The organism is Streptomyces sp. NPDC053426, assembly GCF_055585405.1.
The window spans coordinates 1-55,599 of the sequence record NZ_JBVJKE010000012.1; the positions used below are offsets into that span (position 1 = coordinate 1).

Consider the following 55,599-nt stretch of genomic DNA (forward strand, 5'->3'; position numbering starts at 1 on the left):
CACTACGTGGTCTTCGGCACGGTCGTCTTCGCGATGTTCGCCGGCTTCCACTTCTGGTGGCCGAAGTTCACCGGCAAGCTGCTCGACGAACGCCTCGGCAAGATCACCTTCTGGACGCTGTTCGTCGGCTTCCACGGCACCTTCCTGGTCCAGCACTGGCTGGGCACCAACGGGATGCAGCGGCGGATCCCGGACTATCTGGCGGTGGAGGGCCTGACGACGCTCAACACACTGTCGACCGTCTTCTCGTTCCTGCTGGGCATGTCGATGCTGCCGTTCTTCTACAACATCTGGAAGACGGCCAAGTACGGCGAGCCGGTCGGCGTCGACGACCCCTGGGGCTACGGCCGCTCCCTGGAGTGGGCGACCTCCTGCCCGCCCCCGCGCCACAACTTCGTGGAGCTCCCCCGCATCCGCAGCGAGTCCCCCGCGTTCGACCTGCACCACCCCTCGGAGTCCGTGAGGGAGTTGAGCGTCCGGTGACCGGCCGGGACGGTTCCTTCGTGGACATGGAGGCCCTGTTGAACGAGATCGAGGGCCATCTCCTCGTCGACGCGGCCCGCACCGAGGCCCGTACGGCGGCAGCGGAGCTCACCGCCGGTCTCGACTGGCTGACGGAGCGCCAGCGGGAGGAGGTCGCCCGGCGGTTCACCGAGCGGTACCTGGCCCTCAACCGGGCGTCGTGGCAGCGGACGGCCCGGCGGGGCGAGGAGTTGCGGGCGCAGTACGAGACCCGGTACCGCCAGCTGCGGCAGCGGCTGCTGGGCTGTGTGCTCCTGGGCTGCGCCCTGGTCTTCGGGACCGTTCTCGTCGCCCTGTCGGCCGGTTAGGGAGTCACCCGCGCGCCGAGTGCCGCGGGCGAGGGTCGCCACGCCGGACGCCGACGGCGTTTGATTTTGTCGTGTACGCGGTCTTGTCGTGAACGGCCCTCTTCCTTACTTTTCAGTAAGTTGTTTTTCAGAGCACGTGATTCCGGATTCTGGAGAGAGCCGTCATGCCGGTCCGCAGAACCAGGTACCTGTGCGCCATCGCCGCCGCGCTCGCCCTCACCGTCACGGCGCCCACCGCCGCGACCGCCGCCCCCTCCCCCGCCCTGCGGGAGGTGCTGTTCGTCGGCAACAACTGGGACGGCACCGCCGATGTCATCGAGTCCACCGGTGACTTCGCACGGATCGGCCGGATCGACGTCATCCCGGACAAGGACGAGCGGATGGCCGAGATCAACGCCGACCCGATCCGCTGGATCTACTTCATGGCGATCCGAAGCGGCGTCGGCGAGGGCCACGACCAGTTCGTCGACGACATGTACTCCACCCCGGACGGCACCTCGGTGGTGGTCTCCCGGCCGAGCTTCGCCGACGTGGTCTCCCTCGACCTCGCCACCGGACAGATCAACTGGCGCTTCCCGGTGTCGGGTTACCGCTCCGACCACATGGCGGTCTCCCCCGACGGCAAGCGCGTCGCCGTCTCGGCCTCGACCTCCAACACGGTGCACGTCCTGGACATCGGGACCGGTGAGGAGCTCGGCTCGTTCAAGACCGGCGACAAGCCGCACGAGAACGTCTTCAGCAATGACGGCAAGCACATCTGGAACATGTCCATCGGCGAGGTGAACACCGCGCTCGACGCGACCTGGCTGGACTGGACGAAGGGCGACCGCCGTATCACGGTCGTCGACGCGACCACGTTCCAGCAGGTCAAGGTGATCGACATGCGGGACCGGCTCGACGCCGCCGGCCTGAAGGACCACTCGGACGCGGTGCGCCCGGCCGCGTTCTCCCCGGACGAGTCGAAGCTGTACTTCCAGGTGTCGTTCTTCAACGGCTTCTTCGAGTACGACGTCGCCACCGACCGCGTCACCCGCACCAAGACCCTGCCGAAGAACCCGGCCACCAGCGACGACCGCACCACCTGGGTCAACGACTCACGCCACCACGGCATCACCATGAAACCCGACGGCACCAAGCTGTGCGTGGCGGGCACCATGGACGACTACGCGACCGTCGTCGACCGCGCGACCCTCCAGCAGGGGCCGCTCGTCACCGCGTCCAAGCCGTACTGGGCGACCGTCAGCGGTGACGGCAGGTCCTGCGTGGTCTCCGAGAGCGGCGCCGACCGGGTCACCGCCATCGACTTCGCGACCGGCGAGAAGACCGTGTCCGTACCGGTGGGCGACCACCCGCAGCGGGTGCGCCTCGGCCATGTGGAGACCGGCTGGTCCGGCGCGGAAGGCGGACGGTAGGGACTCAGCCACCCACCCTCCGGGTCGTGTTGAGCAGATACTCCTTCCGGTTCAGCGGGTTGTGGTCCGTGCGCGGGCGCCGGGGCGGCGCGCCGTGGGTGACGGGCGCGTAGTGCGCGAAGGCGCTCTCCAGCTCGCCCTCGCCCCGGGTCAGCCCCGGCAGCCGCTGCTCCAGCTCGTGCACCCGGGCCGCCGGCACCGTGCCGTCCAGGACGCAGAGCTCACCCCGGGTCTCCGTCGTGCGCGGTACGGCGCCCAGCCCGGACAGCACCGGCAGCAGGGTGCCGAGGGTGTCCGCCGGGGCCTCGATCCGGAAGCGGTGCGTCGGCTCGCACACCACGGTCCCGGCCCGCCGCAGGGCCTCGGCCAGGACGAGCGGGGTAAGGCCCCGGAAGTCGGCGCCGGTGCTCGACATGCTCTTGTCGAAGCCCTGGTGGGAGTGGCTCTGGCGGGGCCAGTAACCGGAGTGGGTCATGGTGACCGCGCAGTCGGTGACCCGCCAGCCGCGCAGCCCCTGTCCGAGGGTCTCGCGCACGGTGTCCTCGACCGCCTTGAAGAAGGCGTACGGCATCGCGCCCAGCTCCACCTCCAGCCGGAAGGCCACACCCGAGCCGAGCGGCGCGGGGTCGACCCGCAGACCGACCGTCGCCAGGAACGGGTTGGGGTCCTTCGCGATGAACTCGACGGCCGCCCCGGATCCGGACGGCCGCTCGACGCACAGCGGTGTCGTCCCGCGGAAGGTCACGTCGAGCCCGTACTCCTCGGCGAGGGTGGCCTGGACGACCTCCTTCTGGACCTCGCCGTAGAGCGACACGGAGGTCTCGCGCCGCCGCTCGTCGTGGCGCAGGGCGATCAGCGGGTCCTGTTCGGCGAGCTGGGTGAGCGCGAGGTGCAGCGCGCCCGGATCGGTGTCCGGCGCGGGCACGACGACGGTCTCCAGGGTGGGCGGCGCGAAGACGTGCCCGTACCCCGTGCGGGGTTCGCCGATCGCGTCGCCGATGCGGATGTCCGCCAGCCCCCACAGCCGGGCGATCCTGCCCGCCGGCACCGCGTCCGTACGCGCGTCGGTGCCGCCGTCGAAGACGCTGATGCCGGTGATCCGGCCCTCCGCGGCACCGGCGGGGCCGAACGGGATCCGGTCGCGGGTGCGCAGCGTGCCGGAGAACATCCGCGCGTAGGCGACCTTCTCCCCCGCCGGCCCCCGCTCCACCTTGAACACCGTGCCGGAGACCGGCCCGCCGGGGTCGCCGTCGGCCGGCGGGAGCAGTTCCCTGACGCCGGCCAGCAGTGCGTCGACGCCCGCGCCGGTGATGGCGGAACCGAAGTAGACGGGGTGGACGAGGGCCCGCCGGGTCTGCTCGGCCAGCGCCGTCCGCAGGCGGGTGTCCGTGAGGGTCCCGTCCACGAACTCGGCGAGCAGTCCGTCGTCGTGGTCGGCGAGGACGTCGAGGGCGTCCGGGGAGGGGCCGGGGACGAAACGGGCCTCGGGCGTGCCGAGCCGGCCGGTGGTGCCCATGGGCACGATCGCCGGGGTGAGGCGTGCCGAGACCGCCCGGAGCAGCTCCGTCTCCCGTGCCCCGCGCCGGTCGATCTTGTTGACGAAGAGCAGGGTCGGGATGGACAGCCGCCGCAGGGTCCGCATCAGCACCCGCGTCTGCGCCTGCACGCCCTCGACGGCGGAGACGACCAGCACGGCGCCGTCCAGCACACCGAGCACGCGCTCCACCTCGGCGATGAAGTCCGGGTGGCCGGGTGTGTCCAGGAGGTTGACCGTGATGTCGTCGAGCGGGAACGAGACGACGGCGGACTTGATGGTGATGCCCCGCCGGCGCTCCAGCGCGAGGGTGTCGGTGCGGGTGCTGCCGTCGTCGACGCTGCCGATCTCGTCGGTCACGCCGACCGAGTGCAGCAGCCGCTCGGTCAGGCTGGTCTTACCGGCGTCGACATGGGCGAGGATACCGAGGTTGAGCAGGTGCACGAGACGTCATGTCCTTCGGAGAGCGGTCCGTTCCTTCCTGGGGGGACATGAACGGTGCTCGCATCGCTTCTCCTCGGGACTCGGGTGCGTCGTCCCCGGCAGTGCAGCAGACCGGCGGGGACGCCCGCAACGCAATAAGCCGCTGCGGCGGGTGTCCCGGTGTGTCAGACGATCTCGAGGTTGGCCATCATGCCCATGTCCTCGTGTTCGGCGTTGTGGCAGTGGAAGAGGTAGCGGCCCCGGTGGCCGTCGAAGCGGAGGATGACCTCCGCCGTCTCACCGGGCCGCAGCGACACCGTGTCCTTCAGGCCGGCGTCGTACGGCAGCGGCGCGCGCCCGTCGCGGGAGAGCACCCGGAACCCCGTCTGGTGGATGTGGACCGGATGGTGGACGTCGGCGGTGAAGCGCCACACCTCGACGGCACCGCGCCGGGTGCGGACGTCGGTGCGCGACGGGTCGAACGGCTTGCCGTCGATGTACCAGCCGCTCCCCTGCTGCCCTTGCCCGGCGCGGAAGGTGAACCGGCGGACCGCGGTCGCCTGCGAGCGCCGCCAGGTGGGCAGGTCGTCGCAGAGCGCCTTGGGGATCGTGCTGTGGTCGGACGCCGCGCGGGTGACGCGGAACGCCATGACCTCGCGGGTGCGTCCGCTGCCGAGCCGGTTGCGCAGGCGCACCCGGCTGCCGGGCCGCAGGCCCGCGAAGTCGACGACCACGTCGTACCTCTCCGACGGCGCGATGGGCAGGGCGGTGTGGGTGACGGGGGCGGCGAGCAGCCCCTGGTCGGCGCCGATCTGCACCAGGTCGAGCCGGCGCCCGTCGTCCGTGACGGCCTCCAGCCGGTAGTGGCGGGCGTTGGAGGCGTTGACCAGCCGCAGCCGGTGGCGTACGGCGTCGACCTCGTGGACGGGCCACGGCGCCCCGTTGACCACGATCACATCGCCCAGGACGCCGGCCGCGTAGGGCTCGGTCACCCCGGGCCGGTCGCGCAGCTCCGGGTCGAGGGCCGGGTAGGCCAGGGCCCCGTCGGCGGCGAACGCCCGGTCGGCGATCATCAGCGCCAGCTCCCGCTCGCCGCAGGGCAGGTCCAGGGCGTCCTCGACCGCGTCCCGGACGATGTGCATGCCGGTCAGGCCCCGCCAGATCGCCGGGGCGGTGAAGTCCATCCGGTGGTCGTGGTACCAGAGCAGCGCGGCACGCTGGTCGAGCGGGTACGTGTACTCCCGTGTCACCCTGCTCGTCACCGCGCGCGGGTCGTGCGCCATGTGCGCCGTGCCGTGGCGCCGGCGGCGGGAGGCGGGGTCGGGCCAGCCTTCCGGGAGGACGAGGTCGGTGGGGTAGCCGTCGGACTCGGCCGGGGTGCGTCCTCCGTGCAGGTGCACCACGGTCGGCACGGGAAGTTCGTTGCGGTGCAGCACGGTGACCGGCCGGCCGCGGCGGGACTCGATCGTGGGGCCGGGATAGGTGCCGTTGTAGGTCCACAGCGTCGTCGGCACCCCCGGCAGGATCCGGGCGGTCGCCTGACGCTGGGTGATCTCGTACCGGTCGGTGCCCCCGGAGGTGCCGGCCGGCGCCAGAACGGACGGGATCGGCAGGGGGACGGTGTACGGCTCGGGCAGCGGTACGGCGCTGCGCAGCTGCTTGCCGGTGACGCCCGGGCGGCGCGCCGGCGCGGCGGCGGCCGTGCCGCCCGCGGCGACCAGTCCCAGCGCGGCGCCGAGCCCGAGGACCCCGCGTCGCGTCAGCTCCGTGCCGGGCACGGTGTCCCGGGGAAGGGTCCGAGGGGGCTCGGTGCCGTACGGGTCGGTGTTCAGCCCGCGCGGGGCCGACTGGTCAGACATGGGTGCACTCCCGGCGCGACAGGTTCGCGCGTGCGTGGTGGATGGTCGCGGCGCACAGCACGCCGAAGGGGTGTGCGACAGTGAACTGCCGGACAACTCGCCACATATTGCACTTATTCGGACACCGCAACCAGCACCGACACCACGGCCGTCCACCCCTCCAGCCCCCCGACTCACTCGCTTCCCACCGGTCACGACGGGACGGCGACCGGACGAAAACCCGGAAATCGGGTGTGTGAGTCCCCGGGAGGGGGGTAGTCGCCCGGTATCACCTCCGATCGTGGGAAGGAGGTCCGTGAGAGCGCAACTACTCGCAGCGTCCGGGCCGCTTCCACCGACACGAAGCGGCCCGGCCCGTCAGCGCGGGGGCAGCCGGTGGAGTTCCACCTCCGTGAGCCGGCCCCCGGCGACCGTGGCGGTCATATAAGTGCAGTGGGGCTGTCGGCGGCGGTCCGTCGGCGATCCCGGGTTGAGCAGGCGGAGTCCCGTGGGAGCGGTGGTGTCCCACGGGATGTGGCTGTGCCCGAACACCAGCACGTCAACCCCGGGGAAGCGTGCGGCGCACCGTTTCTCCCGCCCCTGCGCCGGACCCGTCTCGTGGACCACGCCGAAGCGCAGCCCGCCGAGATCCGCGTACGCGGTCTCCGGAAGCCGGGCCCGCAGCTCGGGTCCGTCGTTGTTGCCGTACACGCCGACGAGCCGGCGGCTGCGGCTCTCCAGGAGATCGAGGGTGGCGGTGTCGACCCAGTCCCCCGCGTGGAACACGACGTCCACGCGCGGGAGTTCGTCCAGCAGCGGCGCGGGCAGCCGTTTGGCGCGCTTCGGCAGGTGAGTGTCGGAGGTCAGGAGCAGACGCACGAGCGGCAGACTAGGCGGCGCCGCGCCTCCGCTGGGACGCCACGCCTCAAGTGACCCGGCGGACACGCCGATCGGCGGGTGCGGGAGGGCCGTCACGGCGGGCTCGCGCGGCGGGGCGGAGCGGGAGACGCGGCGGCCGTGGCATTACGATCGGGCGACGCGTACCAAGCCCGCACGTTCGACGGCGAGAGACCCGAAGGGCCCAGATCCAGATGCCGGTCAAGGTCAGCGTCATCGTTCCCGTGTACAACCCGGGGATCTACATCGAGGACTGCGTCTCCTCACTGCGGCGGCAGTCGCTGCCGCCCGACGAGTACGAGGCGATCTTCGTCGACGACGGCTCGACCGACGGGACACCGGCCCGGCTCGACCGGCTCGCCGCCGAGGATCCCCGGATGCGGGTGATCCACCAGGAGAACTCCGGCTGGTCGGGCAAGCCCCGCAATGTGGGGATCGCCGCCGCGCGGGGCGAGTTCGTGATGTTCGTCGACAACGACGACTATCTCGGCGACGAGGCCCTGGAGCGGATGTACGCGTACGGCACGGCCCACGGCGCCGATGTCGTCGTGGGGAAGATGGCCGGCAAGAACCGCGGGGTTCCGGTGGAGTTGTTCCGCCGCAACCATCCGCGGGCGACGGTCGAGAACGCCCCGCTGATCGACAGTCTCACCCCGCACAAGATGTTCCGCCGGGAGTTCCTCGACCGTATCGGGCTGCGCTTCCCGGAGGGGCGGCGGCGCCTGGAGGACCACGTCTTCGTCACCGAGGCGTATCTGCGCGCGGACAACGTGTCCGTGCTCAGCGACTACGTCTGCTACTACCACATCAGACGCGACGACGCCGCCAACGCCGGCTTCCAGCGCTTCGACCCCGTGGGGTACTTCGGCAATCTGCGCGAGGCGCTCGACGTCGTCGAGCGGTACACCGAGCCGGGCCCGGTACGGGACCGGCTGTTCCGCCGCTGGCTGCGGGTGGAGATGGTGGAGCGGCTGCGGGCCCGGCGGCTGCTGGGGCTGCCGGACGACTACCGCAGGCAACTGTTCACGGAGATCCACAAGGTCGTCGCCGAGCGGTTCGGACCGGGTGTCGCGGCCGGGTTGCAGCCGACGCAGCAGGTCGTCGCCGCGCTGGCCGAGGCCGGCCGGTACGACGACGTGGTGGCCTTCGCCGCGTGGGAGGCCGGAATCGCGCCGACGGCGGCGCCCGTGGGCGTGGAGTGGCGAAACGGCTCGCTGCACATCGGTTTCACCGCCGAATACACCTCCGCCCGCGAGCCGATGACCTTCCCCGCGGACGCCGCCCGCGCCCCGCTGGCCGACACCCCGAAGAACGTGGAGGAGGCGGTGGCGTGGGTCGGCGCTCAGACCCCGGCCCGGTTCGGGCAGGCCACCGCGGACCTGCTGCTGCGTGAACGGTCCAGTTCCGCCCAGTACTTCCAGCCCGTGGAGTTCACCCGGGAGACGGTTCCCGTCGACGGCGGCGAGCGGGTGCGGCTGGTGCTGCGGGCGACCGCCACCGTCGATCCCGCGGAGCTGCCGGGCGACGGGGTCTGGGACGCCGTCGTACGGGTGAGGCTCGGCGGCTGGACCAAGGAGTGCCGGCTCGGCCCGGCCCCGCGGGCCACGCGCCCCGAGCCGTGCGCGGCTGTGACCGGCCGTCGCGCGGTCCTGCCGTACTGGACCGAGCCGCACGGGAACCTGTCGCTGGACACGGGTGTCCAGGGAAAACGGCTCGGTCCGGGCGGTGTGCGGCGGCCGGACGTCACCGTCTCCGGAACCCGGCTGAGCGCCCGGATCCCGCTGCACGCGGCCGAGGGTGCCCGGGTGGGGCTGAGGTTCACCGCTTCCGGCAGGACGCTGCACACGTCCGGCACCCTCACCGGTGGGGCGGACGGACCGGGCTCCCTGCTGGAGGCCACACTGCCCGCGCGGCTCCCCCGGGGGATCTGGCGGGTCGCCCTGAGCCCGGACCCCGATGCCGCGCAACCCGCTTGGAGCGGGCTGCCGTTCGCGCTGCGCGCCGCCGGCGACAGCGTGCTGGTGGTGACCGTCCCGCGGCCCGGCACGGTACGGAAACTGGTGCGCGCCGTGCGGCGTGTGCTCGGCACCGCCCGTACGAAGGCGGCTCGCGTGATCGACGGAAGGCGGTGACGGAGTGCGGGCGCCGGAGTGCTCGCCGGTTCCGGGACCGTCCGGGCCGCCGACGTCATGAGGGACTGCGCCTGCGCACGGGTCCGGTGGATCCGGCGTACGGCGGCCGTGGGAGGGTGGGCCTCGTCGTGAGGCCCACCCCCGTGCCGCTGACTCGCTTCGGAGTCAGGACTTGGCGTAACGCTGCTTCAGAGCGCTGCGCTTGTTGGAGCCCTCGGCGTTCTTGCCCTTCTCGATGATCACCAGGTTGTGGTAGAAGTGCACGCCGACCACGTTGCGGTCCGTGTAGGTCGGCTCGTAGCTCTCGTCCACGAACTCCTCGTAGTTCAGCCCGTCCGTCAGACGCTTCAGCAACCCCATGCTGGTGTCCTTCGCGTCGAGGTCCTCGCTGCCCATCCATTCGGGCCAGTACGACGACTGCGTGTCCTCGACGGCGTAGATGCCACCGTCCTTGAGCAGGGGGAAGAGCGTCTCGAACGTCGTGATCACGTGCGGGCTGCGGTGGCTGCCGTCGTCGATGATGACGTCGATCTCGCCGATCTTCTCGGCGATGGCCTTCAGGGAATCGGGGTCGGACTGGTCACCGATGAAGGTCGTGATGCGGTCCTCGTCGACAAACGACTTGTCCTGGATGTCCATTCCGAAGATCTGCGCGTTAGGGAAGAAGGCCTTCCACATACGCAGCGACGCCCCGCCCTGGCCGGCCCGGTTGTATCCGCCGATCCCGATTTCCAGAAGGTTGAACTTCCTGTTCTTCAGGTGCTGGAGATGGCGCTGGTAGTGCCGCGTGTAACGGTGCGTCCCCCATTTGTCCGTCTTGAAGTGCACAGCCAGTTTGTTGAGGTCGTGGGAGATCGCGGCCAGTCCGGTCGGCTTGACCGGCGCGGCCGGCTTGCCCGTGATCTGCCGCTTCAACTGGCGCAGAACCCGCACGTTCTTCTCACCCAACGCGGACTTCACCATTGGCCTGATCGACATCGCGAGACGTTCCTTTCACTGGGACAGCTCTTTGCGGATGAAGGGGAGCGCTTCCTGCCGGGCGGACTTCCTGGTCCCCTACCGGCGGCGGGCCGTACGCGCCGTCGCCGGGGCGGGCCCCGAGGCCGGCTGCGCGCTCGGCGACGTCCGCGCTCCGGGTGGGCTGCCACGCTGGTCGTCGAGGACGTCGACGGTGGGGCGGCGGGGTTCGAGACTGATCATCGTCCGCACGAAGTTAGTGCCGTGGAGCCCGTGGAGCCAAGGGGTACGCACCACCGCGCTCGCATCGGGCGGTTCCTCCGACACGGCCCGCTCGCCGGCGAGCTCGGAGCGGCTGCAGGCGGTGCGCGGGCCGGTGGGGTGGTCCCGGTGCCGGGCGACGGTCCCGGCGAGGCCGGCGGCGCGGTCGTGACGCGGGCGGTGGCCGAACCCGTCGCGGGCCTCGGTCCGGTCGACGGGGCAGCGCGGGTCGTGGCCGTGCGCCGACTCCGGCCGGGAGCCGTCGAGTTCAGGTTCGCCGAGGGTGCCGACGCCGGTGAGCGCGTCCAGCGCGGTGCCCCTCGGCGCGCCGGACGCGAGCGGCGTACGGGCGCAGCGGCCGGCCGGATACCGGACGGCGGGGGCGGTCAGCGCCGCGTGGGCCGGTCCCGGAGGGTTCGCCCGGGGAATACAGGTGGCCCGCGGACGGGATTTCGATCCGTCACCGACCACGTCCGCGAGGGACCCTAAACCGCAGAAGGGCACGGGCTCGTCGGCCACGGGCACCCATTGTCCGGCCGAGGTGTGGGTGATCGGCCTCCGCCGGGTTCCGGCACCGCCGGACAGCACGAGAGCCTTCATTCGGCTCACCATAGTCGTGTTCCGGCGGCTGGAACATCATTTGCTTTACTCGCGCATCATGAAATCCCGCGTAAGGGGCGATGAGCCGCCCGGACGCGGGCTAATCATCGCCCCTTACGATGTTTCCCTCCACACTCGTGTTCGGGGTGGTGGAGGCGGTACCGCGGTCCACCGCGGGGAGGCAGGTCCGCAGCGGCTCCTTGCCGCGCAGTCGCCGGGCTCGCGCCCAGCCGGTCTCCGTCCGGCGGGGCCGGGGCCGGTCAGTGGTCTCCGAGGTCACGACTCATCATCTTCCTTCTGTCCGCTGCCCTCCGGGTCCCCGGCGGCGCGCCGGACAAACACCCGCCCGCCGTACAGGCTTCCGGCTCCTCAACGCCCCGGCCCGGACGGGGAGTTCCCGTCCGGGCCGGCGTCCTCGTCAGATGTTGGGCCGGGCCACGCTGATGTCGCCCAGTGCGGACTCCGGGTCGCGCTCCATGGCGGTGTCGCCCAGCGAGACGACGCCGACGGGGCGTCCGTCCTCGACGACCGGGACGCGGCGCACGGCGTGTTCGCGCATCAGCCGCACCGCGTGGTCCAGGTCGTCGTCCGGTGCCACGGTCACCAGGTCGTCGCTGCACGCGCCGGCCACGGTGATGTCCTCGGGATCGCCGCCCCGGGAGACCGACCGCACCACCAGATCGCGGTCGGTGACCAGACCGCGCAACCGGTCGCCGTCGGTCACCAGGACGGACCCGAGGTCGCGGTCGCGCATGATGCGGGCGACCTCCGCGACGGAGGTCTGCGGCCCGACGGTCACCGGCGCGCCGGTCATGATGTCGCGCACGTGCTGTGCCATGGCGTTTCCTCTCTCCTGTCTCTCGGTGGCGTCCCGGGTACCCGGCAAAGCGGTACGGTCACCGGGTACGGGCGTTCCCGGCCGGCGGACCCGGCGGCCGTCAGGGCCGCAGCACGAACTCCGCCCACACCTGCTTGCCCCCGCTGACCGGAAGGGTTCCCCAGCCGGCCGACACGGCCTCGACGAGGAGGATGCCGCGGCCTCCGGTGGCCTCCCAGCCGATGCTGGTGGGCTTCACGGGGGTGCGGGGCGAGGCGTCGGCGACCGCGAGGCGCAGCCGGTCGTTGACCAGGGAGATGTCGAGGCGGACCGGCCCTTCGGTGTGCACCAGGGCGTTGGTGACCAGTTCGGAGACGACGAGCAGGGCGCCGTCGACGTCCGCGGTCACCCCCCAGGAGCGCAGGGTGCGCCGGGTGAAGCGGCGGGCGTGCCCGACCGCCTGGGGCACCCGCCACACCGTCCAGCTCTCCCGCAGCGGACGGGAGGCCATGCCGTCGTAGCGCATCAGCAGCAGGGCGACGTCGTCGCTGCGCGGGGCCTTGCCGAGCAGGGCGTCCGCGACGGTCCCGAGGTCGGCGGGGTCGGCGGCGGAAAGCTGCCGGGCGAAGCGGTCCATGCCCTCGTCGATGTCGGAGTCCGGGGACTCGACCAGGCCGTCCGTGGTGAGCGCGAGCATCGTGCCGGGCTGCAGCCTGAGCGGGCTCATGGGGAAGTCGCTCTGCCGCACCACGCCGAGCGGCGGGCCGCCCTCGGCCTCCGCGATCTCCGTGCGGCCGTCCGGGTGACGCAGCACCGGCGGCAGATGGCCGGCCCGGACGCACCAGGCGAAGCCCTCCTCCATGTCGACGTCGACGTAGCAGCAGGTGGCGAAGAGGTCGGTCTCCATGTCCATGAGGAGCCGGTTGGCGTGGGAGACCACCACGTCCGGGGGGTGTCCCTCGACGGCGTAGGCGCGCAGCGCGGTGCGCATCTGGCCCATGAGGGTGGCGGCGCCGGCGCTGTGTCCCTGGACGTCGCCGATGACGAGGGCGACGTGGTTGTCCGGCAGCGGGATCACGTCGTACCAGTCGCCGCCGAGCTCCAGGCCGGCGGTGCTGGGCAGATAGCGGGCGACGGCGACCGCGCCGGGCAGCCGGGGCAGGCGGCGCGGCAGCAGCTGGCGCTGGAGCATGCCGACCAGTTCGTGCTCGGCGTCGAAGGCGCGGGCCCGCATCAGGGCCTGTCCCGCGAGGCCGGCGGCGGCGGTGAGCAGGGCGCGTTCGTCGGGGCCGAAGTCGTGCGGGGCGTCCCAGCCGATCAGGCAGGCGCCGGCTATCCGGTTCCCGGCGGGCAGCGGCAGCATGGCCAGGCCGCCGGGGCCGACCTCGGCGAGGGCGGTCTCCAGCGGTGAGCCCGCCGGCCAGATCCGGGCGCGGCCCTCGCGCAGGGCGGCGGCGAGGGTGGGCATGGTGCGCACGGGCGCGTCGGGCCACTCGGTGCGCCACTCCGCGCGCCACAGCTCCGGCCACGCCTCCGGTTCCGGCGGGTCGAGGACGGTGACGACGAGCCGTTCGCTCTCCAGCTCGGCGAGCGCGATGCGGTCGGCCCGCAGCGGCCGGCGCAGCGCGGCGACCACGGCCCTGCCGACGTCGCGGACGGTGACCGCGGTGGCGAGCGCGGCGGCGAGGCGCTGGATCCGGGCCACGTCCGTGATGTCGGAGCGCAGCGTGGAGGCGTCGGCGACGGAGCCCACCAGCCGGGCGGGGCGCCCCTCCCCGCCGTGTACCAGCCGGCCGCGCAGCCGCAGCCACTTGGGCGGGCCGGTGGGCTGGAGCACCCGGAACTCCAGTTCGCGGTCGCCGATCGTCATGTGGTCGGCCTCGACGACGGACATCAGTGAGGGCAGGTCCTCCGGCACCGTCAGGCCCAGCAGGGTCTCCACCCGCCCGTCGAAGTCGTCCGGGTCGAGGCCGAACAGCTCCAGGATGTCCTCGCCGACCCGGACCCGCCCGGTGTCCATGGCCAGGCTGAAGCCGTCGGGCCGCAGGTCGGCGCCCTCGGCGATGGCGGCCGGCGCGGGGAGGGCGAGGGCGTCGGCGACGAGGCCGAGGCAGAAGCGGTCGTCGGCGTCGAAGCCGTCGGCGCGCTCGCTGACCGCGAGCAGGCAGCCGCCGCCGTCGCCGCGCAGGGGCAGCGCCGCCAGGAAGAAGTCACGGCTGGGCACGCGCCGTGACTGCGCCTGCGCGGCGAGGTCGTCCGGGCCCAGCCACACCGGCCGCCCGCGGTGGGCCTCGGCCACCGGGGCGTGCCCGGCGACGGGGTAGCTGTCCCGCACCCCGCACAGGGTCCGCGGCACCCCGACGGACTCCGCCAGGCACAGCAGCTCTCCGTCCGCGCCGACCGTGTACACGGCGGCGAACGCCGCGCCGGCGAAGACGAGGGCCTGCTCCAGGATCCTGCGCACCCGGTCGGGCGACTCGGGGTCGGCCGCGATCGCCGTCAGGGCACCTTCCGCACGCAGCGTTCTCGTGCTGCGTCCCGCAGCGCCCTCACCGACCACGTTGGCCATTACAGCGCTTATGGGACACCCGCGCAGCCCCTGTGCGCGTTCGGCGGCCCCCGGAGTGCGCGGGGCGCGCACTGCCTCGGGCGATCCTACGGACCGGGGTCCGGGGTGTACGGAGGGTGCGCGGCCCCGCGGGGCGTACGGTCCCTTTCCCGTCGCTCGTCGTGCGCGACGGCCCGGCAGGGAGGAGATTGGGTCCCGGGGTCGGTGGCGCGGCCGTGCGAGGAGGTGGTCGGCGTGTCCGAGGGACAGTCGTCCGCGCGGACGCCGACGGGCGGGCGGGCGCCGGTCGGCCGTCCGCTGCTGTCCCTGACGCTGGCCTCGATGATGGACGAGGTGCACGCCCACTCCGGGGCCGTGTACCTGCTCTCGCCGGACCATCCGGTGCTGGAGATGGCGGTGATGGCGGGGCTGCCCCGCGCCTTCGCGGCCCCGTGGGAACGGGTGGGGCTGAGCGCGCCGATCCCGGTCTCCGACGCGGTGCGCGAACGACGGCTGGTGTGGGTGGGCGGCGAGGAGGAGATGGCCCGCCACTATCCCCGTATCGCCATGGTGCTGCCGTATCCCTTCTCGCTGGCCGCGCTGCCGGTGGCGACGGGGTCGAAGGCGTACGGCGCGGTCTTCGTGACCTGGCCCGGCACGCATCCGCAGGAGCTGTCCGACTGGGAGCGCGATCATCTGACCGCCGCCTGCGACCGGCTCGCGGTGCGGCTGGAGCGGGCCGCCGAGCAGAGCCTGCCGCTGGCACCGGAGCCGGATCTGCTGGCGGCGCCACTGGTGGGCGGCATGGCCGGCACGCTCGGCACGGTGGAGGCGGCACGGATGGTGTCCCGGCTGCCGTACGGCCTGTGCTCGCTCGATCTGCACGGGCGGGTCGGCTTCGCCAACGCCGCCGCCGCGGAGCTGCTGGGCGTTCCGGCGAACCGGCTGCTCGGGGCCCAGATGTGGGCGTCGGTGCCGTGGCTGAACGATCCCGTGTACGAGGACCGGTACCGGGCGGCGCTGTTCAGCCAGCACGTCACCTCGTTCGTCGCGCTGCGCCCGCCGGACGAGTGGCTGTCGTTCCGGCTGTATCCGAGTACCACCGGGCTCAGTGTGCGGATCAGCCGGGCGCGCGCGGTGGCGGAGATGAACCGCTCGGCGCCGCGGTCCGGGCAGGGGCAGCCGCGGCTGGTCACCATCACCCAGGTGCTGGGCCTGGCGGGTGCGCTGACCGAGACGGTCGGGGTGGAGGACGTGGTGCGGCTGGTCGCCGCCGAGGTCGTCCCGGCGGTGGGCGGCCAGGGGCTGGTGATCCTCGGGTCCCGGGCGGGCCGGCTGCGCGTGCTGGGGCACCAGGGGTACGCGGACGCGCGGGTGGTGGAGCGGTTCGACGGGATGCCGCTGTCGGAGCCGACCCCCGGCAGCCAGGTGCTGCGGTCCGGCGTGCCGGCCTTCTTCGAGAGCCGGCAGGAGGTCGAGCGCCTGTATCCGGCGCTGCTGGTGAACCCGTCGGAGTTCGCGGCGTGGGCGTACCTGCCGCTGATCGCCTCGGGTCGCCCGGTGGGGACGTGCGTGCTGTCGTACGCGGCGCCGCACCACTTCACGACGGAGGAGCGGGCGGTGCTGACCAATCTGGCGGGGCTGATCGCCCAGGCGCTGGAGCGGGCCATGCTCTACGACGCCAAGCACCGGCTCGCGCACGGGCTGCAGGAGGCGCTGCTGCCGCACACGCTGCCCTCGCTGGCGGGCGTCGAGGCGGCGGCCCGCTATCTGCCGGCCACCCAGGGCATGGAGATCGGGGGCGACTTCTACGACCTGGTGCCGACACAGGGGATGGCTGCGGCGGTGATCGGGGACGTGCAGGGGCACAACGTGACGGCGGCCGGGCTGATGGGCCAGGTCCGTACGGCGGTACGCGCGTACACGGCCGTCGGGCAGGAGCCCGAGGAGGTGATGCGCAGCACCAACCGGCTGCTGCTGGACCTGGGTTCGGACCTGTTCGCCAGCTGTCTGTACCTGCGGCTCGATCCCGCGCACGGGCGGGCCGTGATGTCCCGCGCGGGTCATCCGCCGCCGCTGCTGCGCAGACCGGACGGGCGGGTGCGGGTGCTGGACCTGGCCGGGGGCCCGCTGCTGGGCATCGACGGCTCGGCGGCGTACCCGTCGACCGAGGTCGACCTCTCCCCCGGTTCGCTGCTCGTCCTCTACACGGACGGTCTGGTGGAATCCCCCGGCACCGACTTCGAGGACGCCGTGGCCGACCTGTGCCGCCGTCTCACCGACCTCGGCGACCTGCCCCTGGACGATCTCGCCGACGCCCTGGTCCAGCACGGCGCGGACGCGGAGAACCGGCTGGACGACATCGCCCTGCTCCTCCTACGGGCCCTCCCGCCCGACTGACCCCAGGGGCGCGGGGAACCGCGCACGGGGGTCTGGGGGCGGAGCCCCCAGGGACGGGACGGGAAGGGGCGGCGGGGGCGAGAAAGGGGCCCGGGGCGGCACGGGGACGCCCCGGCGGCGTGCGGCAACCCGGCCCCGGCCCGCCACCCACGTGGCGGGCCGGGGCCGGATCCGCGCCCGGGGCGGGGGTACGTCAGTGGGTTCCGGCCGGACCGGAGCCGTCCTGGACGCCCTGGTCCGCCGCATCACCGGCACCCGCACCGGCACCCGCACCGGCCTGGCCCCCCGCTCCGGCCTCTTCACCGCCGATCTCCTGGCCCTCGGCCTCCTCGCCGACGGCACCCGCGTCGCCGAGGGTCGCGCCGACCGCCGCCAGGGCCGTGGTGACCGGCTGGAAGAACGTCTCGCCGCCCGAGGTGCAGTCGCCGCTGCCGCCCGAGGTCAGGCCGACGGCGAGACCGTCCCGGGTGAACATCGAGCCGCCGCTGTCGCCGGGTTCGGCGCAGACGTTCGTCTGGATGAGGCCGGTGACCGTGCCCTCCGGATAGTTCACCGTGGCGTTCAGGCCCAGCACCTGGCCGTCGGCGAGCCCGGTGGTGCTGCCCATCCGGAACACCTCCTGGCCGACGGTGGCCTCCGCGGCCCGGGAGACCGGGAGGGTCTGGTCACCGAGGTTCACCTCGCTCGGCGCGACGGTCGCGGGATCGTCGTACCGGACGAGCGCGAAGTCGCCCTCGCCGGGGAAGACCGCCTGGTCGACCGTGGCGATCGGCTGCCCGCCCTGCGCGTCGGACCACTGCTCGGCCGCGACGGCGCAGTGACCGGCCGTCAGGAACGCGGGAGAGCCGTCGCCCGCGGTGACGTTGAAGCCGAGCGAGCAGCGCGCGCCGCCCGAGAAGATGGCGTCGCCGCCGGAGGCGAACGTCCTGAACGTGCCCGTGGACTTCTTGATGGTCGCCATGCCGGATCCGAGGCTCTCGACGGTGGACTCCAGTCTGTTCCACTTGTCGCCGGTCACCGTGCTGTCCGCGGTGACGAGGATCTTGTTGGTGCGCGGGTCGACGGCCCAGGAGGTGCCCGGGATGGTCGCCTCCGACTTCAGCGTCCGCGCCCCTGCCTCCAGTTCGGTCATGCTGTTGTCGACCTCGCGGACGGCCGCGCCCGCCTTCTTGGCCTGCACGATCACGTTGTTGTCGTCGCCCGGTACGACGTTGACGACGAGCTGCTTGTCGTCGCCGTCGTAGTAGGAACCGGCGAACGCGTCGCCGAGGAGCCCGGCGAGCTGCGAGGCGAGATCCGAGGCATCGCCCGCCTTCAGGGTCTTCGGCGCCGCCGCGGCAGCGTCCGGCGCGCCGTCCTGGGACGCGTTCGCGTGGGGGAGCAGGATCGCGGCGGCGCCGAGCGCCACCACACCGCCCACCGTCATCGCGGCCTTGCGCTTCGGAATTCGCTTGTGACTCAAACTTCTCGACCTCCTGGGGGGACCGGAGTCGCGCCGGTGTTCGGCGACTGGGGGGGCGCCCGGACGGCTGTTGGTACGCACGGGCCGCGAGGGGCGTTCAATCCCGTCCGGCCGCTCACGCTCGGCGACCGGCCGTGAGCGGTCGGTCGCGATCACGTAGCGGAATCCCGGCTTCAGTGAATCTGCACATCGAATGCCCAACCCGGTCACCGGAGCCGGGATTCGTCCACAGGCCGGCGGACCGGGCCACACCTTTGGGGCCGGTGTGCCGGATTCCGGCCACCGGGGCGCAAGTGGCCGGACGGGTCGATGCGGTGGGGCATGTGAAGAAGTCGCCGCCGAGCCGTGCCCGCGCCTGCACGCCTGTACCCCCGTGGAGCACAAGTTGCCTGGTGAGACGTTTGATTGATTGGAAGGCCGCGCCCGCCGCGTGCTTTGATCCATCGCACCGCAAGGCCGCTTCGGGCTCCCGGCGACGGGCGTTCGGCGCCCGCGGTCGCGGCCTCCCTCCGTCACCGGAGAGGGCCGCTCCCCCCTTGTGAAATATCCATACGAAGGGAAGTTCCATCATGAACTCCACCCCCCGGGTCGAGACCGCCGAGATCTCCGACGCCGACCTCGACAACGTCTCCGGCGGCCTGTCCGTGAACGCCGTGAACACCCTCACGGGCGCGGTGGACGGCATCGCCCCGGTCTCCGGCCTGGTCGACACGGCCGTCGGCACCGTCGAGGGTGTCACCGGCCTGAACACCGCCCCGGTCACGAACCTGGTCGCCGGTCTCTGATCGCGCCTTCGTGCCGCCGAGTCCCGGAGCCGTCCGCCGGCTCCGGGACTTCGCGGTGCCTCCACGGTCCACGCGTCACGTCGCACAGTTCACTCAGGTGAGGGAAGACCCGTGCAGTTCCGCCAACAGGCCCTCGCCAGGCTCCAGTCACCGGAGGAGCTCGACCTGCCGGTGCGTTTCGCGCGCCCGCAGGGCTGGCTGGTGCTGTCCGTGACGGTGGTCGCGATGGCGGCCGCGTCGGTGTGGGCGGTGACCGGCTCGGTGTCCTCCACGGTCGGCGCGCCCGCCGTCCTCACGTACGGGCAGGGCAGTTACGTCCTGCAGAGCCCCGTCGCCGGCCAGGTCACCGCCGTCCTCGCGGAGGAGGGCGAGCGGCTGCCCGCCGGCTCCCCCGTCCTGAAGGTCCGCACCGAGCGGGGCGACGAGGTCGTCCGTACCCTCGACGCGGGCCGCGTCATCGCACTCGCCGCCGGCACCGGGCAGATCATCTCCACCGGTGCGGACGTCGCCGCCGTGGAGAAGGTCGCCCGCGCGAAGACCCCGCTGCGGGCGACGGTGTACGTCCCCGCCGAGAGCGCCGCCGACATCCCCGCGCACGCCTCCGTCGACCTGACGGTGCAGTCGGTGCCGAGCCAGGAGTACGGCGTGCTGCACGGCGAGGTGAAGTCGGTGGACCGCTCGGCGCAGTCCGCCCGGCAGATCGCCGCGTTCCTCGGGGACGCCCAGCTGGGCGAGCAGTTCACGAAGAAGGGCAGGCCGGTGGCGGTCACCGTCGAGCTGAAGAGGTCGTCCGGCACGAAGAGCGGTTACGCGTGGTCCTCCGCGGACGGTCCGCCGTTCGAGCTGACCTCGATGACCCTGGCCACGGGGTCGATCCGGCTGGCCGATCAGCGTCCCGTCGACTGGCTGCTCCCGTGACCACCGCCCAGGAGACCCGCGGCAGACGCCGTGCCGCCCCGCCGAAGCGCAAGGTGCCCAAGTCCCGGGCGAAGACCGTCCGTACGCCCACCGTGCTCCAGATGGAGGCCGTGGAGTGCGGTGCCGCCTCGCTCGCGATGGTGCTCGGCCACTACGGCCGCCATGTCCCGCTGGAGGAGCTGCGCATCGCCTGCGGCGTCTCGCGGGACGGCTCGCGCGCCAGCAACCTGCTGAAGGCGGCCCGCAGTTACGGGCTGACCGCCAAGGGCATGCAGATGGATCTGGCCGCCCTCGCCGAGGTGACGGCGCCCGCCGTCCTGTTCTGGGAGTTCAACCACTACGTCGTCTACGACGGCATGGGCCGCCGGTTCGGCCGCCGCGGTGTGTTCATCAACGACCCCGGCAAGGGGCGGCGGTTCGTCCCCCTGGAGGAGTTCGACGGCAGCTTCACCGGTGTCGTGCTGGTGATGGAACCCGGCGAGGACTTCGCCCGGGGCGGGCGCAGGCCGGGCGTGCTCGGCGCGATGCCGGCCCGGCTGCGCGGCACGGCGGGCACCATGCCCGCCGTGGTGCTGTCGAGCCTGCTGCTGGTGGCGGTGGGCGCGGCGGTGCCGGGGCTGAGCCGTACCTTCATCGACGAGTTCCTGATCGGCGGCCGGACCTCGATGCTGGGCGTGCTGTTCACGTCCATGGGCGCGTGCGTACTGCTCACGCTGGTGCTGACCTGGTTGCAGCAGGGCAATCTGCTGCATGGCCGGCTGATCTCCTCCACCCTGTCCAGCGCCCGCTTCCTGCGCCATCTGCTGCGGCTGCCGGTGACGTTCTTCGCCCAGCGCAGCCCGGCCGACCTGGTGCAGCGGCTGCAGTCCAACGACGCGGTGGCCGAGACGCTGGCCCGCGATCTGTCGGCGGCGGGCGTGGACGCGGTGGTGGTCGTGCTGTACGCGGTGCTGCTGTACACCTACGACCCGCAGCTCACGTTCGTGGGCATCGGGGTGGCACTGCTGAACATCGTGGCGATGCGGATCGTGATCCGGCTGCGCGCGACCCGCACGGCGAAGCTGCGGGCGGACAGCGCGCGGCTCACCAACACGGCGTACACCGGTCTGCAGCTGATCGAGACGCTGAAGGCGACCGGCGGGGAGGACGGCTACTTCCGCAAGTGGGCCGGGCAGCACGCCACCACGCTGGAGGAGCAGCAGCGGCTCGGGGTGCCGAGCGCCTGGCTCGGCGTCGTCGCGCCGACGCTCGCCACGCTCAACAGCGCGCTGATCCTGTGGATCGGGGGCATGCGGGCGGTCGAGGGGCACATCTCGGTCGGTCTGCTGGTCGCCTTCCAGGCGCTGGTCGCCCGTTTCACCGCCCCGCTGACCCGGCTCAACGGGGTGGCGGGCCGGATCCAGGACTTCGCCGCGGACGTGGCCCGGCTGAAGGACGTGGAGAACTTCCGGGCGGACCCGCTCTACGGCCGTCCCGGCACCGGCGAGTCGACCCGCCGGCTGCACGGCCACGTCGAGCTGCAGAACCTCAGCTTCGGCTACAACCCGCTGGACAAGCCGCTGCTGACCGGCTTCGACCTGACCGTCGGCCCCGGCCGGCAGGTGGCGCTGGTGGGCGGCTCGGGCAGCGGCAAGTCCACGGTGTCCCGGCTGATCTCGGGTCTGTACGCGCCCTGGGAGGGCGTGATCCGGATCGACGGACAGCGCATCGAGGACATTCCGCGCGGGGCGCTGGCCGCCTCCGTCTCCTTCGTCGACCAGGAGGTGTTCCTCTTCGAGGGCACCGTCCGCGACAACGTGGCGCTGTGGGACCCGTCGATCCCGGACGAGGCGGTGGTGGAGGCGCTGAAGGACGCGGCGCTGTACGACGTGATCCTGCGCCGGCCGGGCGGCATCCACAGCCCGGTCGAGCAGGACGGCCGGAACTTCTCCGGCGGTCAGCGACAGCGTCTGGAGATCGCGCGGGCCCTGGTGCGCCGGCCGAGCATCCTGGTCCTCGACGAGGTGACCAGCGCGCTGGACGCGGAGACCGAGCTGGTGGTGATGGACAACCTGCGCCGGCGCGGCTGTGCCTGTGTGGTGATCGCGCACCGGCTGAGCACGGTGCGCGACAGCGACGAGATCGTCGTCCTGGACCACGGCACGGTCGTGGAGCGCGGACGGCACGAGGAGCTGGTGGCGCGCGGCGGCGCGTACGCGGCGCTGGTCAGGGAGCGATGAGATGACGGCCGTGCACGAGAGTCAGGGCGGCGACCTCGTCCTGGGCGCGCTCGGATCGCTGGGCACACCGGTCGACTGCTCCGGGTTCGGCCGGCTGGACCTGGAGGGGCCGCAGGTGCTGTGGCTGATCGCGTCCGGTGCCGTGGACCTGTTCGCGGTGGACGCCGGCCAGCAGGGACACTGGCATCATCTGGGCCGGCTGGAGGCGGGCTCGCTGGTGCTGGGCCCGGTGGCCGGTCCGACGCACACGCTGGTGGCGCGTCCGCTGCGGGACTGCGTGGTGCACCGCATCGACCTGCGCGAGCTGTACCAGCCGGCGAGCACCCAGACCTGGTCGTACGACGAACACGGCAACCCGCAGTACGTACCGCCCACGACGAGCCCGCTGGAGTACGCGCTCGCGCTCGGGGTGGGCCGTGGTCTGGCGGTGCTGTTCCAGGCGCCGATGGCCGCGGAGCGGGCCACCGCGCCCAGCGACGACGACGTGTTCTGGATGCAGGTCCCGCCGGGCAGTGTGCAGTACGGCTCGCTGTACGGGGCGGAGGCCGCCGCCGACCTGCTGATGGACCCGGCGCTGTGGCAGAGCATGGTCGACCAGCAGTACCGGCTGATGACCACGCTGGACCGGTGGATCGAACAGCTCGAACAGACGCACGAGACGCGGACGGCGGAGGGCATCGCGGCCGGTGAGGCGGTGCGCGCCCGGGCCGACCGGACGCTGCTCGCCGCGATCGGCAAGCGGTCGGGGCAGCGCACGACGGCGGCCGACGCGGACGCCACGTACGCGGCCTGCGAGCTGGTGGCACGGGCGGCCGGGATCCCGCTGACCGCGCCCGAGCGGTCCGGCACCGGCGGGGACCGGCTCGATCCGGTCGAGCGGATCGCCCTGGCCTCCCGGGTGCGCACCCGTGTCGTACGGCTGGACGGCCGCTGGTGGCGGGACGACGTCGGTCCGCTGGTGGGTCACCGGGTCCTGTCGGGGGCGCCCGTGGCGCTGCTGTGGCGGCGCGGCGGTTATGTGGCGGTGCATCCGGCGACCGGCAGGGAGACCCCGGTCGAGAAGGCGAACGCCGAGGAGTTCGAGCCCCGCGCGGTGATGTTCTACCGTCCGCTGCCCGAGCGGCGGCTGAGCCCGCTGCGGCTGCTGCGGTTCTGCATGACGGGTACGCGCGGTGACCTGACGGGACTGCTGCTGAGCGGTCTGGTGACGGTGGCGATCGGGGCCCTGGTGCCGCTGGCGACCGGCAAGGTGCTCGGCGAGTTCGTGCCCGAGGCGCGGACCGAGCTGATCGCGCAGGTGTGCCTCGCGGTGATCCTGAGCAGTGTGGTGGCCGCCGCCTTCATGCTGCTGCAGAACCTCACCCTGCTGCGTCTCGAGGGCCGGGTGGAGGCGACCCTCCAGCCGGCCGTCTGGGACCGGCTGCTGCGGCTGCCGACCAAGTTCTTCACCGAGCGTTCGACGGGTGAGCTGGCGAGCGCGGCCATGGGCATCAGCGCGATCCGCCGCATGCTGGCCGGGGTCGGTCCGACGGTGGCCCAGTCGGTCACCGTGGGCGCGGTGAACCTGGGGCTGCTGCTGTGGTTCAGCGTGCCGATGGCGCTGGCCGCGCTCGGGATGCTGGTGGTCGTCGCGGGGGTGTTCCTGGGGCTCGGACTGTGGCAGGTGCGCTGGCAGCGCCGCCTGGTGGTGCTCACCAACAAGCTGAACAACCAGGCCTTCCAGACACTGCGCGGCCTGCCGAAGCTGCGGGTGGCGGCGGCGGAGAACTACGCGTACGCCGCGTGGGCCTCGGAGTTCGCCCGCAGCCGTGAGCTCCAGCGGAAGGCCGGCCGGATCAAGAACCTGACGGCGGTGCTGGGCGCGGTCTACCTGCCGCTGGTCACGCTGGCGATGTTCATGCTGCTGGCCGGGCCGGCCCGCGGCTCGATGACGGCGGCGGAGTTCCTCACCTTCAACACGTCGGTGACGATGGTGCTGACCTCGGTCACCCAGCTGACCGGGGCGTTCGTCTCGGCGGTCGCCGCGCTGCCGCTGTTCGAGCAGATCAAGCCGGTGCTGGACGCCACGCCCGAGGTGCGCGCGGCGAGCACCCGGCCGGGTCCGTTGTCCGGGGCGATCGAGGCGCGGCGGCTGTCCTTCCGCTACTCCGACGACGGTCCGCTGGTCCTGGACGACGTGTCCTTCGAGGCGCGGCCGGGCGAGTTCGTGGCCGTCGTCGGCCCCAGCGGCTGCGGCAAGTCCACCCTGCTGCGGCTGCTCATCGGCTTCGACCGGCCGGTGTCCGGCAGTGTGCTGTACGACGGCCAGGACCTGGCCGCGCTCGACCGGTCGGCGGTGCGGCGGCAGTGCGGTGTGGTGCTCCAGCACGCGCAGCCGTTCACCGGATCCGTCCTGGACGTCATCTGCGGGAGTGAGCCGTACACGCCCCAGGAGGCCATGGCGGCGGCGGAGATGGCGGGGCTGGCCGAGGACATCAGGCGGATGCCGATGGGGCTGCACACCATCGTCTCCGGCAGCGGCGCGGTCTCCGGCGGCCAGCGGCAGCGGCTGATGATCGCCCAGGCGCTGATCCGCCGGCCGCGGATCCTCTTCTTCGACGAGGCGACCAGCGCCCTGGACAACGAGACGCAGCGCGCGGTCATCGAGAGCACCAAGGCCCTGGAGGCGACCCGGATCGTCATCGCGCACCGGTTGTCGACGGTGCTGGACGCGGACCGGGTGGTGGTGATGGAGGGCGGCAAGGTGGTCCAGCAGGGCCCGCCCGGCCGGCTGCTCGCCGACACCGGCGGGCGGCTGCACGAACTGGTGCGGCGGCAGATGGCGTGACGGGAACCGTCAACGGAAGGTTACCGTCCGGTCACACCTGTGGCGCGTCTTCGCCGTACGCGGGGCCCGTCCGTTGCTCCGCGCGGTAAATGGGTACCCACGGGCCATGCGAACCAGCGTGATGGATGTCGGATCGAAGACCGTCAGACTCGTCGTGGCGGACACGGCGGGCGGGGCGCCGCTGCCGGTGCACACGGCGAAGTGGCCGCTCAGGCTGTCCGAGCAGGTCACGCCCGGAAAGCCGGTGCCGGAGCAGGCCGTGGAGCGCCTGGTGGACGCCGTCGCCGCGGCGAACAGGACCGCCGCGCGATGGGGTGCGTCGGGTCCCCTGGCGTTCGCGACCGCCGTGGTGCGCGGTGCCCCGAACCGGCAGGAGGTGCTGAGCACGGTCCGGGCCCGGACCGGCGTCGACCTGTGCACACTGCCCGGCGAGGTGGAGGCCGAGCTCACGTTCCTCGGGGCCCGGCGCTGGATGGGCTGGCGCTGCGGGCCGCTGGCGCTGCTGGACATCGGCGGGGGTTCGCTGGAGGTCGCCTTCGGGCGCGGCCGGCTGCCCGACTTCGTCGCCTCGCTGCCGCTGGGGGCGGGCCGGCTCACCCACGAGTACTTCGCGGAGGCGGACCCGCCCTCCCCGGAGCAGGTCCGGGCGCTGCGCCGGCGGGTGCGCCACCAGCTGCGGGACGTGGCGGCCCGGATCCGCTGGGAGGGACCCCGTACGGCGGTGGCGACCTCCCGCACCTTCCAGCAGCTGGGGCGGCTGTGCGGGGCCGCCCCGGGGCGGCACGGCCCGTTCGTGGAGCGGGAGTTGTCCTGCGCCGACCTGCGGGTGGCCATCGACCGGCTGGCCGCCCTGCCCGCGGCCGAACGCGCCCGGCTGCCCGGGATCTCCGCCCCGCGCTCCGCGCAGAGCCTGGCGGGCGCCGTCGTGGGACACACGGCGATGAAGCTGACCGGTCTGGGGACGGTGACGATCTGCCCCTGGGCGCTGCGTGAGGGGGTGCTGTTGCGTCACATCGAGGACGGCCCCTCCTGGTGGGCGGAGATCATCCGCCTCAACGAGAAGGAGACGGCGGCCGACGGCCCCGTACCGCTGCGCATCGCCACCGCGCGCGGCTGACCCGGCGTACGACGAGAGGAGACACCCCGTGTCCGAGCGGGACGACCACGAGAAGCCCGAGACGGCCGTCGAGGAGGTACTGCGCGAGGTCGAGGAGGCCGAACGGCGACCCGAGGACTCCTCCGGACGGCGCCGTCACCGGGGTGAGGCCGGGGAGGCGATCACCCCGAACACCGAGGCGCAGGAGGAGTCCCAGGGTGACTGACGCCGGTCCGGCGGATCACGCCGGAGACGCGGGGCCCGGCCCGCCCTCCCCCGCTGCCCGAAGGGCGTGGGCGGTGTTCCCCGCCGCGTCGTCGCCGGTCGCCGACCGCCTCCCGCCCGGCTTCGCCCGAGCGGGAGGAGCCCCATGCGCGGGAGGAGCCCCGTCGCCCCCGCTCACCCGGGCCGCGAGGCGCCGCCGGTTCCCTCCGGTTCGATCCGCCGGACAGGCCCCGGCGCCGTTTCCCTACTCCGGCGGCGGGCCGAGGGGCCGGGCCGCCAGGGCCTGGGCCACGCCCAGCAGGTTGGCGGCCATGGCGCGGCCCGTCCTGCGGGACCAGTCGTGGCCGCTTCCGCCTTCCAGGAAGCTCGGCCCGGGGCCGGGGCCCTGGTTCCAGTAGGTCCACGCCTGGCCGGGGATGGTGTAGCCGATGTCCTGCAGGCCGCCGGTGATCTCGCTGATCACATGGTGCGCGCCGTCCTCGTTGCCGGTGACGACGACGCCCGCGACCCGGTTGTAGGCGACCGGCCGGCCGTCGTCGTCCGTCTCGGACAGCATGGCGTCCATCCGCTCCAGGACCCGTTTGGCGACCGACGACGGCTGCCCGAGCCAGGTCGGCGAGGCGATGACGAGGATCTCGGACGCGAGGATCTTCTCGTGGACGCCCGGCCAGGCGTCGCCCTCGTGCACGGCCTCGCTGACCACTCCCGGAGCGATGTCCAGGTCCACCGCACGGACGACGTCGACCTCCACACCGTCCTTCTCCAGGTGTTCGGTGACGGTCCGGAACAGCGCCTCGGTGTTGGAGGTCTCCGGTGACTTCTTGAGAGTGCAGTTGATCACTAGTGCCTTCATGTGAGCACGGAGTACCCCGTGGACGGCCGGTCGCCACGCGAACACGGGTGTCACTGGGCCGTCCGGGTACCCGGAGCGCATGGAACACCCCTGTGAAGAACCCCGGCTGCCCGCACCGCGCGGCCCCCTGAGCAGCGCCGTCGAGGACCACCTGCGGGGCACCGGCCCGCTGCCCCCGGACGAGGAGACCGCCGCCGCCCCCGTGTACGGCGACGACCTCCAGCTCGCCCTGTACCTGTGCTACGAACTGCACTACCGCGGGTTCGCGGGCGTGGCGGCGGACCGCGAGTGGGACCCGGAGCTGCTGCGCGTCCGCGCCGCCCTGGAGGACCGCTTCCTCACCGCGCTGCGCGCGGACGCCCGGCGGCACGACGGCGTCGACGAGGCGCTCGCCGGGATCCTGGTGGAACCGGTGGACGGCACGGGCGTCAGCCACTTCCTGCGCGACAAGGGCGAGTTGTGGCACCTCCGCGAGTACGCCGCCCAGCGGTCCCTGTACCACCTGAAGGAGGCCGACCCGCACGCGTGGGTGCTGCCCCGGCTGTGGGGGCGGGCCAAGGCGGCGATGGCGGCGGTCGAGTTCGACGAGTACGGCGGCGGCCGCGCCGACCGGGTGCACGCCCGTCTCTTCGCCGACCTGATGACCGACCTGGGACTGGACACGGCGTACGGCCGTTATCTGGACGCGGCCTGCGCCGAACTGCTCGTGACGGTGAACCTGATGTCCCTCTTCGGACTGCGCCGCTCCCTCAGGGGCGCGCTGGTGGGCCACTTCGCGACGGTCGAGATCACCTCGTCGCCCGGCTCGCGGCGGCTCGCCGAGGCGATGCGCCGCACGGGCGCGGGGCCCGCCGCCGAGCACTTCTACGACGAGCACGTGGAGGCGGACGCGGTGCACGAGCAGGTGGTGCGCCACGAGGTCGTCGCCGGGCTGCTGGAGGTGGAGCCGCACCTCGCGGCGGACATCGCCTTCGGCGTCGACGCCACCGTGTTCGCCGAGGACCGCCTCGGCGAGAGGCTGCTCGCGGACTGGAGCGCCGGCCGCTCGTCGCTGCGCACTCCCCTGTCCCAGGAGTTCGCCCATGCTTCTTGACGGCGGGGGTACCCGGCGGTCCGTGAGCCCACTGGCACCACCGGGCGTGTACGCCCCTCAGGAGGACACCGAGCTGCTGGCCGGCGCCCTGTACGACGAACCCGTCCCTCCGGGCGCGGACGTCCTCGACGTGGGCACGGGGTCCGGCGCGCTGGCGGTGGGGGCCGCCCGGCGCGGCTGCCGGGTGACCGCGGTCGACGTCTCCCGGCGGGCGGTGTGCGCGGCCCGGCTGAACGCGCTGCGGGCCGGTGTGCCGGTCCGGGTCCGGCGCGGCGACCTGTTCGCGCCGGTGCGGGGTGAGGCGTTCGATCTGATCCTCGCCAATCCGCCGTACGTTCCGGCGCCCCGTGGCGGCTCGCCGGCGCCGCGGGGCGCGGCCCGGGCCTGGGACGCGGGCGATGACGGACGGCTCGTCCTGGACCGGATCTGCGGGGAGGCGCCCGAGCTGCTGCGGCCGGGCGGTGTCCTGCTGCTGGTGCAGTCGGCGCTCAGCGACCCCGGGCTGACGGTCGGCCGGCTGCGGGCGGCCGGGACGAAGGCCGCGGTGATCCGGCGCCGGCGCATCGCCTTCGGCCCGGTGGTACGGGGCAGGGAGCGCTGGCTGCGGGAGCGGGGGCTGCTGTCCGGGACCGAGGACATGGAAGAGCTGGTGGTGATCCGTGCCGAACTCCCCGTCTGACACCCCGCGTCGCGTCACCGTCCGGCGCAAGGGGCCGCTGCTGGTGGAGGGTCCGGTGGAGGTCGAGCTGGAGGACGGCACGGTCGTCACCTCCGACCGCTTCCGGGTGGCCCTGTGCACCTGCCGCCGCAGCCGGCGGTATCCGTGGTGCGACACCAGCCACCGGGACCGGGCGTGAACCCTGGGGCCGAGGGTTCGTGAGAAGCCCGGAGGCCGGCGGGCGGCCCCACTCCGCCCGCCGGCCTCCTTGCGCGGGATCGCACGTTCCGCGAGGGGCCGGTACTCCCCAGTTCGCCGGCCGCCGCGCGGTCACGGGAAACCGTGCGATCCCGGTCTCAGAACGCGAAGACGCTCGAACCGTGAGCGTTCATCACGCACGCGTTGGAGAAGATCCGCTCGTAGGAGACGCGCTGCCCCTGCCACACCCCGTCGACGGTGACGAGCACCGGGTCGTACTGCTGGGTGCAGAAGACGCCCTCCCGCATCGTCAGGGCGTCGAGGTCGCCGCCGAGGCGGTTCATCTCCGCACAGGCCGCGTCCGCGGCCGGGTGGGTGCCCGAGGGTCCGGGGGCACAGGTCAGGGTGACCGCGCGTTCCGGTGTGGCGGTCGTCGCGCTGTCGCCGTGGCCCAGGGTGAGCACCAGGGCCGAGGGGGCGTAGAGCGCGGACGGGACGGTTCCCTCGGCGGCCGGCGCCACCCCGGACAGGGGTACGCAGACGGCTGCGGCCATGAGGCCGAGGGTGGTGGCCCAGCGCGCGGTGTTCCGCATTGTGTGCATCCTTCCGCTCGTGTCGACGAGGCGCGTCGACGGGTCGCCGGTCCGTGCTCGGTCGGTGCCGAACCGGCGTGCCGGAGTCTGCCGAGTCCGCGCCGGAACTTCACGTCGGGTGTGCGCGTTTCGGTAACATTTTGTGTTGAATCAGTGGCGTGAAGTCACGGAGAGCGGGGCCGCGCGCCCTGTAACCACACGGACGCCGAGCGTGCGAAGTGGCCAGATGGCCGGAACACGGTGGTTCGGCAATCGGCCTGAAACATTCCGATTCCGCTCTCGGCGGACCGTTCCGCGACGCCTTGTGTTCATGGACAGGGCGAGTAATCGTCATTACATGATTACGGCGGAGCAGCGAGAGCAACTGCGGGGCTGGTTCACCGGCCGGCTCCCCGACGATCTCTTCGAGGAGCTGACCGAGGTCACGGTCGACCGCGAGGAGATCACCGTCATCGGCCGCATTCCCGGCCCCCGGCCGGCCGAGGGCGCATCGCCGGCCGAGCGGGAGGCGGCCGTCGAGGGCCGCGTCCAGGAGTTCCGGGAACGCACCCGGGACGACCGGATCGCGGTCGCCCGGGACGCCGAGCACCGTTTCGGCCGGAAGGTCTCCTGGGGTGTGGAGTGCGAGGGGCACCGCGCCCTGTTCACGCACGTGGCCGCGCCCGTCATGACCCGGCTGCGGCAGCCGGAGCGGCAGGTCCTCGACACCCTCATCGCGAGCGGCGTGGCCCGCAGCCGCAGCGAGGCGCTGGCCTGGTGCGTACGGCTGGTCCAGCGGCACACCGACGACTGGCTCACCGAGTTGCGCGAGTCGCTGGAACACGTCCAGCGGGTCCGGGGCCGGGGGCCGGACACCGGGCCCGAGGAGGCGGAGCCCGGCATCGACGGCGGGTGAACGCCGTTGTCGGTGGCGTTCGTTACGGTGCGGGCATGACTCGATTCGTATTGGTGGCCGGTGCCTGGCTCGGGGCGTGGGCGTGGGACGAGGTGGCGGCCGGACTGCGCGAGGCGGGGCACGAGGCGTATCCGCTGACGCTGTCCGGGCTCGCGGAGAGGCAGGGGGTGCCGGCGGGGCAGCAGACCCATGTGCGGGACATCGTGGGCGAGGTGGAGCGGCTCGGTCTGCGGGACGTCGTCCTCGTGGGGCACAGCTACTCGGGCGTGCCGGTCGGCCAGGCGGCCGAGCGGATCGGCGACCGGCTGCGGAGGGTGGTGCTCGTCGACGCGAACGCGCCCGTGGACGGGGAGTCGTTCCTGTCCGGCTGGCCGAGCGAGGAGGTACGGAGGTCGATCGAGGCGCACGACGGCCGGTGGCCGCCGCCGAGCGCGGACGACTGCGCGGGCCAGGGCCTGACGGACGGGCAGACAGCCCGGTTCATCGCCGGATCGACCCCGCATCCGGGTGCCACGCTCACCGAACCGGCCGTGCTGGAGCGGTCGCTCGGCGAGCTGCCGGTGACGTACGTCAAGTGCCTGCTGGACGGGGAGGAACCCCCGCCGGCCGTGGCGGAGCTGCTGAAGAGCGACCGGTGGGAGCTGGTGACGATGGACACCGGGCACTGGCCGATGTTCTCCCGGCCGCGCGAACTGGCCCGGATCCTGGGGGAGGCGGCCACCGGCCGCTGATCCACGGCCGCCCGGCGCTGGACGCGCCCCGCGCATACCGGCCAGTATGCTCCGGGACGGCACGGCTCGAGGAGACAAGGCGGGGCGGATGGCGAAGCACTGGGCCGACTTCCAGTACGAGATCTATCTGAACGGGATGACCGGTGCCGTGCCCCGGCTGCCGACCGATCTGACCCGGCTGGAGGAGCTGACCGAGCAGCGGCTGGGCCCGGGGCCGGTCGGGTACGTCGCCGGCAGCGCGGGCGACGGCAGCACCGCCCGCGCCAACCGGGCCGCGCTCGACCGCCGCCGGATCGTGCCGCGCGTGCTGCGGGACGTGCACGAGCGGGATCTGTCGGTCGAGGTGCTGGGCCGGTCGCTGCCGGCGCCGCTCGCGCTGGCGCCGGTCGGAGTGCTGTCGATCATGCATCCGGACGCCGAGTCCGCCGCCGCCCGGGCGGCGGCCGCGCAGGGCGTGCCGTTCGTGCTGTCGTCCGCGTCCAGCACGCCGATGGAGCAGGTCGCGGAGGCGATGGGCGAGGCGGAGCGCTGGTTCCAGCTGTACTGGCCGAAGGACGTGGAAGTGGCCCGGAGCTTCCTGGACCGGGCGAAGGCCGCCGGGTTCACGGCGCTGGTCGTCACCCTGGACACTCCCCTGCTGTCCTGGCGTCCGCGCGACCTGGACCAGGCGTATCTGCCGTTCCTGCACGGGGTGGGCACCGCGAACTACTTCTCGGACCCGGCCTTTCAGGCGGGTCTGGTCAAGCCGGTGCACGAGGATCCGAACGCGGCGGTGATGCGCTTCGTCGGCATGTTCGCCGACCCCGCCAAGTCCTGGCCGGACCTGGCGTTCCTGCGGGAGAACTGGGACGGGCCGATCGTCCTCAAGGGCGTGCTCCACCCCGACGACGCGCGGCACGCCGCCGACGCCGGGATGGACGGTGTGGTGGTGTCCAACCACGGCGGGCGTCAGGTGGCCGGGGCGATCGCCGCCGCGGACGCGCTGCCCGGCGTGGTGGAGGCCGTCGGCGACCGGCTCACCGTGCTCTTCGACAGCGGGGTGCGCACCGGCGACGACGTCTTCAAGGCCCTCGCCCTCGGCGCACGGGCGGTCCTGCTGGGGCGTCCGTACGTCTACGGGCTCGGCCTCGACGGACAGGCGGGGGTGGAACACGTGATCCGCTGCCTGCTCGCCGAACTCGACCTCACCATGGCCCTGTCGGGCCACGCCACCCCGGCCGCGATCGGCCCCGACGCCCTCACGGAGACCACCGTCTGACCCGGCCGGGACGGGGTGTCCTCCCCGCCCCGGCCGCATGGCTCACGTCACCGGTTCCGCCAGCCCGGCACGGCGGGCCGACGGGGTGCGGGTGCCGCTGATGGACAGGGAGTCCGCGGTCGTCCGTACCGGTTCGGCCGCCCAGCGCTGGTCCACGGTCCGGTCGCGCACCTTGACGACGATGTCGGCGTTCGCGTCAGGGGTCGCCGGGGCGAGTGCCAGTTGGACGTCCCAGCGGGGCACCAGTTCGCCCCGCGCGGTGAGGTCGTACCGCACGTCGGCGCCCCGCTGGTCGCCGGGGTCGGCGCAGGTGCCGAGGACGACGACACCGGCGTCCTTGTGCGAGTCCAGGCACAGACCGGGGTCGGCCACGCTGCGCAGCAGTCCGTCGTCCTCGTACGTCCACTGCTGGGTCCACACCGGGGAACAGTCCGCAAGGCGGGTCCCGGAGCCGTCCCGGGGCTCGCCCCGGGTGTCGAGGCACAGGCCGGAGGCGACGTTGCGCAGCCGCGTCCGTCCCGGTGCGGTGGGGAGCCCGGCGGCGCCGGGCGGGGACGCGGACGGCACGGCCGCGCGGCCGCCCGCCGCTCCGGTGGAACCCGTCGGGTCGGCGGCGCCGCCGTCCGGGGTGGAGGACCCGGCGATGAGCACGCTCACCAGCACCCCGGCGGAGACCGCGCCGATGCCGGTGAGCAGGGTCCTGGTGGAACGCACCGGGTCCGGGAAGGCGATGCCCGTCAGGCGGGCGGGAACGGGGATGCGGGACAGCACGCGGTGCCGGCCGCCGCCGGACGGTCCGTCCCCGCCCCGGCGCCGGCGGCGGGCGGCGCGGCCGCCGCGCGGGCCGGCCGTCGTACGCCCCGGACGCGAGTCGAGGTAGCGCCGGGCCCCCCATCCGAGCACCGCCTCGGCGATCAGCGGGCCCAGGCCGCCCTCGAAGTGGCTCAGTTGCTCGGCCGCGTTCCGGCAGTGGCGGCACTCCGCCAGATGCTGCCGGACGTCCGGCAGCAGGGCCCCGCCCCGGCGGATCGGGACGTCGAGGAGGCGGTTGTAGAAGCGGCAGTCCTTCGTCGGTGCCAGTTCCTGATGGGCGTGGACACAACCTTGACGGAATTTGTCACGTGCCTGTTCGAGTGCGCCCGACGCGACGGCGAGGTCCATGCCGAGCAGACCGGCCGGTACGGAAATCGGCTCGGCCTCGACCTCGACGTGCCAGAGCAAACAGCGCGCGCGTGCGGGCAGCGACCGGAATGCCCGTTGAGCGAGTGAGCGATTTTCCGGAGTCATGGTGTTCGCCGCGCGCATGCCGCGCCCGCCGGCCGGTTTCTGCAGCTCCGGCATAACTCCGGTTATCCGGTCGTCCGCGGCCCACTCGCGGACCGTGTCCCGCACGGCCACCAGCAGCACGGGCCGGAGCGCGACGGCCGATTCGCCGACGGCGACCCGGTCCAGTGCCCGGTGCAGCGCGGCCGCGGTGACCATGGCGGCGAGCTGCCCCGACGACGCCAGGCAGACGGCCGCGTAGTCGTGCATCGACTGCCAGTGCCGCGCCGTCAGCAGCGCGACGGAGTGGGCGGCCTCGCCCTCCGGACGGTTCCGCAGCCGGGCGGCGAGGAACTCGTCGGAGTCCCCCGGATCCCCGCCGGGCGGGGGATACGGGGGTCGAGGGGGGTGGGGGGTGTGCACTGAGATGGTTCCTTCCCACAGCGCATGTGCCATTCGAGGGTTTCCGACGCCGAAAAGGAAGACCGATTGGTGCATACCTCTTTGGCGGGGCGCGGGGGGCGCGAATTCACCGACGGCGAATCGGACCCGGTTCATCAACTCGCGTGCGACCCCGGCCATTACCCCCCGCACGGGTGGCTCACTCTCGCACAACCCGCACTCGGCCAACAAGGCGCCTGAGCAACATCCGCGCGTTGACAGAAAGTCAGAAAGGGAGTCCGGCCCGCGGCCCTCGCTCCGGTTTTCGGCGCGGGTTTTCACGCCGTTCACATCCGGCCCGGCACAAGGGGTGTCCGGGAGGGCCCCGGCGTCCCGCGCGGCCCGGCCGGCGCGGTTCAGATCTGCCAGGAGCGCAGCCGGTCGGCCGCGCCGTAGACGTCCGCCTCGCCGGAGATCAGGTCGCGCGCCAGATCGACCAGGGCGCCGTAGGGCGGGTCGATGCCGACCCCGCTGACGAACATGTAGGCGACCGCCGTGGCACAGGCGAAGCGGGCGTTGGCCGAGGGCAGCGGCCGGAGCACGGCGAGGGTGTGCAGCAGCGCCGCCGCCCGCCAGGCCGGGTCGGAGTCGACGCCCAGCCGGGGCGGGTCCACGCGGTGGCGGGCGACGGCCGCGACGAGGGCGGAGAAGTCGTTGACGGTGGGCTGGTCCGGGAGGACCTCCTCGTGCCGCTGGAGCAGCCAGGGCACGTCGATGTGGAGCACGGGTGCCATCGGTCAGGCGGCCCGCCCCGCGCCCCTGGCGGAGGGTTCGTCGTCCGGGAAGGCGGCGGCGAATTCGTCGGCGTGGGAGGCGAAGAACCGGCGGAAGGCCTCGGCGCCCTCCTGAAGGGCGCGGTGGCGGGCTATGTCCGCCGCGGCCGCCTCCCGCACGAGCGCCTTCATGGACGTACCGCGTTCCTTGGCGATCTGCCGCAGGTCCTCGAGCTCGCGGTCGCTGAACTCCACGTTGAGAGCTGGCATGCCCTCACGGTACCGCTCAGGTACTGGATCGTAAATATGCGCAGGTCAGAAGGTGTGCGAGGGGGTACCGACAGGGGGCCGGCGGCCGAGTGGCCGCCGGCCCCCGCGGGGAGGGGTGTCAGCCCTGGTCGGCCACGAAGGAGGCCATGCGGGTCAGAGCCGCGTTCCAGTTGATGGTGTGTTCGTTGGTGGACCAGGACTGGATGTCGTCGATGAAGCAGAACTGACCGACGCAGCCCTGGAGTTTCGACTGGGCGAAGGGGTCCTGGATGCTGGAGTTGGGTCCGCCGGAGAGCGTGCCGGCGGGCGGGTTCGGCAGGTTCGGGTCGAGCTGGGCGGCGTACCAGCGGCTGTGCTGGTTGTGCGCGTTGACCTCGCCGTAGCCGGTGACGTACGACATGTTGAGGGCGTTGCGGCCCAGGATGTAGTCCATGCTCTGCAGCGCGCCGTCCCGGTACTTCCGCGCGCCGGTGAGGTCGTAGGCGGTGGCGAGGACGACCGCGTTGTTGAGGACCTGGTGGCTGGAGCCCCAGTCGTAGACGTCGCCCTCGGGCGCGTACGGCATGCCGTACGGGTGGGCCTTCAGCGTGGTCAGGTAGCCGTCGGCGCCCTCGACGACGGAGCGGCGGACCTTGTCGCGGCCGGGGAGCCGGTTGGGCACGGTGGCGAGGTCGAGCCGGCCGGCCGCGGCGGTGCGGGACCAGTCGAAGCCGAGCGGGCCGAAGATGTCGGCGGTGTGCACCGGGGAGTTCAGGACGTACTCCTTGAACTGACGTTCCCCCGTGGTGATGTACAGCTCGGCGGCCGCCCAGTAGAACTCGTCGGCCACGGTGTCGTCGTTGTAGGCGCCGCCGCCGATGCCGTCGTTCGGGTCGGCGAGGACGTCCGGGTGGGCGAGGGCCGCCGTCCAGGCCGCGCGCGCGGCGGCCAGGGTCTCGGCCGCGAACTCCTTGTCGTAGGAGCGGTACAGCCGTGCCGCCTGGGCGGCCGTGGCCGCGAGGTTCAGGGTGGCGGCGGTGGTCGGCGGGTGCAGTTCCCGCTTCTGCGGGTCGTCGCTGGGCAGCAGCGGCAGTCCGGTCCACTGTTCGTCGTGGATCTTGTGGTGGGCCATGCCGGCCAGCGGCTCGCCCTCGGGGACCTGCATCTTCAGCAGGAACTCCAGCTCCCAGCGGGCCTCGTCGAGGATGTCCGGGACCTTGTTGCCGCTCTCCGGGATGTTCAGCGTGCCGTCGCCGAGCTTGTCCGCCTCGCCGGTGCGGGCGTGCCGGGCGCGCTCGTAGGTGCTGAGCACCTCCCAGGTGCTGATGCCGCCGTTGACGACGTACTTGCCGTGGTCGCCGGCGTCGTACCAGCCGCCGGTGACGTCGAGGGTGTAGTCGCAGACACCGGGCTGACAGGGCACGTCGCCGTCGCCCTGGTTGGGGGCGACGTCCACGTGGCCGGCCGGGCGGCCGTAGCCGGGGCGCAGGTCGTCGCGGATCTCGGTGCCGCTGCGCTGGGTGTAGTAGTACTTCGCCGAGTCCAGCCGCAGCCGTTCGTAGGCGCTCGCGTCGATGTCGAAGGGCCTGCTGGTCTCGCCGTCCACGACCAGGGTGTAGCCGGTCCCCCGCTTGCGGTGGCCGCCGAAGTCGATGGAGTGGACGTTCTGCCCGGAGGAGCCGTCGGTGCCGCGCGGCACGGTCCAGCCCCACCGGACGACCCGGCCGTCGTCGTCCTTCAGCTTCCAGGGCAGCCGCTCGGTGGCGTCGGTGACCAAAGTGGCGTTCTTCGGCCCGGAGGGCAGATAGGCGACCTGGTTGACGCGGACCCGGGGCCCGGTGTCGGGCTCGTACGGCTCGGGGGCGACCCCGCCCAGCAGGGACACGTCGTCCACGCAGAACCGCCAGGGGTCCGCGCTGCCGCCGAGCTGGAAGCCGACCTGGCCCTGCGCGGTGTCGACGGGCGAGGTGAAGGTGTACGAGTAGGTGTCCCCGGAGACGCTGACCTGCGGGGACACCTCGTAGTAGGTGTCGTAGGGCGCCACCTGGAGGCCGACGATCGCCCGCACGACATGACCCGCGGGCGAGCCGGTGGCGCTGAAGGAGAAGCGGTACGACTCGCCCTTCACCAGGGTGATGTCGTTCTGGCCGACGGCCGCGTCCCAGCGGTTGGCGGTGCCGCCGGGGACGTCGGCGCACAGGCGGCCGTCGGACGGGCCCGCGGTGACGTTGGCGGAGGCCCACCAGGGGTCGGTGCCGGTGTCGAAGGTTCCGTTGCGGACCTGCTCGACCTCGTCCGCCCCGGCCGGGGCGGCGGGCAGCGCGGTGAGCGCGGTCGCCAGCAGGCCGGTGAGGGACAGCAGAGCGGTTCTGCGTCTGTTCACGTATGGGCTCCTCTTGGGAGGTGCGGGGTTTTGGGAGCGCTCCCATTTCTGTGCGCAGAACATGGTTGTGGCAGGTGTGACACCCCGTCAACGGGTGGGACAGGACTGATGACGCTCACCCGGAGCGGAGGTTCGCAGTCCGCGCCGGGCCGCGAACCACTAGGCTGGAACTCAGGCGATACACCGGTTCACGGTGAGTGTGCGCGATGGAGTGGCGACAATGAGGCCGGACGACCCGTTCGACGATGCCGTGACGGCCCGGGCCGTCATCGCCGCCGACGGCACGCTCGCGCGGTGGAGCGAGGGTGCGCGCCTGCTGCTGGGGCACACGGCCGAGGAGGTCGTCGGCCGCCCGGCCGCCGAGCTGCTGGCCGGGGGCTCGGGCCCGCCCCGGCTCCCGGCCGACCGCTGGAGCGGCACCCTCGTCCTGCGGCGCCGCGACGGCTCCACCGTCACGGTGTGGGTGCTCGCCCACCACAGACAGCCGGCGGACGACGGCCCCGGTGACTGGCTCGCCGTCACCCCGCTGGAGGCCACGGACCAGGAACTGCCCGACGATCCGCTGGTCAGGACGGCCGTGTTCCAGTCGCCCTGCGCCGCGATGGTCTTCGACGAGGAGCTGCGCCTGCGCGGGATCAACGACGCCATGGCCCATCTCCTCGGCCTGCCCGCCCCCCACCTGCGGGGACTCAGGCCCACCGACATCGGCGGCCGGCCGCAGCACACCGAACTCGAACGGCACCTGCGCCAGGTGCTGCGCACCGGCCGGCCGCACGACATGCAGACGTACATGAAGGCCACCGGCGAGAGCCACGCGCACGCCTGGCTGGCCCGGCTCGCCCCGCTCACCGACCGGTCCGGCCGGGTGCGGGGCGTGTGCGCGACGGCCCACGACCTCACCGAGCAGTACCGGGCGCGGGAGCGGCTGCAACTGGTCAACGAGGCCAGCATGCGCATCGGCACCACCCTGGACGTCACCCGGACGGCGCAGGAGCTGGCCGAGGTGTGCGTGCCCGCGCTCGCCGACTTCGTCAGCGTGGACCTGCTGGAGCCCGAGGAGCCCGGAGGTGAGCCCGTCGGACCGCTGAGCACGCCGGTCTCACTGCGCCGGGTCGCCCACCAGTCCCTCACACCGGGCAGCCCCGAGTCGGTCGCCCGCACGGGCGAGGTGGTCGTCTACCCGGCCGCCGCGCCCCAGGCCGACTCGCTGATCGCCGGTCACAGCATCGTGGCCTCGGTGCCCTCCGGCGATCTCGACCCGTGGCTCGCGGTGGACGAGGCACGCGCCCGGCAGGTCCGGGAGTACGGCGTCCACTCCATGCTGTCCGTCCCGCTCCAGGCGCGCGGCACGACACTCGGGGTGGCCGCCTTCACCCGCTTCACCCGTCCCGAGTCGTTCACCCACGACGACGTGCTGCTGGCCGAGGAGGTCACCGCGCGCGCCGCCGTCTGCATCGACAACGCCCGCCGCTACTCCCGCGAACGCGAGACCACCCTCGCGCTCCAGCGCAGCCTGCTCCCCCGCACCCTGCCGCGCACGGCCGCCGTGGAGGCGGCCACCCGCTATCTGCCGGCCGCGCGCTCCGGTGTGGGCGGCGACTGGTTCGACGTGATCCCGCTGTCCGGGATGCGGGTGGCCATGGTGGTCGGGGACGTCGTGGGGCAGGGCATCCAGGCGTCCGCGACCATGGGCCGGCTGCGCACGGCGGTGCGCACCCTCGCCGACATCGACCTCGCGCCCGACGAACTGCTGACCCATCTCGACGACCTGGTGCTCCACCTCTCGCACGAGTCGGGCGGCGACCCCGGGGCGGGCGAGGTCGGCGCGACCTGTCTGTACGCGGTGTACGACCCGGTGTCACGGCGCTGCACCCTGTCCCGCGCGGGGCACCCCCCGCCGGTCCTGATCCCGCCGGGCGGCCCGGCCCGGCACCTCGAACTGCCCTCCGGGCCGCCGCTGGGCCTGGGCGGGCTGCCCTTCGAGTCGGTCGAGCTGGAGCTGCCCGACGACGCGGTGCTGGCGTTCTACACCGACGGGCTGGTCGAGTCCCGCGGACGGGACACCGAGGCCGGTCACGCCCTGCTCCGCGAGGCGCTGTCCAACGCCGCCGGCCCGCTCGACGAGACCTGCGACCGGGTCCTGCACACCGTGCTCGCGCCGGGCGGCGCCACGGACGACGTGGCCCTGCTGCTGGCCCGTACCCGTGGTCTGCCGTCCGCGCAGGTCGCCACCTGGGACATCCCCGCCGATCCGGCACTGGTCGCCCCCATCCGCAAGCAGGTCCTCGACCAGCTGGCCACCTGGGCGCTGACCGAGGCGTCGTTCACGGCGGAGCTGGTGGTGAGCGAGCTGGTCACCAACGCCATCCGGTACGGCGCCCCGCCCATCCGGCTGCGGCTGATCCACGACGCCTCGACGCTGATCTGCGAGGTGTCCGACACCAGCCACACCGCGCCGCACCTGCGGCGGGCCAAGACCTGGGACGAGGGCGGCCGGGGCCTGCTGCTGGTCGCCCAGCTCACCCAGCGCTGGGGCAGCAGACACACCGCCGACGGCAAGACCATCTGGTCGGAACTGGCCCTGGTGGACGAGATGTGACACGAGGTGAACCATGGCGAACGGGTCACGGCACACGACGGCGGTGGCGGCGGGCGCGCTGGTCCTGCTGGGCGCGCTGACCTCCTGCGGCACCGAGAGCGGGAGCGGGACCGCGGGCCCTTCCCCGCGGCCCTCCGCGTCCGCCGGACGGCCGGCCGGAAACTCCCCGCACAGCGCCGTCCCGAGCGACGCCGCCGGTTCCACGAACGACCGGTCCCCGGCGTCCGCCGGGCGCACGGACCGCCCGGCGTCCCGGTGCCGCACCGCCGAACTGAGCGCCGCCGTCGGCCGGATGGACCCGGGTGCGGGACAGCGCAACTTCCCCGTCGTGCTGACGAACGTCTCCTCCCGCACCTGCACCCTGTACGGATATCCGGGCGCCGCCTTCGTGGACGCGGCCGGCGAGCAGTTGGGCCGGGACCCGGAGCGCACCCCCGGCGACCCGGCGGCCGTCACACTGCGGCCCGGCGCCAGTGCCTGGGCGGGGCTGCGCTACGCGAGCCCCGGCGTCAGCGGCGCCCGTACGGCCACCCCGGTGGCACTCCTCGTCACCCCACCGGACGAACGGGATCCCCTGAAGGTGCCGTGGAAGGCCGGCGCGGTCCCGGTGTCCGGCAACGCGTCCTCGGTGTTCCTCACGGTGCTTCGGCCGGGCACCGGTCCCTAGAGCCCCTCAGTGGCCGGCGACCGGGTGCGGTGCGTAGGGCTGCCGGAGCTCCTCCAGTTCCTTGTCGGTCAGTTCGAGTTCGACGGCGGCCACGGCGTCCTCGATGTGGCGGGGCTCGGCCGCGCCGACGATGGGCGCGGTGACCGTGTCCTGGTGGAGCAGCCAGGCGAGGGCGATCCGGGCGCGCGGTACGCCGCGCCGTTCGGCGACGCGGGTGACCGCCTCGACGACCGCGCGGTCCCCTTCCTGGTACAGGGTGCTGCCGAACACGTCGGTGGCGCTGCGCCCGGTGGTGGCGTCCCAGTCCCGGGTGAGCCGGCCCCGGGCGAGCGGGCTCCAGGGCAGGACGCCCACGCCCTGGTCGGCGCAGAGCGGCAGCATCTCGCGCTCCTCCTCGCGGTAGAGGAGGTTGTAGTGGTTCTGCATGGACACGAACCGGGTCCAGCCGTGCCGTTCCGCCGTGTACTGCGCCTTGGAGAACTGCCAGGCGTACATCGAACTGGCCCCGATGTAGCGCACCTTGCCCGCCTTGACGACGTCGTGCAGCGCCTCCATCGTCTCCTCGACCGGGGTCTCGGGGTCCCAGCGGTGGATCTGGTAGAGGTCGACGTAGTCGGTGCCGAGGCGGGTGAGGCTGTGGTCCAGCTCGGTCATGATCGCCTTGCGGGACAGGCCGCCGCCGTTGGGGCCGGGCCGCATCCGGCCGTGCACCTTCGTGGCGAGCACGATGTCGTCCCGGCGGGCGAAGTCGCGCAGTGCCCGGCCGACGATCTCCTCGCTGGTGCCGTCCGAGTACACGTTCGCGGTGTCGAAGAAGGTGATGCCCGCCTCCAGCGCCTGCCGGATCAGCGGACGGGACGCCTCCTCGTCGAGGGTCCACTCGTGGTTGCCGCGGTCGGGCACGCCGTAGGTCATGCACCCCAGACATATCCGCGACACGTCCAGGCCCGTCGAACCGAGCTTCACGTACTGCATCGTTGCTGCTCCTGTCTGCGGTGACGGTCGTCGCCAGGGGAGCGTACGTGTTGGTGCGCACTCGAGGCCGGGTGCCGGCCCGTCGGCGTCCGGGGCGGAAAACCGATTGCCCTCCCCGTACGGGAGGCCCCAGGATCCTGCCATGCCCACGAACCCTCTCCCGCTGCCGCCGTCCGCCACCGCACCCGCGGCGGGCCGACAGCGGCAGCCCGGCCCCCGGGGAGGTCCGGCACCGTCGCGCTCATGACGGCCGCCCTGCTCGCGGGGCTGCTCGCCGGTTACGGCATCGCCGTCCCCGTGGGCGCCGTCGGGACCTACCTGGTCTCCCTCACCGCCCGCACCACCCTGCGCACCGGGGTCTGCGCGGCCCTCGGCGTCGCGACGGCCGACGGGCTGTACGCCCTCGCGGCCACGCTCGGCGGTTCGGCCCTCGCGTCGGCGCTGCGGCCGGTCCTGGGGCTGCTGCGCTGGGTCTGTGTGCTGGTGCTGCTGGCGCTGGCGGCGTGGGGCGCGGCCGACGCCGTACGCCGGTACCGGGGCCGACGGCTCACCGACCGCCCCAGGGCCGCTCCTCCGGGCGCCGCCCGCGCGTATCTGTCGCTGCTCGGGATCACCCTGCTCAACCCCACCACCGTGATCTACTTCGCGGCGCTGGTGCTCGGCTCGCAAAGCGGTGAGGCCGCCGGGCCGGTGGAGCAGAGCGTGTTCGTGGCGGCGGCCTTCGCCGCGTCCGCGAGCTGGCAGGTGCTGCTCGCCGGCGGCGGCGCCCTGCTGGGCCGGGCGCTGACCGGCCACCGGGGCCGGCTGGTGACCGCACTGGTGGCCTCCGCGGTGATGACGGCCCTCGCGGTCCGCATGGCGGTGGCGCCCGGCTGACGGCTCACGGGCCCGGTGCGGATGAATTCCGTGTGCGGTGACGTTGTCCGTGTGATCGAGTCGGCCGCAGGACACGAGCACGAGGGGAAGGACGCCATGCCTCTTCAAGGCGAGTACGAACCCAGCCCGACGCGGTGGGTGCGCGAACAGGTGGAGCTCTACGAGAGTTCCGGCGGCACGGAGGGAACGACGCTGCAGGGTACGAGCAGGCCCGTCGTGCTGCTGACCAGCCGGGGTGCGAAATCCGGCAGGCTGCGCAAGACCCCGCTGATGCGTGTCGAGCACGAGGGGCGGTACGCGGTGGTGGCCTCGCTGGGCGGGGCGCCCAAGCACCCGGTCTGGTACCACAACGTCAAGGCCGACCCGCGTGTCGAGCTCCAGGACGGGCCCGGGAAGTGGGACATGACGGCCCGTGAGGTCACGGGGGCGGAGAAGGACGAGTGGTGGAAGCGCGCGGTCGCGGCCTATCCGCCGTACGCCGACTACCAGAAGAAGACGGACCGCGAGATCCCGGTCTTCGTGCTGGAGCCGGACGGGCAGCGGGGCTGAGCCCCGGAGGATTTCCCGTGTTCCGGAGCGCATGAAGCTCCGGGATCCGGGCACGCGTGGTTCAGGCCCCGCCGCGTTCCCCCGTCGCGGCGGGGCTTTCCCATGCCTCCCGCGCCTCCGGATCGCCCCGTTCGGTGACGTCGAGGAAGATCTGTTCCGCCTCGGGCACCTCACGGGCGATGGACCGCTTGATGCGTACGGCGACCTCCTCCACCCGCTCGCTGTCCATCCCGGGCACCAGGTCGACGCGGGCCGCCACCAGGGCGGTGTCCAGGCCCGTCTTCATCGTGAAGAGTGCCTCCACGCTGTCGATCTCGGGCTGCTCCCCCAGCAGCTCCCGGATCCGGTCGCTCGCCTCCGGGTCGGCGGCCTCGCCGATCAGCTGGTCGCGGGCGTCGCGGCCGAGCCGGAAGGCGACGTAGACCAGCAGCACCCCGATCGCGAGCGAGGCGGACGCCTCCCACACCACCTGTCCGGTGATCATGTGCAGCGCCATGCCCACGATGGCCAGGGTGACGCCCACCACCGCGGTGCCGTCCTCGGCGACCACCGTGCGCAGCGCCGGATCACGCAGTCCGCTGCCCAGGCCGCCCTGCCGGCGCACCTGGTGCAGGGCGCGCAGCAGGGAGCCGCCCTCGGCGAGCAGGGCGACGCCGAGCACGATCAGTCCGGCGACATAGCCGCTCAGCTTCTCGTCGCCGCCGTTCCTGAGTGCCTCGACGCCCTGGAAGAAGCTGAAGCAGCCGCCCATCACGAAGATCCCGACGGCGGCGAGCAGCGACCAGAAGAACCGCTCCTTGCCGTAGCCGAACGGGTGACGGCGGTCGGCCGGGCGCCGGCTGCGCCGCAGCGCGGCCAGCAGGAACACCTCGTTCAGGCTGTCGGCGACCGAGTGCGCCGCTTCCGACAGCAGCGCGGGGGAGGACGCGGCCAGTCCGCCGACGGTCTTGGCGACCGCGATCACCAGATTGGCTGCGAGCGCCACCAGCACGGTGACGCGGGTTCTGCGATCCGATCGTGTACTCACCCCGGCCGATTGCCCCGGTCGGCCCACGCCACACCGTGCCGTCGGCGGAAAACGGGGAACGCGGTCACAGGGACGTACCGACGGCGAGAAGGAGACCATCATGGGTGGCCGCGACGACGGGGGCGGCGGCAACAGCGCGTACGGCAGGAAGGCGTTCAAGCGGTCGAAGGCCCACTTCGCGGACCGGATCACGGCGGACGGGCGGGACGGGTGGCCGGTGGAGGCCGGGCGCTACCGGCTCGTGGTGAGCCGCGCCTGCCCGTGGGCGAGCCGGGCGCTGGTGTCCCGGCGGCTGCTCGGGCTGGAGGACGCGCTCTCCCTGGCCGTCGCGGACCCGGTCCAGGACGACCGGAGCTGGCGCTTCACCCTGGATCCGGACGGCCGCGACCCGGTGCTCGGCATCCGGTATCTGAGCGAGGCGTACGACCGGCGGGAGACGGAGTACCCGGGCGGGGTGAGCGTGCCGGCGGTCGTGGACGTGCCCAGCGGGAAACTGGTCACCAACGACTACCAGCGGATCACCCTGGACCTCGCGACGGAGTGGACGGCCCTGCACCGCGAGGGGGCGCCCGACCTGTATCCGCGGGCGCGGCGCGACGAGATCGACGCGGTGGCGGAGGACGTCTTCCGGGACGTCAACAACGGCGTGTACCGGGCGGGGTTCGCCACCGGCCAGGAGGAGTACGAGGCCGCGTGCACGGCGGTGTTCCGGCGGCTGGAGCTGCTGGCGCGACGGCTGGAGGGGCAGCGGTACCTGGTCGGCGACACCATCACGGAGGCGGACATCCGGCTGTTCACCACGCTGGTGCGGTTCGACGCGGTGTACCACGGCCACTTCAAGTGCAACCGGTGGAAGCTGGCGGAGAACCGGGTGCTGTGGGCGTACGCCCGCGATCTGTACCAGACGCCCGGCTTCGGTGACACCGTGGACTTCGACCACATCAAGCGGCACTACTACCAGGTGCACACCGGCATCAATCCGTCCGGCATCGTGCCCCTCGGTCCCGACCTGGCCGGCTGGACGGCGCCCCACCACCGGGAGGAGCTGGGCGGCCGGCCGTTCGGGGACGGCACTCCGCCCGGTCCGGTGCGGGCCGGTGAGGAGGTGCCGGCACCGGGGCGCCCCTGAGCCGCCCGGCCCTCCCCGACGATCCATCCACCGACGAGACGACGCAGCCGACCTAGGAGATCCACGTGGCGAAGAAGAGCAAGAAGGCGAAGAAGAAGCTGCCCCTGGCGTACAAGCCGATCGGCTTCGCGCTGGGCTGGACCAGCGGCACCGTGGCGGGGATGGCGTTCCAGAAGACCTGGAAGGTGCTCCGGCACGAGGACGACGCGCCGGACGCGCTGGACCGGGACCGCCGCTGGGGAGAGATCCTGCTGGCCGCGGCGATCCAGGGCGCCATCTTCGCGGTGGTGCGCAGTGCCGTGGACCGGGCCGGCGCCAAGGTCATCGAACGCTCCACGGGCACCTGGCCGGTCCCGGACAAGGGCGGCCGCGACTGAGGCGCCGTACGGCCGGCCCGCCGTCCCCCGCGGCGGCGGGTCAGCCCTGCTTGGGCGCCGTCGACGTGCCCCGGCGGATGGTGAAGGAGTGGCCCGCCGGATCGGCGTAGCCGCGTTCCCCGGTCGGTCCCGAGGCGTCGCCCGTCTCCATCGGGCGCCCGCCGAGGCCCACGATCAGGCGTTCCACCGCGTCCAGGTCGTCCACCACGAACTCCAGGTGCGCCTGGAGGGAGTTCTCCGGGCGGGGCCAGCTGGGGGCGGTCGCGTTGACGTCGCGGCGCAGTGCCAGCCGGAAACCGTCGGCGGCCCGGATCTCCACCCGGTTGACGTGGGCGTCGACGTCCTCGGCGCCCAGCAACTCCTTGTAGAACTCGGCGAGTTTCTCGGGTTCGGCACAGTCGAGCACCACCACGCCGGCCGTCACCAGGGTCATGTCTCCTCCGCGGGAGTCCGGGTGCGGGGCGCTCCTGCCCCGCCCTGTACGTGACACCTGTCCCCGCTCGCCGGATTCAGTCATGTCCGCGTGCGGGCGCACGCGCGTCAACCGGCGCACGCAGTAACGGAGATCACCAGCGGGCACGGCGTAGATCATTTAGGCTCGTAGCGCTTCTCGATTCAACTCGCGTATCGCGAAGCCGAGTTCGAGTGCGCGGGCGTCCGTCGTCATGGCCGCCCGCTCGCAGGGCGGGGGGACTCTGCGTTCCGTCTCCCGAAAGGAAACACATGTCTCAGGACGTCCGGTTCGATCTCCCCTTCGACACCCCCGTCAGCGACCATCTGGAGTACGCGCGGGCGCGTCATCTGCGCTGGGTGTGGGAGATGGGGCTGGTCCGCAGCCGGGCCGGTTTCGAGGAGTACCGGTCCTGGGACCTGCCCCAGGCCGCCGCCCGTACGTATCCGTACGCCTCGGCTCAGGACATGGTCGTCCTGATGAACTGGTTCTCCCTGGCGTTCCTCTTCGACGACCAGTTCGACGCCGGACGGCCCGACCGGGCGGAGCGCATAGCCGAGGTGGCCCGGGAGCTGATCGTGACCCCGCTGCGGCCGGCGGGGAGCACACCCAGGGTCGCCTGCCCCATCACGCTGGCCTGGGCGCAGGTCTGGGCGCATCTCTCGGATGGCATGTCCCTGACCTGGAAGACCCGGTTCGCGGCCTCCTGGGGGCGGTTCCTGGTGGCGCACTGCGAGGAGGTCGACCTGGCCGCCCGGGGGCTGGCCGGGACGCTCGACCTGGACGAGTACGCGGCCTTCCGGCGCCGTACCGTCGGCATCCACCACAGCATCGACGCCGGCGAGCGCAGCCGCGGCTTCGAGGTGCCGGCGCAGGCGATGGCGCATCCGCTGATGGAGCGGCTGCGCGATCTGGCCGCGGACACCATCGGGTTCATGAACGACATCCACTCCTTCGAGCGGGAGCGGCGGCGCGGTGACGGGCACAACCTCATCGCCGTCCTGCACCGGGAGCGGGGCTGCTCCTGGGAGGAGGCCGCCGCCGAGGCGTACGCCATGACGACCGCGTGCCTGGCGGAGTATGTGGAGCTGGAGGCGCGGGTGCCGGGGATGTGCGACGAGCTCGGGCTGGACGCGGACGGGCGCGACCGGGTGCGCCGGGGCGTGGAGGCCATCCAGCACTGGATCAACGGCAACTACGAGTGGGCGCTGACCACCGGCCGGTACGCGGCGGCGAAGGAGGGCCCGGTGGCCACCGCCGAACGGGCCGGGCGGGGCTCGGTGGACGATCTGCTGGCCGTGTGAGACGGCCGTGCCGCCCGGCCGCCGGGGCCGGGCAGCGGCGTCATCCGCCGAACTCGACGGGCAGGGCGTCCAGCCGGGACTCCCAGGTGGAGGCGGTCGAGCTGAGCTCCTCCGGTTCCACCGCCAGCCGCAGTCCGGGCAGCCGGTGCAGCAGGACATCGACGGCGATCTCGATCAGGGACTGGCCGATGTTCTGTCCGGGGCACTCGTGCGGCCCCGAACTGAACGCCAGGTGGGCCTGGTTGCCCTGGACGGACACCCCGGCGTCCGGACGGATCTCGGGGTCCCGGTTGCCCGCGGCGAGCCCCAGCACCAGCAGATCGCCCTCCTGGACGCGGTGGCCGCCGAGCTCCAGGTCGCTCGCGGCGAAGCGGCCCGGCAGGACGGCCAGCGGCGGGCTGTCCCACATGACCTCCTCCACCACCTCGGAAACGTTCAGCCGGCCGCTGATCAGCCCGGAGAGCCGCGAGGTGTCGGTGAGGACCAGTTGCAGCACCCGGGCCAGCAGATTGCTGGTGGTGGTGTGCGCGGTGATCAGCACCAGCCGCAGATGGCTGACGACCTCGTCCTCGTCGAGCCCGGCGTGGTGCTCCAGCAGGGCGGTGGCGAGGTCGCTGCCGGGCTCGGAGCGTTTGCGTACGACGAGTTCGCCGAGTATCTCCTGGATGCGCGCGTCGTGGACGAGGGCGTTCTCACTGCCCCCCAGCACCTGGGCGCAGGACTCGACCAGGTCGCGCCCCTCCGCCTCGGGCAGCCCCAGCAGGCGGCTGATCACCAGCATCGGCAGGTACTCGGCGTAGTCGTGCACCAGGTCGGCGCGGCCGGTGTCGGCGAACGCGTCGATCTGCTTGTTGGCGTAGTGCGTGGCGTGCCGGCGGATACCGCGGCCGGCCGCCGCCTGGAGGGCGTCGGTGACGGCCGCGCGGAGCCTGCGGTGCGGCTCGCCGTCCTGGGAGACGCAGTCGGGACGCCAGCCGAGCATCGGGATCAGCGGTGAGTTCTCGTCGACCCGGCCCTCGGCCCGGTCCCGCCAGACGCGGGCGTCCCGGGTGAACTGGCGGGGGTTGTCCAGCACCCGGCGGGCGTCCCGGTAGCCGAGCACCAGCCAGGCCGGCACCTCGCCCTCCAGGAGCACGGGCGCCACCGTGCCGTGCTCCTCGCGCAGCCGTTCGTAGACGCCGGCCGGGTCGGTGGCCGCCTCCGGCCCGTACAGCCGGGTGAGCCCCGCGCCGTGGTGGGCGACGGGGCAGCCGCGGGGGGTCTCGGGGTCGTTCACCGGGACTCCACGGCGACGGCCGAGCGTTCCCTCAGGTGCCGGATGAGGGCGACCAGCACGTCCCGGCTGGAGGCGCGGTCACGGGCGTCGAAGGAGACCACCGGGATGTGCGCGGGGATGTCCAGGGCGTCCCGTATCTCCTCGACCGGGTAGTCCTTGGAGTCGGGGAAGACGTTGAGGGCGATGACGAACGGCACCTTCTGCCGCTCCATCTCCTCGATCGCCCGGAAGCTGGAGGCCAGCCGCCGGGTGTCCACCAGGACGACCGCGCCGAGCGCCCCCTTGAACAGCCCGTTCCACAGGAACCAGAACCGTTCCTGTCCGGGCGTGCCGAACAGGTACAGCACCAGGCTGTCGCTCAGGCCGATCTTGCCGAAGTCCAGGCTGACGGTGGTCTGCGACTTGTCGGCGACCCCGATGAGGTCGTCGACGCCGGCGCTGGCCTGGGTGAGCGTCTCCTCGGTGGTGAGCGGCCTGATGTCGCTGACCGAGCGGACCATGGTGGTCTTCCCGGTGCCGAAGCCGCCGGCGATCATCACCTTCACCGAGCGGATGTCCCCGCCGCCCTGCCGGCCGGGCCGGTCAAAGCCTTTCAAGTCCACTGAGTACCTCCTCAAGGAGTGCGAGGTCGGGCCCGCGGCCGGCGACGTGTGCCGGGATGGGGTCACGGGCTTCGACTCGGCCCGCGTCCAGCAGGTCCGACAGCAGCACCGCGAGAATGTTGAACGGCAGCCCGAGGTGGGCGCCGAGTTCGGCGACCGAGAGCGGCTCACGGCAGAGCCGGACGATCTCCTCGTGCTCGTGCTGCGGGCCCGGGACGGGGCCCGGGCGGGAGACGACGAGGGTCGCCACGTCGAGGCCCGCCGCCGAGCCGCCCGGCCCGCTGCGCCCCCGGGTGAGGACGTAGTAGCGCTCGAGACCGGACGGGTCCGCCGGCCGGCGGGAAGCACTCATCCAGAGTGCTCCTCCAGGCGCGGAGTGGTCCCGAGGAGCTCGCCCATTCTGCGGGCGAGGTCCCTCATCTGGTGTCCGAGCAGGCCCTGGTCCAGGCCCTCCCGGGCGAGGACGCCGAGGTAGGTCTCCACGCCGGCGCGGACCACGAAGAGGTGGCCGCCGTCGACCTCGATCATCGCCAGCCGCAGCTGTCCCGCGTAGGCGGGGAACTGCTCGGCGACCGGCTGGGCCAGCGCCTGCAGGCCGGCCACCACCGCCGCGAAGCGGTCGACGTCGTCGGGGTCGTCCGCCCCGTAGGAGGTGATGGCCTTGCCGTCGCTGGAGGCCACGAGGGCGAAGCGGATCTCCTGGATGCTCTCGACGAGGTCGCGGAGCGCCCAGCTCACGTCGGTTCCCTGCTGCGTCATGTGGTCTGGTCGCTCTCTTCGGTGCGGTGCTCGGTGGACTTCCGTCCGGTGGGGGTGTCACGGTCGCCGGGCGTCCGGGGCTCCGGGTCGCCGGCGCGTCCGGCGGTGGCGAAGGCGGCGAGGCCGGCGAAGGAGGCGTCCGGCGGCACGGAGGCCACGTCGGCGCCCGTCACAGGACCGGCCGGCGCGAGTGGCCGCGGGGTGTCGCCGCCGGTCCGCCTGGAGCGGCGGCGGGGCAGGCCGCCGGGGGTGGTGTCGGCGGGCTCGGCGGCTCCGTCCGGGGCCGGTCCGGCGCCGGCGGCCGGCGGCTGCGGGCCCGGCTCGGCGGCGGGGCTCTCCGCGACGGCGACCGCGGGCAGCGGGCTGAAGTACTTGTGCGGTACGACGACCACCACGGAGGTGCCGAGCCAGGGGGAGTCGGCGAAGGTGACGCGGATGCCGTAGCGGCGGGCGAGGACGCCGACGACCCGCAGGCCGATGTTGGCGTCCTCGGTGATGCCGCCGATGCCCGCCCCGGGCGCGGTGCCCGCGAGGGCGTGTTCGGCCGCGCGCTTCTTCTCCTCGCTCAGGCCCTTGCCGGAGTCCTGGATCTCGATGCCGACGCCGTTGGGGACCTCACGGCCGGAGACCACCACGGGTTCCGAGGGCGGTGAGTAGCGGGCCGCGTTGTCGAGCAGATGGGCGAAGATCAGCGTGAGGTGGTCCACCAGCCCGCCGTCCACGCCGAGTTCGGGGAGGCGGCTCAGCCGGACGCGGTGGAAGTCCTTGATCCGGCCGATGCCGCCGCGCACCACGCTCAGCAGCCGCTGCGGCTCCTGCCACTGCCTGCCGGGCCGGTCGGAGCCGCCGAGGACGCCGATGCTGGCGGCCAGGCAGTCGGCGGGGCCGATCTCCTGGTCGAGTTCCATCAGCCCCCGGGCGACGGCGGGCAGCCGGCCGTGTTCGCCCTGCATCTCGTGGAGCCGGCCGCGGAGCTTGCTGGTCAGTACGTGGATGCGGTTGCCGATGCTGATGACGGCCTGTTCGGCGGAGGTGGAGCGGTCGAACTCCTCCTCCAGGCCGATCAGCGAGGTCCGCAGCAGCTTGCGGAGTTCGCTCTGGAGGGCGGCGTCGGCCTCGGCGGACCGGTCGACGCCGGGCAGCAGGTCGTCGATGGCGTCACCGGCGCGCAGCCGTCCGATCGCCTCCGGGAGCTGTTCGTCGGCGAGGCGGGCGACCGCGGAGAGCTGGTGGGCCAGTCGCTCCCGCCGGGTCTCGGTCTCTTCGGCGAGCCGTGCCTCGTACTCCCTGGCCTGTCCGGCCAGCCGTTCCTCGAACTCCTGCTCCCGCCCGGCGCGTTCGGCGGCCGATCTCCGTTCCTGGTCCGCCATGTGCTGCTGCCACCGCCGGGTGTGCTCGGCCTGCGAGGTGCGGTGGGCGTCCTCCGCGCGCAGGAGCCGGACCCGGTACCGGAGCATGAGCCGTACGCACATGGAGCAGGCGGCCGTCGCGGCGGCACCGAGGACGGCCGTGGTGATCCGGTCCGAACCCATCGACGTGGCGGCGACCGTCCCGCCGCCGAGGCCGAGCGGCATCAGCCACCAGCCGTGCCAGGCGACAGGGGCCCGCGCCGCCGGTGGCGGGGTGGCGAGTTCCATCCGCATCCTTCGAAGCAACATGGGGGGTGTGCAATGGGGGGTGTGCGAGGGGACCGCACGCATGAGTACGCACCGTGGAGCGACCCGTCGCGAAGTGGTCAACTCGCGGCGCCCGTAAGGAGCTTATCGGGTCGGCGGCCCTGTGGATCAAGTTCGTCCGCTGCCGGAAGTGAGGATTCCGTCACGCTCCGGCGAGGCTCGCCGGGGCCGACCGGCCGGTTCGGAAGAAGTCGGTCGCAATTCGAAGACATATGTCAAACGAACATGCTCAAATGCACTCGACCGAAGGTAACTTGCAGGGTGTGAACCGGTGTTGGGACCGGTTCGCTCCCCCGTTGCACGGAGCAGGCTGGAGGCGATGGTGTCGTGCGGTACGAACCTGCACCGCTGACCCGGCATCTGCGCGTCCGCCACGACCGGGGACACACGGTGCTGGAGCTCCGCGGTGAGATCGACATCGCCGCGGCCGCGGAGATCGTCCCGCACCTGGACATGGCGACCGCCGAACCGGACGCCCGGATCGTGATCGACCTGACCCACGTCGAGTTCTTCGACCTCTCCGGGCTGCGCCTGCTGTACCGGGCCCGGCAGCGGATCGCGGACGGACCCGGCCGGCTGCGCCTGGTGTGCGCCCACCCGCTGACCCTGCGCATGCTGCGGATCACCGGCACGTCCCGTCTGCTGCCGCCGTGGCCGACCCTGGACGCGGCCCTGGAACGGCCCGAGGCCCCCTCGGGACCGGCCTGACCACCGGGTCCGCGGCCTGACGCCCACCGTGCGCCCCCGCGTGCTCCCGGTGCGGTCGTCCGCCCCCCGACTTCCTTGTCTGCAAGGGGAACTGAGGGGCATTCGGTCAGGGAGGAAGGAGGGCCGTCGCCATGACGACTCCGACGACTCCCGTGAGGGGACGGATCGCGCGCGTACCCGGATGGGCGAAGGTGCTCGGCACGGTGGTGCTGCTGCTCGTCGTGCTGTTCTCCGGGATCCGGCTGAGCCTGCTGCCGGGCCTGAAGGACCTGTTCGGCACGGAGACCGAGGACCGCTCCGGGCCCGCGCTCCTGGAATCCGTCCAGGACATCAGCCGCTACGACGCCGCCTCGGGCAACTTCCAGGTGGTGGTGGACCTGGAGAAGGACGCGAAGTTCCTGCCGGACGCCGTCCGCGGCAGCCGCACGCTGTACGTGGGCGCGGGCACCGTCGACGCCTATGTCGACCTCGGGAAGCTGGACGAGGACGACGTACGGGTCGACGACGACCGTACGTCCGCCACGCTGCGGCTGCCCCACGCCCGCCTGGGCAAGCCGGCCCTGGACCCCGAGCGCTCCTACGCCGTGTCCAAGCAGCGCGGGCTGTTCGACCGGCTCGGCGACCTCTTCTCGGACAACCCGGGCAGTGAGCAGGCCGTCCAGAAGCTCGCCGTGCGGCACATCGGCGACGCGGCGGAGGAGAGCGGACTCACCACCCGGGCCGAGACCAACACCACGGAGATGCTCGAAGGGCTGCTGCGCTCCCTGGGGTTCGAGGAGGTACGGGTCAGCTACGGCGAGTGACCCGCACGGCCGGGGGTAACCGGCGTACCACGTACGGAAGTTGACGACTGGAGGACAGAATGGCCCGCGCCGTCCCGCATCCGCGCTCCCTGTTCCACCGGCGTCCGCGGCCGTCCGGGCGCGGCACCTCGGAGGGCGGCCCGGGGCGCCCGCTGCCGTTGCTTCCGCGGCTGGTGGCGATGGTGTGCGCCTTCGTCCTCATGGTCGCCTTCGCCGTGGTCCTGGCCCGGCTCACCCTGCACCCCTCCCCCGCCTCGGAGGCGCTGACCCACACCAATCTGCGTCCGGGCCGCTCGCTGAGGGCCTATCTGGACCAGCCCGCGCTGCGTGACGCCGTGCGCCAGATCGGCGGAAACATCCTGCTCGGCGTGCCCTTCGGTGTGCTCGCACCGGTCGTCGCACCGCGCACGCGCGGGTTCCTGCGGGTGCTGGTGCTGACGGCCGTCGTGATGCTGCTGGTGGAGTTCGCGCAGGGCACCCTGGTGACCGGACGCGCCTTCGACATCGACGACGTCATCCTGAACACCGGCGGGGCGCTCCTCGGTTACCTGCTGATGGGCCGCCGCCTGAGCCGGGCCGTACACGCCCGCCGCCCGAAGGCCTGACCCCTAGGGCCGCTGCCTCTGGTCCTGGGGGGTCCACGGGGCTCCCCGCAGGGTCCAGGTGAACTTGTCGCCGCCCACCCAGCGGACCACGTCCGGGTCGTCCAGGTCGTGGACCGTGATCCCGAACGCGGCGGCGGCGTGCAGCACGTCGGTGACGGTCCTCGCCTCGCCGACCACCTGTCCGTCGATCTCCACGATCCGGAACGGCGGAGTCCCGGGCTGTACCCCGAGCACCATGATCCGCGGGTGCGACATGTACGGGCTCGCGCTTTCGGTCATGCATCGAGGGTAGAGCGCAAACGGTGCGAACGCGGCGTACGGGTCCGCCTCCGTTCAGGGCCGCCGCCAGTCGTCGCTCGTCAGGTGCGACCCGGCCTGCGGTCCCATCCGGAGCATTCCGCCGTCCACGCTCCAGGAGGCACCGGTGACGTACGAGGCGTCGGGTCCGGCGAGGAAGGCGATGACCGCGGCGACCTCACGGGCGTCGCCGGGCCGTCCGAGAGGGACGCCGGGGCGGTTCTCGGTGTGCGGGTCGGTGTCCTCCTGGCCGGTCATGGGCGTGGCGATCTCGCCGGGGGCGACCGCGTTGACGGTGATGCCGTGCTCGGCCAGTTCCAGTGCCATCACCTGGGTGAGCAGTCCGAGGCCGCCCTTGGCGGCGCAGTACGGCGCGGCGCCCACGCGGGGCTGGTGCTCGTGCACGGACGTCACGTTGACGATGCGGCCCCCGTCGCCCTGCCGGATCATGTGCCGCGCCGCCTTCTGCCCGCACAGGAAGGGGCCGATCAGATCGACGTCGAGGACCTCGCGCACCTTCGGGAGCTCCAGGTCGAGGAAGGGCGTCATGGTGCCCGTGCCGGCGTTGTTGACCAGCACGTCGAGGCGGCCCAGGCGGTCGCACAGCTCGTCGACGGTGTCCGCGGCGGCGGGCAGCCGGGTGAGGTCCAGGGGCGCCACCTCGGCGCGCCGCCCGTGCGCCCGGACCTCCCGCGCCGTCTCCTCGGCGCCCTCGCGGTCGCTGTGCCAGGTGATGCCCACGTCCAGGCCCGCGGCGGCCAGGCGTACGGCGGTGGCCCGGCCGATGCCGGAGTCCGCGCCGGTGATCACGGCGGCCCTGCCGCTCGGGGTGGTGGGGACGGACATGCGGGCCTCCTGACCGACGGTGGCGGGTGCGCGACACCGCAGTACCCCCGCGGTACGGGGCCAACCCCCGCGTCCGCGCCTTCCGCACCACGGCACGCGCACACCGCCGGAGCCGGGCGGGGAGCAGGCGCCCGGCCGTCCGCGGAAACCGGGGGCGGGGCGGGCCGGGAACCGGTGGGCCGCGCGGCGGCACGGCTCGGGCACGCGCGGGCCGACGGCCGACCGTGACGGCGGGGCTCAACGGGATGTGGGCGCCGTTCCGGCCGCTGACCGGGCGTGGCCGGCCCAAGCGGCTCGACCGCCGTTCCGGCCGCCGCACCGGACGGCGAGGGCCGGTCGCCGACGCGCACGCGCCGGCCGGGCCGGCAGACCCTCCGGGTGGCGCCCGCGCTCAGGAGCGCGAGGTGCCGCCGGTGCGGGCCCGGGGGCGGAAGGCGCCTTCCGGAGTGGCGGGCGGCTGAGGTGGTACCCGTACCGCTCCCCTCGAGGAAGGACCGCGTATGGAACGGGCGGCCGTGTTCGACGTCGACGGCACTCTGGTCGACACCAACCATCTGCACGTGA

The 55,599-nt window shown here is 72.9% G+C and carries 53 protein-coding genes and 1 pseudogene (1 of these 54 only partly in view); 28 read left to right on the top strand and 26 right to left on the bottom strand.

Annotation, left to right across the window (positions count from 1 at the left end):
* The 3 genes from ACZ62B_RS23840 to ACZ62B_RS23850 form a co-directional block, all read left to right on the top strand.
* Window positions 1-483 (top strand): cbb3-type cytochrome c oxidase subunit I (locus ACZ62B_RS23840; RefSeq protein ID WP_469691992.1); only part of this gene is annotated, 483 nt, incomplete at its 5' end.
* A complete protein-coding gene (locus tag ACZ62B_RS23845; RefSeq protein WP_344569426.1) occupies window positions 480-830 on the top strand; it encodes a hypothetical protein in 351 nt (116 codons plus the stop codon). The genes ACZ62B_RS23840 and ACZ62B_RS23845, both read left to right, overlap by 4 nt.
* Window positions 831-994: 164 nt before the next feature.
* Window positions 995-2,242 carry a YncE family protein gene (locus ACZ62B_RS23850; RefSeq protein WP_469691994.1) on the top strand — a complete coding sequence of 416 codons (1,248 nt, stop codon included), beginning with the start codon at window positions 995-997 and terminating at the stop codon, window positions 2,240-2,242.
* 4 nt (window positions 2,243-2,246) lie between these two features.
* Here ACZ62B_RS23850 and ACZ62B_RS23855 read toward each other — a convergent pair whose 3' ends face one another.
* The 3 genes from ACZ62B_RS23855 to ACZ62B_RS23865 all read right to left on the bottom strand — a co-directional run bounded on the left by ACZ62B_RS23855 (window position 2,247) and on the right by ACZ62B_RS23865 (window position 6,916).
* Window positions 2,247-4,220 (bottom strand): translation factor GTPase family protein, encoded by a 1,974-nt coding sequence (locus ACZ62B_RS23855; protein ID WP_344569430.1) that lies wholly within the window; start codon window positions 4,218-4,220, stop codon window positions 2,247-2,249.
* A gap of 164 nt (window positions 4,221-4,384) precedes the next feature.
* Complete coding sequence (locus tag ACZ62B_RS23860; protein ID WP_469691996.1) at window positions 4,385-6,058, bottom strand: multicopper oxidase family protein; 1,674 nt, start codon at window positions 6,056-6,058, stop codon at window positions 4,385-4,387.
* A 357-nt stretch (window positions 6,059-6,415) separates the two neighbouring features.
* Window positions 6,416-6,916, bottom strand: coding sequence for a metallophosphoesterase family protein (locus ACZ62B_RS23865; protein WP_344569434.1), 501 nt, complete (start codon window positions 6,914-6,916; stop codon window positions 6,416-6,418).
* A 212-nt stretch (window positions 6,917-7,128) separates the two neighbouring features.
* Between ACZ62B_RS23865 and ACZ62B_RS23870 the strand changes: the two genes are divergently transcribed.
* Window positions 7,129-9,066, top strand: coding sequence for a glycosyltransferase family 2 protein (locus tag ACZ62B_RS23870; RefSeq protein WP_469691998.1), 1,938 nt, complete (start codon window positions 7,129-7,131; stop codon window positions 9,064-9,066).
* Between the two features lie 165 nt (window positions 9,067-9,231).
* On the opposite strand, the gene ACZ62B_RS23875 is transcribed toward ACZ62B_RS23870, so the two are convergent.
* The 6 genes and pseudogenes from ACZ62B_RS23875 to ACZ62B_RS23900 all read right to left on the bottom strand — a co-directional run bounded on the left by ACZ62B_RS23875 (window position 9,232) and on the right by ACZ62B_RS23900 (window position 14,270).
* The gene (locus tag ACZ62B_RS23875; RefSeq protein WP_344569438.1) at window positions 9,232-10,044 is read right to left on the bottom strand and encodes a class I SAM-dependent methyltransferase; all 813 of its coding nucleotides are present in this window, start codon (window positions 10,042-10,044) and stop codon (window positions 9,232-9,234) included.
* Window positions 10,045-10,122: 78 nt separating this feature from the next.
* Window positions 10,123-10,674, bottom strand: coding sequence for a sugar nucleotide-binding protein (locus tag ACZ62B_RS23880; RefSeq protein ID WP_469692171.1), 552 nt, complete (start codon window positions 10,672-10,674; stop codon window positions 10,123-10,125).
* Window positions 10,666-10,884: pseudogene (locus ACZ62B_RS23885) on the bottom strand (sugar phosphate nucleotidyltransferase); the annotation flags it as partial. The pseudogene ACZ62B_RS23885 and the gene ACZ62B_RS23880, both read right to left, overlap by 9 nt.
* A 100-nt stretch (window positions 10,885-10,984) precedes the next feature.
* Entirely contained in the window at window positions 10,985-11,164 is a 180-nt protein-coding gene (locus ACZ62B_RS23890) for a hypothetical protein (protein WP_344569440.1), read from the bottom strand.
* A gap of 138 nt (window positions 11,165-11,302) precedes the next feature.
* Window positions 11,303-11,722, bottom strand: a complete 420-nt coding sequence (locus tag ACZ62B_RS23895) for a CBS domain-containing protein (RefSeq protein ID WP_344569441.1) — start codon at window positions 11,720-11,722, stop codon at window positions 11,303-11,305.
* Window positions 11,723-11,822: 100 nt separating this feature from the next.
* On the bottom strand, window positions 11,823-14,270 hold the full coding sequence (locus ACZ62B_RS23900; RefSeq protein WP_469692000.1) for a SpoIIE family protein phosphatase: 2,448 nt from the start codon (window positions 14,268-14,270) through the stop codon (window positions 11,823-11,825).
* 234 nt (window positions 14,271-14,504) lie between these two features.
* Between ACZ62B_RS23900 and ACZ62B_RS23905 the strand changes: the two genes are divergently transcribed.
* Window positions 14,505-16,649, top strand: a complete 2,145-nt coding sequence (locus ACZ62B_RS23905) for a SpoIIE family protein phosphatase (protein WP_344569445.1) — start codon at window positions 14,505-14,507, stop codon at window positions 16,647-16,649.
* 193 nt (window positions 16,650-16,842) lie between these two features.
* Here the strand turns inward: ACZ62B_RS23905 and ACZ62B_RS23910 are convergent, their stop codons facing one another.
* Window positions 16,843-18,111 (bottom strand): S1 family peptidase, encoded by a 1,269-nt coding sequence (locus ACZ62B_RS23910; protein ID WP_344557228.1) that lies wholly within the window; start codon window positions 18,109-18,111, stop codon window positions 16,843-16,845.
* A gap of 569 nt (window positions 18,112-18,680) precedes the next feature.
* On the opposite strand from ACZ62B_RS23910, the gene ACZ62B_RS23915 reads away from it, so the two are divergent.
* The 6 genes from ACZ62B_RS23915 to ACZ62B_RS23940 all read left to right on the top strand — a co-directional run bounded on the left by ACZ62B_RS23915 (window position 18,681) and on the right by ACZ62B_RS23940 (window position 26,182).
* Complete coding sequence (locus tag ACZ62B_RS23915; protein ID WP_344557226.1) at window positions 18,681-18,896, top strand: type A2 lantipeptide; 216 nt, start codon at window positions 18,681-18,683, stop codon at window positions 18,894-18,896.
* 111 nt (window positions 18,897-19,007) lie between these two features.
* Window positions 19,008-19,814 carry an HlyD family efflux transporter periplasmic adaptor subunit gene (locus ACZ62B_RS23920; protein ID WP_344557224.1) on the top strand — a complete coding sequence of 269 codons (807 nt, stop codon included), beginning with the start codon at window positions 19,008-19,010 and terminating at the stop codon, window positions 19,812-19,814.
* The gene (locus tag ACZ62B_RS23925) at window positions 19,811-22,033 is read left to right on the top strand and encodes an NHLP family bacteriocin export ABC transporter peptidase/permease/ATPase subunit (RefSeq protein ID WP_344557222.1); all 2,223 of its coding nucleotides are present in this window, start codon (window positions 19,811-19,813) and stop codon (window positions 22,031-22,033) included. Before ACZ62B_RS23920 ends, ACZ62B_RS23925 begins: the two co-directional genes overlap by 4 nt.
* A gap of 1 nt (window position 22,034) precedes the next feature.
* Entirely contained in the window at window positions 22,035-24,860 is a 2,826-nt protein-coding gene (locus tag ACZ62B_RS23930) for an NHLP bacteriocin export ABC transporter permease/ATPase subunit (protein WP_344557220.1), read from the top strand.
* 106 nt (window positions 24,861-24,966) lie between these two features.
* The gene (locus ACZ62B_RS23935; RefSeq protein WP_344557218.1) at window positions 24,967-25,977 is read left to right on the top strand and encodes a Ppx/GppA family phosphatase; all 1,011 of its coding nucleotides are present in this window, start codon (window positions 24,967-24,969) and stop codon (window positions 25,975-25,977) included.
* A gap of 28 nt (window positions 25,978-26,005) precedes the next feature.
* Entirely contained in the window at window positions 26,006-26,182 is a 177-nt protein-coding gene (locus ACZ62B_RS23940) for a hypothetical protein (protein WP_344557216.1), read from the top strand.
* A gap of 243 nt (window positions 26,183-26,425) precedes the next feature.
* Here ACZ62B_RS23940 and ACZ62B_RS23945 read toward each other — a convergent pair whose 3' ends face one another.
* Window positions 26,426-27,034: a flavodoxin family protein gene (locus tag ACZ62B_RS23945; RefSeq protein WP_468726736.1), complete on the bottom strand. Its 609-nt coding sequence runs from the start codon at window positions 27,032-27,034 to the stop codon at window positions 26,426-26,428.
* A 79-nt stretch (window positions 27,035-27,113) separates the two neighbouring features.
* On the opposite strand from ACZ62B_RS23945, the gene ACZ62B_RS23950 reads away from it, so the two are divergent.
* Genes ACZ62B_RS23950 through ACZ62B_RS23960 form a run of 3 tightly spaced genes read left to right on the top strand, consistent with a single transcriptional unit; the run spans window position 27,114 to window position 28,984 of the window.
* Entirely contained in the window at window positions 27,114-28,127 is a 1,014-nt protein-coding gene (locus ACZ62B_RS23950) for an iron-containing redox enzyme family protein (RefSeq protein WP_344557211.1), read from the top strand.
* Window positions 28,117-28,806, top strand: coding sequence for a HemK2/MTQ2 family protein methyltransferase (locus ACZ62B_RS23955; RefSeq protein ID WP_344557209.1), 690 nt, complete (start codon window positions 28,117-28,119; stop codon window positions 28,804-28,806). The genes ACZ62B_RS23950 and ACZ62B_RS23955 overlap by 11 nt, the downstream gene beginning before the upstream one ends.
* A complete protein-coding gene (locus ACZ62B_RS23960) occupies window positions 28,787-28,984 on the top strand; it encodes a CDGSH iron-sulfur domain-containing protein (RefSeq protein ID WP_344557208.1) in 198 nt (65 codons plus the stop codon). The genes ACZ62B_RS23955 and ACZ62B_RS23960 overlap by 20 nt, the downstream gene beginning before the upstream one ends.
* A gap of 157 nt (window positions 28,985-29,141) precedes the next feature.
* On the opposite strand, the gene ACZ62B_RS23965 is transcribed toward ACZ62B_RS23960, so the two are convergent.
* The gene (locus ACZ62B_RS23965) at window positions 29,142-29,576 is read right to left on the bottom strand and encodes a subtilase-type protease inhibitor (RefSeq protein ID WP_344557207.1); all 435 of its coding nucleotides are present in this window, start codon (window positions 29,574-29,576) and stop codon (window positions 29,142-29,144) included.
* Between the two features lie 337 nt (window positions 29,577-29,913).
* Between ACZ62B_RS23965 and ACZ62B_RS23970 the strand changes: the two genes are divergently transcribed.
* From ACZ62B_RS23970 to ACZ62B_RS23980, 3 genes are all read left to right on the top strand, one after another.
* Entirely contained in the window at window positions 29,914-30,471 is a 558-nt protein-coding gene (locus ACZ62B_RS23970; protein WP_469692004.1) for a hypothetical protein, read from the top strand.
* A 35-nt stretch (window positions 30,472-30,506) separates the two neighbouring features.
* The gene (locus ACZ62B_RS23975; RefSeq protein ID WP_344557203.1) at window positions 30,507-31,202 is read left to right on the top strand and encodes an alpha/beta fold hydrolase; all 696 of its coding nucleotides are present in this window, start codon (window positions 30,507-30,509) and stop codon (window positions 31,200-31,202) included.
* 88 nt (window positions 31,203-31,290) lie between these two features.
* Window positions 31,291-32,460 carry a lactate 2-monooxygenase gene (locus ACZ62B_RS23980; RefSeq protein ID WP_468726744.1) on the top strand — a complete coding sequence of 390 codons (1,170 nt, stop codon included), beginning with the start codon at window positions 31,291-31,293 and terminating at the stop codon, window positions 32,458-32,460.
* A gap of 42 nt (window positions 32,461-32,502) precedes the next feature.
* Here ACZ62B_RS23980 and ACZ62B_RS23985 read toward each other — a convergent pair whose 3' ends face one another.
* The 4 genes from ACZ62B_RS23985 to ACZ62B_RS24000 all read right to left on the bottom strand — a co-directional run bounded on the left by ACZ62B_RS23985 (window position 32,503) and on the right by ACZ62B_RS24000 (window position 37,509).
* Window positions 32,503-34,146: an RICIN domain-containing protein gene (locus tag ACZ62B_RS23985; RefSeq protein WP_344557199.1), complete on the bottom strand. Its 1,644-nt coding sequence runs from the start codon at window positions 34,144-34,146 to the stop codon at window positions 32,503-32,505.
* Between the two features lie 374 nt (window positions 34,147-34,520).
* Window positions 34,521-34,898, bottom strand: a complete 378-nt coding sequence (locus ACZ62B_RS23990; protein ID WP_073935323.1) for a toxin Doc — start codon at window positions 34,896-34,898, stop codon at window positions 34,521-34,523.
* A 3-nt stretch (window positions 34,899-34,901) separates the two neighbouring features.
* Window positions 34,902-35,147, bottom strand: coding sequence for a hypothetical protein (locus ACZ62B_RS23995; RefSeq protein ID WP_030863804.1), 246 nt, complete (start codon window positions 35,145-35,147; stop codon window positions 34,902-34,904).
* Window positions 35,148-35,265: 118 nt separating this feature from the next.
* On the bottom strand, window positions 35,266-37,509 hold the full coding sequence (locus ACZ62B_RS24000) for a glycoside hydrolase family 9 protein (protein ID WP_469692007.1): 2,244 nt from the start codon (window positions 37,507-37,509) through the stop codon (window positions 35,266-35,268).
* Between the two features lie 220 nt (window positions 37,510-37,729).
* Between ACZ62B_RS24000 and ACZ62B_RS24005 the strand changes: the two genes are divergently transcribed.
* Both ACZ62B_RS24005 and ACZ62B_RS24010 read left to right on the top strand, forming a co-directional pair.
* Window positions 37,730-40,108, top strand: a complete 2,379-nt coding sequence (locus ACZ62B_RS24005) for a SpoIIE family protein phosphatase (protein ID WP_468726754.1) — start codon at window positions 37,730-37,732, stop codon at window positions 40,106-40,108.
* Window positions 40,109-40,121: 13 nt separating this feature from the next.
* Complete coding sequence (locus ACZ62B_RS24010; RefSeq protein WP_469692009.1) at window positions 40,122-40,775, top strand: DUF4232 domain-containing protein; 654 nt, start codon at window positions 40,122-40,124, stop codon at window positions 40,773-40,775.
* A gap of 6 nt (window positions 40,776-40,781) precedes the next feature.
* Here the strand turns inward: ACZ62B_RS24010 and ACZ62B_RS24015 are convergent, their stop codons facing one another.
* A complete protein-coding gene (locus ACZ62B_RS24015) occupies window positions 40,782-41,750 on the bottom strand; it encodes an aldo/keto reductase (protein WP_469692011.1) in 969 nt (322 codons plus the stop codon).
* Between the two features lie 243 nt (window positions 41,751-41,993).
* Between ACZ62B_RS24015 and ACZ62B_RS24020 the strand changes: the two genes are divergently transcribed.
* Both ACZ62B_RS24020 and ACZ62B_RS24025 read left to right on the top strand, forming a co-directional pair.
* Complete coding sequence (locus tag ACZ62B_RS24020) at window positions 41,994-42,626, top strand: LysE family transporter (RefSeq protein WP_469692013.1); 633 nt, start codon at window positions 41,994-41,996, stop codon at window positions 42,624-42,626.
* Window positions 42,627-42,722: 96 nt separating this feature from the next.
* Complete coding sequence (locus ACZ62B_RS24025; RefSeq protein WP_468885444.1) at window positions 42,723-43,175, top strand: nitroreductase family deazaflavin-dependent oxidoreductase; 453 nt, start codon at window positions 42,723-42,725, stop codon at window positions 43,173-43,175.
* A 61-nt stretch (window positions 43,176-43,236) separates the two neighbouring features.
* On the opposite strand, the gene ACZ62B_RS24030 is transcribed toward ACZ62B_RS24025, so the two are convergent.
* Window positions 43,237-44,166: a cation diffusion facilitator family transporter gene (locus tag ACZ62B_RS24030; protein ID WP_469692173.1), complete on the bottom strand. Its 930-nt coding sequence runs from the start codon at window positions 44,164-44,166 to the stop codon at window positions 43,237-43,239.
* 136 nt (window positions 44,167-44,302) lie between these two features.
* On the opposite strand from ACZ62B_RS24030, the gene ACZ62B_RS24035 reads away from it, so the two are divergent.
* Both ACZ62B_RS24035 and ACZ62B_RS24040 read left to right on the top strand, forming a co-directional pair.
* Entirely contained in the window at window positions 44,303-45,331 is a 1,029-nt protein-coding gene (locus ACZ62B_RS24035; protein ID WP_344557182.1) for a glutathione S-transferase family protein, read from the top strand.
* 65 nt (window positions 45,332-45,396) lie between these two features.
* Complete coding sequence (locus tag ACZ62B_RS24040) at window positions 45,397-45,708, top strand: DUF4235 domain-containing protein (RefSeq protein WP_469692016.1); 312 nt, start codon at window positions 45,397-45,399, stop codon at window positions 45,706-45,708.
* Window positions 45,709-45,748: 40 nt separating this feature from the next.
* On the opposite strand, the gene ACZ62B_RS24045 is transcribed toward ACZ62B_RS24040, so the two are convergent.
* A complete protein-coding gene (locus tag ACZ62B_RS24045; protein WP_073935314.1) occupies window positions 45,749-46,141 on the bottom strand; it encodes a VOC family protein in 393 nt (130 codons plus the stop codon).
* Window positions 46,142-46,431: 290 nt separating this feature from the next.
* Here ACZ62B_RS24045 and ACZ62B_RS24050 point away from each other — a divergent pair, with 290 nt between their 5' ends.
* Entirely contained in the window at window positions 46,432-47,463 is a 1,032-nt protein-coding gene (locus ACZ62B_RS24050) for a 7-epi-alpha-eudesmol synthase (RefSeq protein ID WP_344557176.1), read from the top strand.
* Window positions 47,464-47,503: 40 nt separating this feature from the next.
* On the opposite strand, the gene ACZ62B_RS24055 is transcribed toward ACZ62B_RS24050, so the two are convergent.
* The 5 genes from ACZ62B_RS24055 to ACZ62B_RS24075 are packed head-to-tail and all read right to left on the bottom strand — an operon-like array spanning window position 47,504 to window position 51,737.
* Window positions 47,504-48,739 carry a cytochrome P450 gene (locus tag ACZ62B_RS24055; protein ID WP_344557174.1) on the bottom strand — a complete coding sequence of 412 codons (1,236 nt, stop codon included), beginning with the start codon at window positions 48,737-48,739 and terminating at the stop codon, window positions 47,504-47,506.
* Complete coding sequence (locus tag ACZ62B_RS24060) at window positions 48,736-49,341, bottom strand: GTP-binding protein (protein ID WP_344557173.1); 606 nt, start codon at window positions 49,339-49,341, stop codon at window positions 48,736-48,738. The genes ACZ62B_RS24055 and ACZ62B_RS24060 overlap by 4 nt, the downstream gene beginning before the upstream one ends.
* The gene (locus ACZ62B_RS24065) at window positions 49,322-49,693 is read right to left on the bottom strand and encodes a DUF742 domain-containing protein (RefSeq protein WP_468726770.1); all 372 of its coding nucleotides are present in this window, start codon (window positions 49,691-49,693) and stop codon (window positions 49,322-49,324) included. The genes ACZ62B_RS24060 and ACZ62B_RS24065 overlap by 20 nt, the downstream gene beginning before the upstream one ends.
* A complete protein-coding gene (locus ACZ62B_RS24070; RefSeq protein WP_030821389.1) occupies window positions 49,690-50,100 on the bottom strand; it encodes a roadblock/LC7 domain-containing protein in 411 nt (136 codons plus the stop codon). Before ACZ62B_RS24070 ends, ACZ62B_RS24065 begins: the two co-directional genes overlap by 4 nt.
* Window positions 50,097-51,737: a sensor histidine kinase gene (locus ACZ62B_RS24075; RefSeq protein WP_469692019.1), complete on the bottom strand. Its 1,641-nt coding sequence runs from the start codon at window positions 51,735-51,737 to the stop codon at window positions 50,097-50,099. Before ACZ62B_RS24075 ends, ACZ62B_RS24070 begins: the two co-directional genes overlap by 4 nt.
* Window positions 51,738-52,103: 366 nt before the next feature.
* On the opposite strand from ACZ62B_RS24075, the gene ACZ62B_RS24080 reads away from it, so the two are divergent.
* From ACZ62B_RS24080 to ACZ62B_RS24090, 3 genes are all read left to right on the top strand, one after another.
* On the top strand, window positions 52,104-52,484 hold the full coding sequence (locus ACZ62B_RS24080) for an anti-sigma factor antagonist (RefSeq protein WP_344557163.1): 381 nt from the start codon (window positions 52,104-52,106) through the stop codon (window positions 52,482-52,484).
* Window positions 52,485-52,615: 131 nt separating this feature from the next.
* Window positions 52,616-53,287, top strand: coding sequence for a DUF4230 domain-containing protein (locus ACZ62B_RS24085; protein WP_468885447.1), 672 nt, complete (start codon window positions 52,616-52,618; stop codon window positions 53,285-53,287).
* Between the two features lie 59 nt (window positions 53,288-53,346).
* Entirely contained in the window at window positions 53,347-53,892 is a 546-nt protein-coding gene (locus ACZ62B_RS24090; RefSeq protein ID WP_469692020.1) for a VanZ family protein, read from the top strand.
* A gap of 3 nt (window positions 53,893-53,895) precedes the next feature.
* On the opposite strand, the gene ACZ62B_RS24095 is transcribed toward ACZ62B_RS24090, so the two are convergent.
* Window positions 53,896-54,171, bottom strand: a complete 276-nt coding sequence (locus tag ACZ62B_RS24095) for a hypothetical protein (RefSeq protein WP_344557159.1) — start codon at window positions 54,169-54,171, stop codon at window positions 53,896-53,898.
* A 54-nt stretch (window positions 54,172-54,225) separates the two neighbouring features.
* On the bottom strand, window positions 54,226-55,035 hold the full coding sequence (locus ACZ62B_RS24100; protein ID WP_344557157.1) for an SDR family oxidoreductase: 810 nt from the start codon (window positions 55,033-55,035) through the stop codon (window positions 54,226-54,228).
* Window positions 55,036-55,535: 500 nt separating this feature from the next.
* On the opposite strand from ACZ62B_RS24100, the gene ACZ62B_RS24105 reads away from it, so the two are divergent.
* On the top strand, window positions 55,536-55,599 hold the 5' end (the start) of the coding sequence (locus tag ACZ62B_RS24105) for an HAD family hydrolase (protein ID WP_468885448.1). 593 nt of this gene lie beyond the right edge of the window; 64 of the gene's 657 nt are visible here — the first part of the coding sequence; its start codon is at window positions 55,536-55,538; its stop codon lies off the right edge, out of view.

Excerpts from the sequence above, each read along its gene's own strand:
- ACZ62B_RS24045 (WP_073935314.1), bottom strand. The coding sequence starts at position 46,141 with ATGACCCTGGTGACGGCCGGCGTGGTGGTGCTCGACTGTGCCGAACCC.
- ACZ62B_RS24015 (WP_469692011.1), bottom strand. The coding sequence starts at position 41,750 with ATGCAGTACGTGAAGCTCGGTTCGACGGGCCTGGACGTGTCGCGGATA.
- ACZ62B_RS23935 (WP_344557218.1), top strand. The coding sequence starts at position 24,967 with ATGCGAACCAGCGTGATGGATGTCGGATCGAAGACCGTCAGACTCGTC.
- ACZ62B_RS23915 (WP_344557226.1), top strand. The coding sequence starts at position 18,681 with ATGAACTCCACCCCCCGGGTCGAGACCGCCGAGATCTCCGACGCCGAC.
- ACZ62B_RS24005 (WP_468726754.1), top strand. The coding sequence starts at position 37,730 with ATGAGGCCGGACGACCCGTTCGACGATGCCGTGACGGCCCGGGCCGTC.
- ACZ62B_RS23930 (WP_344557220.1), top strand. The coding sequence starts at position 22,035 with ATGACGGCCGTGCACGAGAGTCAGGGCGGCGACCTCGTCCTGGGCGCG.
- ACZ62B_RS24100 (WP_344557157.1), bottom strand. The coding sequence starts at position 55,035 with ATGTCCGTCCCCACCACCCCGAGCGGCAGGGCCGCCGTGATCACCGGC.
- ACZ62B_RS24020 (WP_469692013.1), top strand. The coding sequence starts at position 41,994 with ATGACGGCCGCCCTGCTCGCGGGGCTGCTCGCCGGTTACGGCATCGCC.
- ACZ62B_RS23970 (WP_469692004.1), top strand. The coding sequence starts at position 29,914 with ATGATTACGGCGGAGCAGCGAGAGCAACTGCGGGGCTGGTTCACCGGC.
- ACZ62B_RS23955 (WP_344557209.1), top strand. The coding sequence starts at position 28,117 with ATGCTTCTTGACGGCGGGGGTACCCGGCGGTCCGTGAGCCCACTGGCA.
- ACZ62B_RS23965 (WP_344557207.1), bottom strand. The coding sequence starts at position 29,576 with ATGCGGAACACCGCGCGCTGGGCCACCACCCTCGGCCTCATGGCCGCA.
- ACZ62B_RS24035 (WP_344557182.1), top strand. The coding sequence starts at position 44,303 with ATGGGTGGCCGCGACGACGGGGGCGGCGGCAACAGCGCGTACGGCAGG.
- ACZ62B_RS24095 (WP_344557159.1), bottom strand. The coding sequence starts at position 54,171 with ATGACCGAAAGCGCGAGCCCGTACATGTCGCACCCGCGGATCATGGTG.
- ACZ62B_RS24090 (WP_469692020.1), top strand. The coding sequence starts at position 53,347 with ATGGCCCGCGCCGTCCCGCATCCGCGCTCCCTGTTCCACCGGCGTCCG.
- ACZ62B_RS23990 (WP_073935323.1), bottom strand. The coding sequence starts at position 34,898 with ATGGCACCCGTGCTCCACATCGACGTGCCCTGGCTGCTCCAGCGGCAC.
- ACZ62B_RS23895 (WP_344569441.1), bottom strand. The coding sequence starts at position 11,722 with ATGGCACAGCACGTGCGCGACATCATGACCGGCGCGCCGGTGACCGTC.
- ACZ62B_RS23870 (WP_469691998.1), top strand. The coding sequence starts at position 7,129 with ATGCCGGTCAAGGTCAGCGTCATCGTTCCCGTGTACAACCCGGGGATC.
- ACZ62B_RS24075 (WP_469692019.1), bottom strand. The coding sequence starts at position 51,737 with ATGGAACTCGCCACCCCGCCACCGGCGGCGCGGGCCCCTGTCGCCTGG.
- ACZ62B_RS23875 (WP_344569438.1), bottom strand. The coding sequence starts at position 10,044 with ATGTCGATCAGGCCAATGGTGAAGTCCGCGTTGGGTGAGAAGAACGTG.
- ACZ62B_RS23850 (WP_469691994.1), top strand. The coding sequence starts at position 995 with ATGCCGGTCCGCAGAACCAGGTACCTGTGCGCCATCGCCGCCGCGCTC.
- ACZ62B_RS23950 (WP_344557211.1), top strand. The coding sequence starts at position 27,114 with ATGGAACACCCCTGTGAAGAACCCCGGCTGCCCGCACCGCGCGGCCCC.
- ACZ62B_RS24085 (WP_468885447.1), top strand. The coding sequence starts at position 52,616 with ATGACGACTCCGACGACTCCCGTGAGGGGACGGATCGCGCGCGTACCC.
- ACZ62B_RS23975 (WP_344557203.1), top strand. The coding sequence starts at position 30,507 with ATGACTCGATTCGTATTGGTGGCCGGTGCCTGGCTCGGGGCGTGGGCG.
- ACZ62B_RS24070 (WP_030821389.1), bottom strand. The coding sequence starts at position 50,100 with ATGACGCAGCAGGGAACCGACGTGAGCTGGGCGCTCCGCGACCTCGTC.
- ACZ62B_RS24025 (WP_468885444.1), top strand. The coding sequence starts at position 42,723 with ATGCCTCTTCAAGGCGAGTACGAACCCAGCCCGACGCGGTGGGTGCGC.
- ACZ62B_RS24010 (WP_469692009.1), top strand. The coding sequence starts at position 40,122 with ATGGCGAACGGGTCACGGCACACGACGGCGGTGGCGGCGGGCGCGCTG.
- ACZ62B_RS23980 (WP_468726744.1), top strand. The coding sequence starts at position 31,291 with ATGGCGAAGCACTGGGCCGACTTCCAGTACGAGATCTATCTGAACGGG.
- ACZ62B_RS23995 (WP_030863804.1), bottom strand. The coding sequence starts at position 35,147 with ATGCCAGCTCTCAACGTGGAGTTCAGCGACCGCGAGCTCGAGGACCTG.
- ACZ62B_RS23945 (WP_468726736.1), bottom strand. The coding sequence starts at position 27,034 with ATGAAGGCACTAGTGATCAACTGCACTCTCAAGAAGTCACCGGAGACC.
- ACZ62B_RS24065 (WP_468726770.1), bottom strand. The coding sequence starts at position 49,693 with ATGAGTGCTTCCCGCCGGCCGGCGGACCCGTCCGGTCTCGAGCGCTAC.
- ACZ62B_RS23900 (WP_469692000.1), bottom strand. The coding sequence starts at position 14,270 with ATGGCCAACGTGGTCGGTGAGGGCGCTGCGGGACGCAGCACGAGAACG.
- ACZ62B_RS23860 (WP_469691996.1), bottom strand. The coding sequence starts at position 6,058 with ATGTCTGACCAGTCGGCCCCGCGCGGGCTGAACACCGACCCGTACGGC.
- ACZ62B_RS24050 (WP_344557176.1), top strand. The coding sequence starts at position 46,432 with ATGTCTCAGGACGTCCGGTTCGATCTCCCCTTCGACACCCCCGTCAGC.